Raw genomic sequence first — 55,158 nt, forward strand, 5'->3', positions numbered from 1 at the left:
GCCTCATGCCAGCCTCGGCTACCGGCCTCCCATCAGCCGCGCTCCGCTTCCACTGAACAACGTAGTGGGTTTACACAGCTAGATGCTCGACACCCTCAGCCTGCCCCTGGCGATCCTGGTGGCTGTGCTGGACCTGGTGGCAGTGGTGCAGGTCTGGCGCAGCCGGATCGAATTCGGCCGCAAGGTCGTCTGGAGCCTGGTCATCGTGCTGCTGCCGGTGGTCGGGCTGCTGATGTGGGCGGTCGCTGCCGGGCCCTGGGGCAAGGCGCGGCTCTAGCCCGGCATCCGCGTCGCATAGTCCTGCCAGATGTGCACGGCAGCGTAGGCGCGCCAGGGGCGCCAGGCCTCGGCGCGTGCGGCCAATGCGTTCGCACTCGGTGGCTCGGTGCCCCACAGCGGTGCCTTGAGCAACCCCAGGTCGGCGCTGGGGAAGGCGTCCGCTGCGCCGAAGCCACGCAGCGCGATGTATTCGGCGGTCCAGGGGCCGATGCCTGGCAATCGACACAACTGGCGCACCAGTTCGTCGGCGCCTGCCGCGATGTCCAGTTGCAGGCGCCCGGCGGCGACCGCCTCGGCCAGGTGCTGCAGGGCGGCCAGGCGCTTGGCCGGCATGCCGATGTTGTCCAGCGTCGCGCCGGCCAGCGCTTCGGCGCTGGGAAACAGCAGATGCACCCCATCAGGCGCTGCGGGCAAGGGCTCGCCGAGCCGCTCGACCAGGCGCCGGGTGATGGTCACGGCCGCCTTGACCGATACCTGCTGGCCGACCACCGCACGGACGGCCTGCTCGAACGGATCGTAGGCCGCCGGGACCCGCAGTCCCGGGCTCGCCGCGAGCAGCGGCGCAAGGACCGGATCACGCCCCAGGTGCGCGGTGATCACCTGTGGGTCGGCATCCAGGTCGAACATGCGCCGCACCCGCGCGCCGAGCGACTCGGCCGCCGGCAGCAGCGAATCGCAGAGGGTCAGCGCCAGCACCGGCGCGCCTGCGACCGGTTCGATACGGATCCAGCCGTGCAAGGTTCCGACGCGCACGCTGCGGCTATAGCGTCGCTCGCCGAGCGATTCCACACCGGGCAGCAGGCGCAGGGCGAAATGCCGGTGGAACTGCTGCCAGTCCCAGGGCTCGAGGTAGGGCAGGTGCAGGGTCAGGCTCATCGGCATCCGTCCGCGAAAGGTGGCCGTTGTCTAGGCTGCGTTTGCCGGGCAAGGTTCCCGGGCCAGCGCGGCCGCTACGACGGCGATCGGCTGGCGCAGCGGAATCTTAGCGCGCCAGTGCACCCTGGCAGCGGCACCTCCATGCGTTCCTGTCGCCGCAGGCCGGCAAAGTTTGCCGCCCGCCCAGTCGCCGCACCACGGCGGGCAATTGCTTCGCTATCCTTGGGAGACCAGCCCGCAACCCGGCGATGGCTCTGTTCATCGACCCGAGGGAACCTCGTGCGCTGGCGTGGTCCGTTGTTAAAGAGACTCATCCATCGCTTGAGAGGAGGTAGAACCATGAGCGCCACCTTCCACGAGGATGTCAGCAGCGCCGTCCTGCGCCAGATGAAAGAAGGCGGTTTCGATTTCACCAGGGTGCATCCCATCGAGTTCTACGCGATCTTCTCCGACCGCGACAAGGCCCGCCGCGCGGCCCGTGAGTTTCGTGGCGAAAGCGTCAATGCCCAGGTGCTACCGCGCGAGGATGGCGGCTGGCACTTGCAGATCAGCAAGGTGATGTACGCGACTTTCGACGGCATCGGGGATTTCGAGCAGGACCTGGAGACCCTGGTCGAGCCCCTGGGGGGCGAGCTGGACGGCTGGGGCGTGACCCAGGAGCTCGGTCGCGGCGCCTGAGCTTCACTGGCGCTGCAGGCCGTTGTGCAGCGCCAGGTCCCACGGCGGCAACGGGCCGAACCGGGCCTTGAGAAATTCCAGTAGCAGCCGCGAGCGCGAGTCCGCGTCGCGGGTCAGGCGCAGTGCGTAGATGCCGCTGGGTTCGGCCGCGGGCAGCCCCTGTTCGCAGAACAGCGGGGTCAGTTCGCCGCGCAACAGGTGATCGCTGATCAGCCAGGTCGGCAGGTGGGCGATCCCCAGCCCGGCGAGCACGCCGCTGAGCAAGGCTTCGGCGTTGTTTGCCCGCATCCGCAGCCGGCCAGGCCGGCAGACCTGCGGCTTGCCATCCTGCAGGAAGCGCCAGGCATAGGGCGGTGCCAATACGTCCCAGTCCAGGCCATCGTGACCCTCCAGCTCGCCGGGATGCAGTGGCGTGCCGCGGCGCTGCAGGTACGCCGGGCTGGCACAGGCGATGCGCACCAGTGGTGCCAGCGGGGTGGCGACCAGGCGGGTGTCGGCCAGCGGGCCGATGCGCAGCACCAGGTCGACCTCGCCCAGGTGCTCGCCGTGCAGGTCGACGAAGCTGTCGATGAAGCGCAGTTGCACGTCCACGCTGGGGTAGGCGGCGAGAAAATCCGCCAGCACCGGTGCCAGGTGGCGCCTGCCGAAGGGGCTTGGTGCATCGATGCGGATCAGTCCCTGGGGCGCACCGTCGCGTGCACCGGCTTCGGCCCGGGCCAGTTGCAATTCATGGACCACCCGCCGGGCACGCTCGGCGAACGCCAGCGCCGCAGGCGTCGGCCGCACCGCGTGGGTGCTGCGGTTGAACAGCGCGCAGCCGAGGCTGCGCTCCAGCGCATCGATACGACGGGCGATGGAAGAGGGCGTCACCGCCTGCCGGCGGGCCACGACGGAAAACGAGCCGGCTTCCAGAACGTCCAGGAACAGTCGCAGTGGAGCGGAAAGATCATCGTTGCTCATGATGGTGCTTTGCAGAAAATGCAAAGCCATTGTGCATGGCTATGCGTTTTCCCGCCAGGGGAAGGCCCCTACCATTGGCAGCCTTTGCCGCAGGGATATGTCGCCAGATGCTGGATATGCTGCTGAATCTGTTGTTGGGCCTGGTGCTGGGCAGCCTGGGCGGGCTGTTCGGCATCGGGGGCGGGCTGATCGCGATTCCGGTGCTGGGCGTGCTGTTCGGCCTCGACCAGCAGGTGGCGCAGGGCACTGCCCTGGTGATGGTGGTGCCCAATGTGCTGCTGGCCATATGGCGCTACCACCAGCGCAACCGGATCGACTGGCGCCATGCCCTGGCCCTGGCGGTGCCGAGCTTCTGCTTCGCCATCCTCGGCGCCGCCGTGGCCGTCTCGCTGGATGCCGGGCGGATGCGCCTGGCGTTCGTCGGCTTCCTGCTGGCGCTGGCGGCGCACACGCTGTTGCGGGCCTTCACCCAGCGCACCCCGGGCGGCGCTACGCTACGCCATCCATGGCCCTGGCTCAGCGTGCTGGGCGCGGGCGCCGGGGCGCTCGGCGGGCTGTTCGGCGTCGGCGGCGCGGTGCTGGCGACGCCTGTGCTGACCAGCGTCTTCGGCACCAGCCAGGTCATCGCCCAGGGGCTCTCGCTGTCGCTGGCCGCGCCGAGCACCGGCGTGACCCTGGTCACCTACGCCCTGCATGGCCAGGTCGACTGGTCACTCGGCCTGCCGCTGGCCGTCGGCGGCCTGCTCAGCATCAGCCTTGGCGTGCGCCTGGCCCATGCGCTGCCAGAGCGCCTGCTGCGCGTGGCCTTCAGCGGCTTCCTCGTGCTCAGTGCGGTGATGCTGGCGCTGGAACTCTAGCCTCGCTGTCGCGCAGGCGGCGGATCTCCCGCCGCGCGCTGCGCGCCAGGCGGATGCCGAGCAGCAGGGCCGCGCAGCTCAGCCCGGCGATCAGACCCTGCCACAAGCCGCCGGGGCCTGACGCCGGTCCCAGCCGGTCGGTCAGCCCGAGCAGGTAGCCCAGCGGCAGGCCGATGCCCCAGTAGGCGAAGAGGGTGAAGACCATGGCCATGCGGGTGTCCTGGTAGCCGCGCAGCGCACCGGCTGCGGTCACCTGCACCACGTCGGAGAACTGGAACAGCGCGGCATAGAAGAACAGCCCCGTGGCCACCGCTACCACCGCCGGGTCGGTGGTGTAGATGCGCGCGATGGGCTCGGCGAACAGCAGCATGCTGGCTGCCGAGAAGCAGGCGTAGACCAGCGCCGAGGCGATCCCGGTACCGGCGGCGAAGCGCGCCTCGCGCGGCTCGCGGCGGCCCAGTGCCTGGCCGACGCGCACGGTCACTGCCATGCCCAGCGACAAGGGGATCATGAAGATCAGCGAGGTGAAGTTCAGCGCGATCTGGTGCCCGGCGACCACCGTTGCGCCGAGCGCGCCGATCAGCAGCGCAATCACCGAGAAGATGCTGGCTTCGGCGAACACGGCGATGCCGATCGGCACGCCAACCGCGAGCAGATGCTGCAGCAGCGGCCAGTGCGGACGGTCGAAACGGGCGAACAGCTGGCTGGGCCGGTAATAGCGCGCCCGGCGCACCCAGAACAGCATCGCCAGGAACATGAACAGCATGACCAGTGCGGTCGCCACGCCGCAGCCGACGCCGCCGAGCGCCGGCATGCCGAACTTGCCGTAGATGAAGATGTAGTTCAGTGGCACGTTGAGCATCAGCCCGAGGATGCCGATCACCATGCTCGGCCGGGTGTGGCCGAGCCCGTCGCTGTAGCAGCGCAGCACCTGGTACAGGCCGACCGCCGGAAAGCCGCAGGCCACCGCCTGCAGGTAGCGCATGCTCGGCTCGACCAGCGCCGCCTCGACCTTCATCAGCCGCAGCACGGGTTCGGCGTTCCACATCAGCCCGGCGCAGAACAGCCCGAGCCCCAGGCCCATCCACAGCGCCTGGCGCACCAGCGGGCCGATCTCCGGGTGCTGGCCGGCGCCGAAGCGCTGGGCCACGCTGGGCGTGGTGGCCAGGACGATGCCGGTCAGCAGCAGGTAGATCGGTACCCAAATCGAGTTGCCCAGGGCCACCGCGGCCAGGTCGGCCGATCCGACCCGGCCGGCCATCACCGTATCGACGAAGCCCATGGCAGTATGGGCCAGCTGCGCGATCATCATCGGCAGCGCCAAGGCAAATAGACTGCGCAGCTCCTGGCGGATGCGCCGGAGCTTGTGCTCGAGGGACATTGCTTGCGTTCCGGTTGTATACAAAGCGCAGTAGTCTATGCCGCAACACGTCCGGCCGAAAGGCGGCAGCATGCCGCCGGCCCCAATCGCATAAATGGAGCCCCCATGCGCATCCTTGCTGACGAAAACATCCCGCTGGTCGACGAGTTGTTCGCCGGGCACGGTGATATCCGCCGCATGGCCGGACGCGCCATCAACCGTGCGGCACTCGAAGGCGTCGAGGTGCTGCTGGTGCGTTCGGTGACCCGGGTCGACCGCAGCCTGCTGGAAGGCAGCGCGGTGCGCTTCGTCGGCACCTGCACCATCGGCACCGATCATCTGGACCTGGACTACTTCGAACGCGCTGGCATCGCCTGGGCCAGCGCGCCGGGCTGCAACGCCCGCGGCGTCGTCGACTACGTGCTCGGCAGCCTGCTGACGCTGGCCGAGACCTGTGGCAGCGCGCTGCCCGGCCGGCGCTACGGCGTGGTCGGTGCAGGCGAGGTGGGCGGGCGCCTGGTCGAGGTGTGGCGCGGGCTGGGCTGGGACGTGCGCGTCTGCGATCCGCCACGGCAGGCGCGCGAGGCCGGCGGCTTCGTCGGGCTGGAGGAAATCCTCGCCGAGTGCGACGTCATCAGCCTGCACACGCCACTGACGCACCAGGGCGAGCATGCGACCTTCCACCTGCTGGACAAGCCACGCCTGGCCCGGCTGCGGCCCGGCAGCTGGCTGATCAACGCCAGCCGCGGCGCAGTGGTGGATAACCAGGCGCTGCGCGAGCAGCTGCGCAAACGTGGCGACCTGCAGGCGGTGCTGGATGTCTGGGAGAACGAGCCGCAGGTTGATGTCGAGCTGGCGAAACTGTGCCGGATCGCCACGCCGCACATCGCCGGCTACAGCCTGGACGGCAAGCTGCGCGGCACGGCGCAGATCTACCAGGCATTCTGCCAGGCGCAGGGCCTCGCGCCGGCGCGCGACCTGCAGGCGCTGGTGCCGGAAATGCCGCTGCGGGAAATCGTCCTGTCCGACGTCGCCGAGCCGCAGGAAAGCCTGGCCGCGCTATGCCGGCTGGTCTACGACCCGCGCCGCGACGATGCCGACTTCCGCCGGAGCCTGCAGGGCGACGAGGCCGCACGGCGCGCGGCCTTCGACCGCCTGCGCAAGCACTACCCGGTGCGCCGCGAGATCGATGGCCTGCAGGTGCGCATTGCGGGGCAGGCGCCGGCACTGGAGCAGGTCGTCGCCGGCCTCGGTGCCCGCCTCGTCGGTGACTCGGATGCAATTTGCGGTGTGCTCCGCTAGCATTACCCGTCCTCCGCTGCAGCCCGTGATGGTGTTATGAGTTATCAGGTCCTGGCCCGAAAATGGCGTCCGCGCTCGTTCCGCGAAATGGTCGGGCAGACGCATGTGCTCAGGGCGCTGATCAATGCCCTGGACAGCGGGCGGCTGCATCACGCCTACCTGTTCACCGGTACCCGTGGCGTCGGCAAGACCACCATCGCGCGGATCATCGCCAAGTGCCTGAACTGCGAGACCGGCGTCAGCTCGACGCCCTGCGGCCAGTGCTCGGTCTGCCGAGAGATCGACGAGGGGCGCTTCGTCGACCTGATCGAGGTCGACGCCGCGAGCCGGACCAAGGTCGAGGACACCCGCGAGCTGCTGGACAACGTGCAGTACGCGCCGAGTCGCGGGCGCTACAAGGTCTACCTGATCGACGAAGTGCACATGCTCTCGTCGCACTCGTTCAATGCGCTGCTCAAGACCCTCGAGGAGCCGCCGCCGCACGTCAAGTTCCTGCTCGCCACCACCGACCCGCAGAAGCTGCCGGTAACCATCCTCTCGCGCTGCCTGCAGTTCTCGCTGAAGAACATGCCGCCCGAGCGCGTGGTCGAGCACCTGACCCACGTGCTGACGGCCGAGAACGTGCCGTTCGAGCCGGACGCGCTCTGGCTGCTGGGGCGCGCCGCCGACGGCTCGATGCGCGACGCCATGAGCCTGACCGACCAGGCGATCGCCTTCGGCGAAGGCAAGGTGCTGGCCGCCGACGTGCGGGCGATGCTCGGCACGCTGGATCACGGCCAGGTATTCGGCGTGCTGCAGGCGCTGCTCGAGGGTGACGCGCGAGCGCTGCTCGAGGCCGTCCGCGAACTGGCCGACCAGGGGCCGGACTGGAGCGGCGTGCTCGCCGAGATGCTCAACGTGCTGCACCGCGCCGCCATCGCCCAGACGCTGCCCGATGCGGTGGACAACGGCCAGGGCGACCGCGAGCGCGTGCTGGCCCTGGCCCAGGCACTGCCGGCCGAGGATGTGCAGTACTACTACCAGATGGGGCTGATCGGGCGCCGCGACCTGCCGCTGGCGCCGGACCCGCGCAGCGGCTTCGAGATGGTCCTGCTGCGCATGCTGGCGTTCCGCCCGGCCGACGAGGACGGCGCGCCGAGGGTCTCGCTAAAGCCCCAGGGGATCAGCCAGGCCACGGCTGATCCCGTCGCCAGACCGGTGGCCGCGCCGGCCGCTGCCGGCGTGGCGGGCATTGGCCAGCCGGCTGCTGCCGACGTGGCGGGCATTGGCCAGCCGGCTGCTGCCGACGCCGCGGCGAGCCGGGCCGAGCCGCCCGCATCGCCTGCGCCTGTTCCTCAACCTCCGCCTGCCGTCGCGCCCGCCGCTGCGGTCGTCGAGCCGGTCGCTGCCGCGGAGCCGGATGAAGCCGCCGCGCCGGCTGACCTGCCATGGCTGGATCCGCTCGAGGCGCAGGTCGAGGCCTCCGTCGAAGCACCGGTCGCGGTCAGCGCGCAGGCCGTCGAGACCGGCCTGGCCGAGGTGGCGGTGAGCGAGGCGCCGGCAGCGATCGTCGCCGACGATGCGGACGACGACGAGCCGCCGCTCACCGACGAGGACTATTTCGAGGTCGAGAACCAGGCCGAGGTCTATCTCGAGGAGCTGATGCAGGACAGCAGCGACGAGCCACCCGCCGACGAGCCGCTGCCGGCGGTGGCGCCGGCCACGGGGCTGGCGGCCGACTGGCAGGCGCTGTACCTCAAGCTCGGGCTGTCCGGCCTGACCGGAAGCATCGCCGCCAACTGCACGCTCGTTGCGGTGGATGGCGATCGCTGGGTGCTGCACCTCGATCCGGCCCAGAGCGCGCTGTTCAACGCCACCCAGCAGCGTCGGCTGAACGACGCGCTGAGCCAGTACCAGGGGCGCGAGATCAAGCTGGTCATCGAGCTGGTCGCGCCCGAGCAGGAAACCCCGGCCCAGGCCGCGGCGCGTCGTCGCCGCGAGCGCCAGGCGGCCGCCGAGCGATCGATCCAGACCGATCCGCTGGTCCAGCAATTGATGCAGCAATTTTCCGCGGTGGTTCGCGAAGGCACCATCGAACCCGTCGAACAACCAGAAACCCGACCCGCTTGAGGTGATGAAATGATGAAAGGTGGCATGGCCGGCCTGATGAAGCAGGCGCAGCAGATGCAGGAAAAGATGCAGAAGATGCAGGAAGAGCTGGCGAATGCCGAGGTGACCGGCCAGTCCGGCGCCGGCCTGGTCAGCGTCGTCATGAACGGCCGTCATGACGTCAAGCGTGTCAGCCTGGACGACAGCCTGATGCAGGAAGACAAGGAGATCCTCGAGGACCTGATCGCCGCCGCGGTGAACGATGCCGTGCGCAAGATCGAGCAGAACAGCCAGGAGAAGATGGCCGGTATGACCGCCGGCATGCAGCTGCCGCCTGGCTTCAAGATGCCGTTCTGACTCAGACGGCTCGCCCGGGCGCTGCCACGGCGTCCGGCTATCCGCGCAGGTGCCGAATGGCACCCTGCGTCAAGTCCCTCCGATTGGCGATTTTCCCCGCATGAGTTTCAGCCCGCTTATCCGCCAGCTCATCGACGCATTGCGCATCCTGCCCGGCGTCGGACAGAAGACCGCGCAGCGCATGGCGCTGCAGCTGCTCGAGCGCGACCGCAGCGGCGGGCGGCGCCTGGCCGAGGTCCTTGCCAGCGCGATGGAGAACGTCGGCCATTGCCGCCAGTGCCGCACGCTGAGCGAAGAGGCGTTGTGCCCGCAGTGCGCCGATCCGCGGCGCGACGATTCGCTGTTGTGCGTCGTGCAGAGCCCGGTGGATGTGTTTGCGGTCGAGCAGACCGGTTATCGCGGCCGCTATTTCGTGCTCAAGGGCCATCTCTCGCCGCTGGACGGGCTCGGCCCTGAGGCCATCGGCATTCCCGAGTTGCTGGCGCGGGTCGCCGAAGGTGCGTTCAGCGAGGTGATCCTGGCGACCAATCCGACCGTCGAGGGCGAGGCCACGGCGCACTACATTGCCCAGTTGCTCGCGCCGCGCGGGCTCACGGTCAGCCGTATCGCCCACGGCGTACCGCTGGGCGGCGAGCTGGACCTGGTGGACGGCGGCACGCTGGCGCATGCGCTCGCCGGGCGCAAGCCGGTCAGCCTGTAGCGACCCGCTATAGCGCGGCGGGTTAACCATATAGCGCTTTGCTAGTGCCCTCCCTGGCGCGTTTCGGGTAAAGTTCTAAGCCAACTCCAACAGATAACCAAATCGAATATATTCCTTCGAATTGGTTATATGCCTGTCAGTCGAGGAAAGAATGAAAGCGAAATTCTGGCTGCTCCCCGCCCTGGTCCTGTTCAGCGCCTTCGCCCAGGCCCAGGAAAAGCTCAAGGTCGGCTACATCCGCGTGATGGACGATGCCCAGGCGATGGTCGCCCATGAGGCCGGGCTGTATGCCAAGCATGGTGTCGAGGTGGAACTGGTGGAGTTCAGCTCGGGCACCGATCTGATCAAGGCCATCGTCGGTGGCCAGCTGGACACCGGCGTGCTCGGCTTCACCAACGCGGTGGCCTGGGCCTCGAAGGGCGCAGACCTCAAGGTGGTGGGTGGCGCCCAGCGTGGCTATCACTCGATCCTGGTGCGCGAAGAGGCTGGCATCAACGACGTGGCCGGCCTCAAGGGCCGCACCCTGGCGTCCCAGCGCGAGGGCAGCACCGCGGACGCCGTGTTGCGCGGGGTCACGCTCAAGGCCGCCGGCCTGCAGCCGAGCGACGTCAACATCATGGGCGTGAGCCCGGCGGTGGCCGTGCAATCGCTGGTGTCCGGGCGGGTCGATGCGGCGTTCCTCTTCGAACCCTACGACCGTATCGCCCGTCTGGTGGCGCCGGTGCGCCAGATCTACGAGATCGGCGAGGTCTGGCCCTTCCCGTGCATGGTGGTGATCACCTCCGGCGAGACCCTGGCCAAGCGCAAGGACGCCATCTGGAAGACCCTCGATGCCCAGCGCGACGCCATCGAGCTGCTCGACAAGCAGCCGGCCGAGGCGGCCAAGCTGATCGCCGACTACTTCATCGCCGAGCCGGTGCTCAAGACCCGCGAGCGTGGCGAGCTGGCCCGCGAAGTGGTCATCGAGGAAGCCATCGCGACCCAGGACTTCAGCTCCAAGCTGGATGATTCGGACCTGGCCCGCATCCAGGAACTGGCCGATATCCTCCAGGAGCAGGGTTCGCTGAAGACGCGTGACGGCAAGCCGTTCGACACCCGGGCGATCCTCGACCTGTCCTGGCAGGAGTCGCGCGAACTCTGATTCGTCGCGCCAGCCACGCGCCCGGCCAGCCCGGGCGCTCCGTTTTCCGAAGCCCGGCTAGCCGGGCTGCTTTTTTCCGCCATTCGAAGAGTCAATATGCAGCTCAGGTTTGAAGAGGTAGGTAAGCACTTCGGCCAGCTGGAGGTCATCAAGGGCTTCAGCGGCGAATTTGCGCAGGGCGAGCTGGTTGCGTTGGTCGGCCCCTCGGGGTGCGGCAAGTCGACCTTGCTGCACCTGGTGGCCGGGCTGGAGAAGCCCTCGGCCGGCAAGGTGCTGGCCGACGGTCGTCCGATCAGCGGGCCGCACCCGAGTCGCACCCTGGTGTTCCAGGAACATGCGCTGTACCCATGGCTCAGCCTGCAGGCCAACGTGGCCATGGCGCTGGAGCTGCAGGGCGTGAGCCGGCAGGAGGCCTTCGAACTGGCGCAGGGCTGGCTCGAGCGGGTCAACCTGAAGGGCTTCGAAGACTATTACCCGCACCAGGTCTCCGGCGGCATGCGCCAGCGCACCGCGCTGGCGCGCGCGTTCATCGCCAAGCCTGAAGTGCTGTTGCTGGACGAGCCGTTCGGCGCGCTGGACGCGCTGACCCGCATGGCCTTGCAGGACGTGCTGCGCGAGCTCATCGAGGAACACCAGCCGACCGTGCTGCTGGTCACCCACGACGTCGACGAGGCGCTTTACCTTGCCGACCACGTGCTGGTGTTCAGTGCCCGTCCGGCGAAAGTCTTGCAGACCTTCAACTTCACCCACTGCGAGAAGAGCCACGATCTCTCGGAGTTCGCTGCCGAGCGCCGCGAGATCCTGCGCCTGCTGGGCATCAAGACGGAGGTTGCACACCCATGAGCCAGCAGCGTCGTCTGACCGGACCCAAGAAATATGTCGCGGTGGTACTCGCCGTCCTGTTCATCCTGCTGATCTGGCAGGCCGCGGCCTGGAGCCTGCCGGACTTCCTGATGCCCGGCATTCCCACCGTGCTCGAGCGCATGCAGGCGGCGGTGCAGGAAGCGCAGTTCCGTGAAGGCCTGCTCGGCAGCATGAGCCGGCTCGGCAGCGGCTACAGCTTCGCCTTGCTGTTCGGCATCGGCTTCGGCCTCGTCGGGGGCGTGCTGTTCTTCTTCCGCGAAATCCTCCGTTCGGCCATCGTCATCCTGCAGTCGATCCCCTCGATCGCCTGGGTACCGCTGTTCCTCATCGTGATGGGCTTCGGCAACCTGCCGATCATCGTGGTGGTGGCGCTGGCCGCGTTCTTCCCGATGGCGCTGTCGGTGATGAACGCCACCGAGAGCGTGCAGCCGGTGCATGTCTCGGCCGCCCGGGTCATGGGCGCCTCGCGCTGGCAGCTGCTGCGCCGCGTCTACCTGCCGGCGGTGATGCCCGAGCTCATCACCGGTGCCCAGCTGGCGTTCGGCAACGCCTGGCGGGCGCTGATCTCGGCCGAGATGCTGATCGGCTTCGGCCAGGGCCTGGGGCGCTCGCTGGCCTACTCAGGTGAGATCGCCGACATGACCGGCGTGATGATGAACATCCTGGTCATCGCCATCCTGGCGACGCTGATCGACCAGGTCGTGCTGGAGAAATTCAAGCAGCGCGTGCTGCGCTACCAGTACGTGTAGGTGCGCGCATGAGGGCGGGGTGGTGCTGGTGCCTGCTGGCCGGCCTGTGGCTGGGTGGCGCGACGGTGGTCGCGGCTTCGCCCCGGGCGCTGTCCAGCAACGCCGACGAGAGCCTGGAAACAAGGTTGCTCGCCGCACTGCCGGCCGAGCTGGCAGTAGAGCGCGCCAGGCTGCGCCTGGGCGTGGCCGACGGCGCAGTCTACTACCGCTCCGCCGTGGCGGCGCTGGCGCCGGCGGGTAGCGAATTCGGCTGGGACGCGCTGGCCGGGCAGGTCTTCTGTATCGCCGAGGGGCACGACGCCGATGAGCTGGTCGCTCGGCGCTACGACGCTACGCCCAGGCGCTATCCCAGTTCGGCCCACGCGTTGATCGGCCTCAAGCTCGGCGAATGCAAGGTAGTGGTGGAGGATGTCGTCCTGCTGCAGCCGCTCGCCGAACTGCCCGAGTGGCAGCGCTACAACCGGCTCCTGCCGAGCCTCGCGGACGCCGATCGCAGCCTGGGGCTGGCTGCGGACCGGTCGGACGTGCAAGAGCGCCTGCAGCGCTGGATCCGGGGCGGGGAGCTGCCCGAACTGGTCCGCCAGGCGGTCGACGAAGTCGCATTCCAGGCCTACGTGCTCGCCGATACCCTGGACTGCCACTGAGAAGGCGCGGTCTCAGCGGCCTGACCCGATCAGCTGGGGCAGCGCCTCACGCAAGGCCTCGGGCCGCAGCGGCGCACGCAGGTGGCCGTGGAGCTTGCCATCCGGCCCGACCAGCGCGATGTTGCCGCTGTGGCTGACACTGTAGTCCCCGTCGGTTTGCCCAGCGGGCACGAAGGGCAGGCCCAAGGCGCGCGACAAGGCCTGCAGCTGCTCAAGTTCGCCGGTCAAGCCCTGGAAGCCAGCCCGGTAATAGCCCAGGTATTCCTTCAGCCGCCCGGGTGTATCGCGTGCCGGATCGGCCGTCACCAGCACCACCTGCAGCCTGCCCCGCAGCGAAGGCTCGAGGCTGTCGAGCAGGCGACGCATGTCGCTGAGCGTGGTCGGGCAGATATCGGGGCAGTGGGTGAAGCCGAAGAACAGCAGCAGCCAGCGTTGCCCGTGATTGCCGCTTTGCCACGCTTGGCCGTCCTGGTCGACCAGCTGGACGGCTGGCAGGGGGCGCGGCTGGGGGAACAGCAGCAGGTTCGCCTCGTCCAGCAGCCCGACCCGGTCGAGCGCCAGGGCGGGGCTGGCGAGCAGTGCCAGGCAGATCAGCAGCCGGCAGGCCAGGCGAGCAGGCATCGAGTGGGCTCCGCGGTGCGCGTCGACCGCGATCAGCGGTCGTTCAGGGCAAAGGCGGTGAGGGTGAAGGTGGGGATGCCGATATCCTGCAGCTTCTGCGAGCCACCCAGCTCGGGCAGGTCGATGATGGCTGCCGCTTCGTGGATGTCGGCACGCATGCGACGCACCAGCTGCGCCGCTGCCAGCAAGGTTCCGCCGGTAGCGATAAGGTCGTCGAACAGCACCACCGAATCGCCCTCGCAGAGGCTGTCGGCGTGGATTTCCAGGTGCGCCTGGCCGTATTCGGTCTGGTAGGGCTGTGCGAGCACGTCGGCCGGCAGCTTGCCCTGCTTGCGGAACAGCACCAGTGGCTTGTTCAGTTCGTAGGCGACGATCGAACCGATGATGAAGCCGCGGGCGTCCAGCGCACCGATGTGGCTGAACTCGGCCTCGATGTAGCGCTGGATGAAACTGTCGGCCACCATGCGCAGCGCCCTCGGCGACTGCAGCAGTGGTGTGATGTCGCGGAACACGACGCCGGGGCGGGGAAAGTCGACGACCGGGCGGATCAGGGTCTTGATGCTGTACTCGTCGAAGATCATCGCCTACTCCGAGCGGGCGGCGTCGGTGTCGAGGCTGCCGCCGGCCAGGGCGCACAGGCCGATCGGATCGAGGATGCGCACTTCCTTGCCCTCGGCCTCGAGCAGGCCGTTCTGCTGGAAGCGGGTGAACACCCGCGACACCGTCTCGACCGCGAGCCCCAGGTAGTTGCCGATCTCGTTGCGCGACATCGGCAGGCGGAACTGGTTGGCCGAGAAACCGCGAGCGCTGAAGCGAGCGGACAGGTTGATCAGGAAGGTGGCGATGCGCTCGTCGGCGGTCTTCTTCGAGAGCAGCAGCATCATCTGCTGATCGTCGCGGATCTCGCGGCTCATGATGCGCATCAGCTGGCGGCGCAGTTGCGGCAGCAGCACGCTCAGTTCGTCCAGGCGATCGAAGGGGATTTCGCACACCGAGGTGGTTTCCAGGGCCTGGGCGGTGACCGGGTAGGCCTCGGTATCCATCCCCGAGAGACCGACCAGTTCGCTGGGCAGGTGGAAGCCGGTGATCTGCTCCTCGCCATTGTCGGTCACGCTGAAGGTGCGCAGCGCTCCCGAGCGCACCGCGAACACCGAGGCGAAGCCGTCGCCCTGGCGGAACAGGGTTTCGCCTTTCTTCAGCGGGCGCCCGCGCTTGACGATGTCATCCAGCGCGTCCATGTCCTGCATGTTCAGCGAAAGGGGCAAACACAAGCCGGAAAGGCTGCAGTCTTTGCAGTGCGCCTGGCGCTGAGCACGGACCTTGATCGACTCGGGCATGGGGTGTTCCTGGGAGGCCTTCGATTTTCGCGCAAGGGTACCTCAGGCGGGGGCAATATCAAACAGCCCGGTGGTCGCAGGCGGGTCCGCGGGGCTTTTTCCGATGATCAGACCACCCGGGAAAAACGCTGGCCGCGCTGCTCGGGCAGGTAGTGGTCGAACTGCATGCAGATCGCCCGGATCAACAGGCGCCCGGCGGGCTGGACCAACAGCTGGGTATCGTCGAGCTCGAGCAGGCCGTCGGCCGCCATCTGCTCGAGCATGGGCAGCGCGTCGGCGAAGTAGGTCCTGAACTCGACGCCGTGGGCGCGCTGCAGTTCGGCGAACTGCAATTCGAAGTCGCAGATCAGCTTCTGGATGACGAAGCGGCGGATGCGGTCGTCCTCGTTGCAGCGCAGGCCCCGCGCGGTGGTGAGCTGGCCGCGATCGATGGCTTCCTGGTAGGCGCCGATGTCGCTGGCGTTCTGGCAGTACAGATCGCCGAGCTGGCTGATCGCCGAAACCCCGAGGCCGATCAGGTCGCAGTGGCCATGGGTCGTGTAGCCCTGGAAGTTGCGCTGCAGCAGGCCGTCTTCCTGGGCCATGGCAAGGTCGTCGTCGGGCAGGGCGAAGTGATCCATGCCGATGTAGCGGTAGCCGGCATCGGTCAATTGCTCGATGCTGCGCTGCAGCATCGCCAGCTTGTCGACGGGCGACGGCAACTGGCTGGCCTCGATGCGCCGCTGCGGCATGAAGCGCTCAGGCAGGTGCGCGTAGTTGAACAGCGAGAGGCGATCGGGTTGCAGGCCGATGATCGCCTCCACGCTGCGGGCGAACCCCGCCGGGGTCTGCAGCGGCAGGCCATAGATGAGGTCGATGTTGACCGAGCGATATTGCAGGGTCCGCGCCGCGTCGATGATGGTGGTGGTCTGCTCCAGCGTCTGCATGCGATTCACCGCGCGCTGCACCTGGGGATCGAGATCCTGTACGCCGATGCTGATGCGGTTGAAGCCCAGTTCGCGCAGCAGACCCATCGTCGACCAGTCCGCCTCGCGCGGATCGATCTCGATGCTGAAGTCGCCGTGGTCGTCGTCCTGCAGGTGGAAATGCCGGCGCAGGGCCGCCATCAGGCGACGCAGCTCGTCGTGGCTGAAGAAGGTCGGCGTGCCGCCGCCCAGGTGCAGCTGCTCGACGACCTGCTGTGGCCCCAGGTGGCAGGCGACCAGCTCGATTTCCTTTTCCAGGCGCTCCAGGTAGGGCAGGGCCCGGCCATGGTCCTTAGTGATCACCTTGTTGCAGGCGCAGTAGTAGCAGACGTTGGCGCAGAACGGGATGTGAACGTAGAGCGAAAGCGGCCGGCCGGCATGGCGGCTGCCGCGCAGCGCATGCAGTAGCTCGAACGAGCCGATCCTGCCGTTGAACTGCACTGCCGTCGGATAGGAGGTATAGCGCGGGCCGGCCTGATCGTAACGGCGGATCAGGTCAGTGTCCCAGCGGATGGAATCGAGCATGTGCCTTTCCCGGTATGACGGCAGTGCGCGGATTCTAGGCAGGGGGCCGGGGGGCGGACTTGACCTGTATCAACCAAGGCCGGCGCCTGGCGGATCGGCCGGGATGAACGGTTGGCGGGTGAATTCAGGCGTTCGTCGTGGTCGCATGCTTGTCTGTCGTATGCTGTCGTCTTTGCGAATACGCCCCTGGGCCAGAGGAGGAAATCGATGCACAACCGCCAGCCGGAAATCGCTGCAGCACTCGGAGTTTTGCCGCCGTTCGATGGACCCGAGGCCGTCCAGGCCGAGATCGACCGGCGGGTACGCTTCATTCAGGACTGCCTTCGCCAGTCAGGCATGAAGACGCTGGTGCTGGGCATCAGCGGAGGGGTCGATTCCACCACCGCAGGGCTGCTGGCCCAGCGCGCCGTCGAAGACATGCGCGCGGCGGGCGAGGGCGACGACTATCGCTTCATCGCGGTCCGCCTGCCATACCAGGTGCAGCACGACGAGCACGAGGCGCAGCTGGCGGTCGACAGCATCGCGCCGGACGAATGCCACACGGTGAACATCGGCCCGGCGGTGCAGGCGCTGGCCGAGGCGACCGAGGCACTGGGGGCGCTATCGCCGGCCAGCCGCGACTTCGTGCTCGGCAACACCAAGGCGCGGATGCGCATGGTGGCACAGTACACCATCGCCAACGCGCGCCAGGGGCTGGTCATCGGCACCGACCATGCCGCCGAGGCGGTGATGGGCTTCTTCACCAAGTTCGGCGATGGCGCCTGCGACCTGACGCCCCTGGCCGGGCTGGTGAAGGGGCAGGTTCGCCAGCTCGCCGCCGCTCTGGGGGCGCCCGAGCAACTGGTGCACAAGGTGCCGACCGCCGATCTCGAGGAACTCAGCCCGGGCAAGCCGGACGAGCATGCCCATGGGGTGGCCTATCGCGATATCGATGCGTTCCTGCAGGGGCAGGCGGTGCCGGAGGAGGCGGCCGCGGTCATCGTGGGCACCTACGACAAGACCGCGCACAAGCGGGCCCTGCCCAAGGAGCCCTGAGGACTCAGTGCGCCTGGTGGGCTGCCGGCGTGGCCGAGTGGCCCATCAGCCATTGCTGGTGCGGCCCCGGCAGGGTCCACAGGCCGAACAGGATGACCAGCACCCCGCCAGCGACCCGCACCTGCCGCTTGCGCAGCATGGCGGTCAGCCGCTCGGCGGCCAGGCCGGTGGCCAGCAGGACCGGCCAGGTGCCGATGCCGAAGGCGAACATCAGTAGTGCACTCTGCCAGGCGTCGCCCTGGCTGGCCGACCACAGCAGCGTGCTGTAGACCAGCCCGCACGGCAGCCAGCCCCAGAGTCCGCCGAGCAATAGCGCGCGCGGCAGGCTGGTGACCGGCATCAGGCGGCTGGCGACGGACTGGATGTGACGCCAGAGGCCGCGCCCCAGCGCCTCGATACGGGTCAACCCGCTCCACCAGCCGGCCAGGTAAAGCCCCATGGCGATCAGCAGCAGGGCGGCAACCACACGCATCGCCAGGGCCGCCGGCCCGGTTGCCACCGCCCAGCCAGCCAGGCCGATCAGCAGGCCGGCCAGCGCATAGCTGAACACCCGGCCGAGGTTGTAGGCCAGCAGCAGGCGCAGGCGCCTGGCCCGCTGTTCGGGCGGGATGGCCATGGTCAGCGCGCCCATCAGCCCGCCGCACATGCCCAGGCAATGACCGCCGCCGAGCAGCCCGAGGACGAAGGCCGAGAGCAGCAGCGGGGCGAGTTCAGTCATCGTTGCGACGGTCCGTTTCTTCCGGCGCCTTGGCCTCGGCTTTCGGCAGCGCCTCGTCGTCGTCGAACAGGATGCTGTGCGCCGGGCTGTCGAGATCGTCGAACTGGCCGCTGTCGACGGCCCAGAAGAATACCCAGATGGCCAGTGCAACCAGCACCACGGCCACCGGGATCAGTACGTACAGAGCTGCCATGTCGTCTACCTGTAAGGCACCGCGCCAGCCGCGCGGCGAGGTTAATGGCGGGTAAGCCGCAACGCGTTGAGCACCACGAGCAGCGAGCTTGCCGACATGCCCAGCGCGGCCCACAGCGGCGTGACCCAGCCGATGGCGGCGAAGGGCAGGACCAAGCCATTGTACAGGCTGGCCCAGGCCAGGTTCTCGATGATGATGCGGCGGCTGCGCCGAGCGACCTGGAAGGCCTTGACCAGGCTTTCCAGCCGGTTGGACAGCAACACCGCATCGGCGCTGGTCTTGGCCAGGTCGGTGGCGCTACCCATGGCGATGCTGATGTCGGCCGCGGCGAGCACCGGGACGTCGTTGACGCCGTCGCCGAGCATCAGCACGCGCTGGCCGGCGGCCTGCATCTGCTGCAGGCGGGCAAGCTTGTCGGCCGGGGCCAGGCCGCCGTGGGCCTCGTCCATCCCCAGTTGCTCGGCGATCTGGGCGACCATCGGCGAGCTGTCGCCGGACAGTAGCAGGGTCTTCCAGCCGCGCTCGCGGCACGCCTGCAGCAGGGCGGCGGCATCCTCGCGCAGGCGATCGTCGAGGACGAACCAGGCGAGCGGCCCGCTGCCATCGGCCAGCAGCAGCCATTGGCCCTGGTCGCCCGGGATTGCCGGTGGCGCACTGCCGTAGAGCGCGGCGACGAAGGCTGGCTGGCCGATCCGCAGCACGCGCTCGCCGAGGCGGCCTTCGAGGCCGAGGCCGGGCACGCTGTCCACGGCATCGGCAGGCTGCGGCGCACGGCCAAAGGCGCGGGCGATGGGATGCTCCGAGCGATTCTCCAGGGCCGCGGCCAGGGCCAGGCAGGCGTCGGCACTCTCGCCGCCCAGCGGGTGGACGCCGGTCAGTGTCAGGCGCCCCTCGGTCAGGGTGCCGGTCTTGTCGAAGACCACGGTGTCGATGTGGTTCAGGCCCTCGAGCACGTGCCCGCGGGTGAGCAGCAGGCCGAGCTTGTGCAGCGTGCCGGTGGCGGTGGTCAGGGCGGTCGGGGTGGCCAGCGACAGGGCGCACGGGCAGGTGGCGACCAGCAGGGCGAGCACGATCCAGAAGGCGCGGTCCGGATCGAGGGGCCACCAGACGAGGCCGACCAGGGCAGCGGCGAGCAGGACGATGATCAGGAACCACTGCGAGACCCGGTCGGCGATCTCGGCCAGCCTGGGCTTGTCCGATTGGGCCCGTTCCAGCAGGCGCACGATGGCCGACAGCCGCGTGTCGTCGCCGAGTGCCTCGACGCGGATGGTCAGCGGGCCCTCGACGTTCAGGGTGCCGGCGGTGACGCTGTCGCCCGGTGCGCGCGGCAGTGGCAGGTATTCGCCGGTTAGCACCGACTCGTCGATGCTCGACTGGCCGCTGAGGATGCTGCCGTCGGCCGGCACCAGCCCGCCGGGCTGCACCAGTACCCGGTCGCCAAGGCGCAACTCGGTCAACAGCACCCGCTCGCTCTGGCCGGTGTCGTCCAGCCGCAGGCAGGAGGCCGGCAGCAGGTTGACCAGCTGGGCGGTGGCCGCGGCCGTGCGTTCGCGTGCGCGTCGCTCGAGATAGCGACCGGCGAGCAGGAACAGCGCGAACATGCCCACCGCATCGAAATAGAGCTCGCCGCGCCCGGTGACGGTGGACCAGATGCCGGCCAGGTAGGCGCCGCCGATGGCCAGCGAAACCGATACGTCCATCGTCAGGTGCCGGGTGCGCAGGTCGCGCAGCGCGCCCTTGAAGAAGTCCGTGCAGCAGTAGAAGACGATGGGGGTGGTCAGCAGCAGGGCGGTCCAGCGCAGGATGCGATCCATGCCGGCCGACAGGTCGATATTGAATTCCGGCCAGGTGGCCATGGTCGCCATCATCACCTGCATCCACAACAGCCCGGCCACGCCGAGCTGGCGCAGCGAACGACGGTTTTCGCGGGCCAGCCGTTCGGCGGCCTGGTCGGCCTGGTAGGGATGCGCCGCGTAACCGATGCGACGCAGTTCGCCGAGCAGTTCGCTGAGCGGCAGGCGGGTGTCGCTCCAGCGCACCTGGAGACGATGGTTGGACAGGTTCAGGCTCGCCTCGGCGACCCCCTCGAGGTTGCGCACGTGGCGCTCGATGAGCCAGCCGCAGGCCGCGCAACTGATGCCTTCGATCATCAGCGAGGTGCTGGCCAGCTCGCCTTCGTGGGTCACGAAGGGCTGCTGCACGTCGGCCCGGTCGAACAGGGCAAGTTCCTCGCCGAGCACCTTGGGCAGCGCGTCGGGGTTGATCGCCGCATCGCTGCGGTGCTGGTAGTAGCTTTCCAGCCCGCCCTTGACGATGGCCTCGGCGACGGCCTGGCAGCCCGGGCAGCACAGCGAGCGGATCTCGCCGAGCACGCGGGCCTGGAAGTGGCTGCCCGCGGGTACGGGCAGGCCACAGTGGTAGCAGGGTTGCGGGGTTGCCATCAGTGGCTGGGCTTCAGTTCGAGCGTCCTGCCGGCTTCGATCTGCTTCTCGTCGAACAGGCGCCAGTCCTGTTCACCTTCGCGGCCGATCAGCTCGACGAAGCGGCGACCGCTGATCGACGCTTCGGGAAGTTGCCCCTGATAGAAGCCATTGCCCTGGGGCTGCAGCACCACGCGACGATCGCGTTCCGGCTGGGTAGGGGAGAGCAGGTTGAGCACCAGTTGCTGCGGCTGGCTGTCACCGCTGAGCTGCAGTTCGGCCAGGCCGCGCTCCTCGTTAAGCCGCAGTTCGGCGCGCATGTTCAGCTGTTCGGCCAGGCGCTCGCGCTCCAGCGACTGGTTGATGCCCTTGCCGACGTCGTAGTAGTTGTCCGCCACCAGGGTATCGGCATTGCGGATGGCGATGGTCAGCAGCGAGACGCCGAGCACCACGGCGATCAGCAGGATACCGATGACGAACCAGGCCCAGAACTGGGTGTACCAACGTGTCTGCTCGTTATTGCTTTGCATGAATTACCTGTTAGCGAATGCTCGGGCCGATGAAGCGGCTGTCGGCATCGTCGTTGATCGACGGGTCGTCGGCGGACTTCACGTGGAAGACGATCTCGTTGGTGCTGGAGGGGAGCTTTTCCGGGTCGATGGACAGCTCCACCGGGACCGTGACCAGTTCGCCGGCGGCGGCCTGGATCTCGCGGCGGCCGGAGTAGCTCAGGCCGTCCAGACCGCTGGCCTCGATCACGAACACCTGCGGTTTCTGCGCCTTGTTCATGACCTTTAGGGTGTAGACGTTCTCGATCTGCCCCGTTTCGTTCTCGCGATAGAGCACGCGGTCCTTGAGCACGTCGAGCTTGACCAGCGGGCGGTCGTAGATGGCGTAGGCGAACAGCACCATCATCGCCAGCAGGGCGACGGCGTAGCCGATCAGGCGCGGGCGCATCAGGTGCGTCTTCTGGCCGGACAGGTTGTGCTCGGTGGTGTAGCTGATCAGTCCGCGCGGGTAGTTCATCTTGTCCATGATGGCGTCGCAGGCGTCGATGCAGGCCGCGCAGCCGATGCACTCGATCTGCAGGCCGTCGCGGATGTCGATGCCGGTCGGGCAGACCTGCACGCACATGGTGCAGTCGATGCAGTCGCCCAGGCCCATGGCCTTGTAGTCGGCGTCCTTCTTGCGCGGGCCGCGCTTCTCGCCACGGCGCGGATCGTAGGAGACGATCAGGGTGTCCTTGTCGAACATCACGCTCTGGAAGCGTGCGTAGGGGCACATGTAGATGCACACCTGCTCGCGCAGGTAGCCGGCGTTGCCGTAGGTCGCCAGGGTGAAGAAACCGATCCAGAACAGCGCCCAGCCGCCGACCTGCAGGGTGAGCAGATCAGGTACCAGCTCGCGGATCGGTGTGAAGTAGCCGACGAAGGTGATCGCGGTGAGCAGCGAGACCAGGAGCCAGATGGCGTGCTTGGCGGTCTTGCGGGCGAACTTGCTGCCGCTCATCGGGGCCTTGTCCAGCTTCATGCGCTGGTTGCGGTCACCCTCGGTGACTTTTTCCGCCCACATGAACACCCAGGTGAACACGCTCTGCGGGCAGGTATAGCCGCACCAGACGCGGCCGGCGAACACGGTGATGAAGAACAGGCCGAAGGCGCAGATGATCAGCAGCCAGGACAGCAGCATGAAGTCCTGCGGCCAGAACGTGGCTCCGAAGATATGGAACTTGCGCTCGGGCAAGTCCCACCAGACGGCCTGGCGGCCATCCCAGTTGAGCCAGACGGTACCGAAATAGAGGATGAAAAGGAGGGCGCCGCCAAAGCGTCGCAGATTGCGGAACACGCCGCTGAAGGCGCGGGTGTAGATCTTTTCGCGGGCCGCATAGAGATCGTTGGAAGCGGCGACCTTGGTCGGCGGCGTTACATCGCGAACGGGAATCTGCTCAGTCATCAAGTGCATACCACGGCGGAGAATGGGTGCCCCGACCGATGCATGCCGATCGGGATCCGTTGCTGTTCCAGCTGCGCATGCTACGCCCGGAGGTATGGGGTCAGGTGCGACAGGTCGTCACCCCTGACCCGGATGCATCACTTCTCCGGCTGCTGGGACAGGCTGTATACGTAAGCGGCCAGCAGGTGCACCTTGTCATTGCCAAGGATAGCTTCCTGGGCGGGCATCTTGCCGTTGCGACCGTAACGCAGGGTCTGCTGGATCTGCGCGAAGCTCGAGCCATACAGCCAGACGTTGTCGGTCAGGTTCGGCGCGCCCATGGCAGGGTTACCCTTGCCATCCGCTGCGTGACAGGCTACGCAATTGGTCGCGAAGAGTTTTTGACCCTGCTCAACATCTACCTCGACACCCTCGGGGGTATCGCGGCCGGAAAGACTGCGCACGTAGCCGGCAACGTTGCGGATACCGGTTTCGCCGAGCACGTCCTTCCAGGCCGGCATCGCGGCCTGGCGGCCATGCAGGATGGTGGTCTTGATGGTCTCCGGCTCGCCGCCGTACAGCCAGTCGTGGTCGGTGAGGTTGGGGAAGCCGTAGGCGCCCTTGGCGTCGGAGCCGTGGCAGACCGAGCAGTTGGAGGCGAACAGGCGGCCACCCATCTTCAGTGCCTGCGGGTCGCGAGCGACTTCCTCGACAGGCATGGCGGCGAACTTGGCGTACAGCGGGCCGTACTGCTCGTTGGCCTTGTCGATCTCGTTCTGCCACTGCTTGACCTGGGTCCAGCCGCCCTCATAGCCCGGCAGCACGCCCTTCCAGTTGCCCAGGCCCGGGTACAGGGCGAGGTAGGCAAGGGCAAAGACCACGGTGCCGACGAACAGCATGAACCACCAGCGCGGCAGGGGGTTGTCGTACTCTTCGATACCGTCATAGGAATGGCCGACGGTTTCCTCGGTGCTTTCCTGGCGCTGCCCCTTGCGGGTGGCCAGCAACAGCCACACCAGCGCCACGATGGTGCCGAGGCTCAGCAGGGTGATGTACCAACTCCAAAACGACGTCATTTATTTCTTACTCCTGGAAGCTTCTTCGTCACGCTTCTTGGCGTCGGTCTCGTCTGCGAATGGCAGGTTGGCGGCTTCGTCAAAGCTCTTCTTGCGTTTGCTGCTGTAGGCCCAGAGCACGACGCCTATGAAGGCGACGAATACCAGCACGGTGCCAAAGCCGCGGAGAGTCCCGATATCCATAACGCGTTACCGTTTGTTAGTCAGTGCAGTGCCCAGCACCTGCAGGTAGGCGACCAGGGCGTCCATTTCGGTCTTGCCCTTGACCGCGTCGCGGGCACCGGCGATGTCCTCGTCGGTGTAGGGCACGCCGAGCTTGCGCAGGGCTTCCATCTTGGTGGGCGTGCCCTTGCCATCGAGGCTGTGCTCTACCAGCCAGGGGTAGGAGGGCATCTTCGACTCGGGTACGACGTTGCGCGGGTTGTACAGGTGGGCGCGGTGCCAGTCGTCGGAGTAGCGGCCGCCGACACGGGCCAGGTCCGGGCCGGTGCGCTTGGAGCCCCATAGGAACGGATGGTCGTAGACGCTTTCGCCGGCGACCGAGTAGTGGCCATAGCGCTCGGTCTCGGCGCGGAACGGGCGGACCATCTGCGAGTGGCAGCCGACGCAGCCTTCGCGGATATAGATGTCACGACCTTCCAGCTGCAGCGCGGTGTAGGGCTTCATGCCCTCGACCGGCTCGTTGACCACGTCCTGGAAGAACAGCGGGACGATCTGGGTCAGGCCGCCGATGCTCACCGCGAGGATCATGAACAGCGTCAGCAGGCCGATGTTCTTCTCGAGTTTCTCGTGCTGTTTCATCTATCAAAATTCCTCAAGCGATCTGCGCGGCAACGTCGTATTGCGCCGGCTTGACTGCACGCACGGTGCGCCAGGTGTTGTAGGCCATCAGCAGCATGCCGGTGAGGAAGAAGACGCCGCCCAGCCAGCGCACGATGAAGCCCGGATGGCTGGCTTCCAGCGCCTCGACGAAGGAGTAGGTCAGCGTGCCGTCTTCGTTGATCGCACGCCACATCAGGCCCTGGGTGATGCCGTTGACCCACATCGAGGCGATGTAGAGCACGGTGCCGATGGTGGCCAGCCAGAAGTGGGCGTTGATCAGGCCGATGCTGTGCATCTGCTCACGCCCGAAGATGCGCGGGATCAGATGGTACAGCGAGCCGATGGTGATCATCGCCACCCAGCCGAGGGCGCCGGCGTGTACGTGGCCGATGGTCCAGTCTGTGTAGTGCGACAGCGCGTTGACGGTCTTGATCGCCATCATCGGGCCTTCGAAGGTGGACATGCCGTAGAACGCCAGCGAGACCACCAGGAAGCGCAGGATCGGATCGGTGCGCAGCTTATGCCAGGCGCCGGAGAGGGTCATCATGCCGTTGATCATGCCGCCCCAGCTCGGCGCCAGCAGGATGATCGACATCACCATGCCCAGGCTCTGCGCCCACTCGGGCAGGGCGGTGTAGTGCAGGTGGTGCGGGCCAGCCCAGATGTACAGGGTGATCAGCGCCCAGAAGTGCACGATGGACAGGCGATAGGAATACACCGGGCGCTCGGCCTGCTTGGGCACGAAGTAATACATCATGCCGAGGAAGCCGGTGGTCAGGAAGAAGCCCACGGCGTTGTGGCCGTACCACCACTGCACCATCGCATCGGTGGCGCCGGAATAGATGGAGTAGGACTTGAACCAGCCGGCCGGGATTTCCAGGTTGTTGACGATGTGCAGCATCGCCGTGACCAGGATGAAGGCGCCGAAGAACCAGTTGCCCACATAGATGTGCTTGGCCTTGCGCTTCATGATGGTGCCGAAGAACACCAGGGCGTAGGAGATCCAGACGATCGCCAGCAGGATGTCGATCGGCCATTCCAGCTCGGCGTATTCCTTCGAGCTGGTGTAGCCCAGCGGGAGCGTGATGACTGCCAGCACGATCACAGCCTGCCAACCCCAGAAGGTGAAGGCGGCGAGGCTGTCGCTGAACAGGCGGGCTTGGCTGGTGCGCTGTACGACGTAGTAGGACGTCGCGAACAGGGCGCTACCGCCGAAGGCGAAGATCACCGCGTTGGTGTGCAGAGGTCGCAGGCGGCCGAAGCTCGTCCACGGCAGGTCGAAGTTGAGTGCCGGCCACACCAGCTGTGCAGCGATGAGGACACCCAGACCCATACCCACGATTCCCCACACCACCGTCATGATGGCGAATTGGCGAACCACCTTATAGTTATAAGCAGTCTCACTTATTGCTGTGCTCATGCAAGGCTTCCACGCTAATGGCATTTCGAAGGGCAAAAACGGCGGCGAGTATGGAGAAAGCAGGGGGGCAATGCAAACGGCGCCGGGCCTGTCTCAACCCGCCAGAACCCTGATTTCAGGCGTTTTCCCTACGCATCGAAGGGTCGTTTCGGCACCCTGCCGGTGCCGGTCGAACGCGGGGTTTCGCCTGTGTTTCTGCGCTACCTGGCGAATCGATGCCAAAGCTTATGGCTGCAGCGTGGGAGGGGGAAGGGCAGGTGGTCGCCACCGGTGCGACAGAAGGTCGCATGCGACCGAAGTATGTCCCTGGACAAGGCGGGAAGGGCGGTACGAGTGTACCGCCCTGTACGACTTTTTACTTGGCTGCCTGGTCGGCGGTGTGTGACAGGCTGTAAACGTAGGCTGCCAGCACGTGGACCTTGTCCTTGCCCAGATACTGCTCCTGGGCCGGCATCTGGCCGTTGCGGCCGTGGCGGATGGTCTGCTGCAGCTGGGCCAGGCTGGAGCCGTAGATCCAGCTCGACGGTGCGGTCAGGTTCGGCGCACCCATCATCGCCATGCCTTCGCCGTTCTGGCCGTGGCAGGCCACGCAGTTCTGCGCGAAGATCGCCTTGCCTGCCTCGATGTCGGCCTCGCTGCCTTCGGGCAGCTTAAGCCCGGCCAAATCCTGGCGAACGTAGGCGGCGACGTTCTTCACGCCTTCTTCGCCGATCACCTGGCCCCAGCCCGGCATCGCGCCCATGCGGCCATTGAGGATGCTGGTCTTGATGGCATCGGACTCGCCGCCCCAGCGCCAGTGCGCATCGGTCAGGTTCGGGAAGCCCATCGCGCCCTTGGCGTCGGAACCATGGCAGATGGTGCAGTAGTTGGCGAACAGGCGGGCGCCCATCTTCAGTGCCTCTTCATCCTGCGCGACCTGCTCGACGGACATGGCCGAATACTTGGCGAAGATCGGGCCGTACTTCTGCTCGGCGACGTCCATTTCGCGCTGCCACTGCTTGTCCTGGGTCCAGCCGTCCTCGTAGCCCGGCAGCACGCCCTTCCAGTTGCCCAGGCCCGGGTAGAGGATCAGGTAGATGATGCCGAAGAACAGCGTGCCGATGAACAGCAGGAACCACCAGCGCGGCAGGGGGTTGTCGTATTCCTCGATGCCATCGAAGGAATGTCCCATCGTCTTGTCCGTGGTACCGGCCGATTCGCCCTTGCGCGTGGCGAAGATCAGCCAGAACAGAGCGACGATGCTGCCCAGCGTCAGCAGGGCGATGTATCCACTCCAGAAATTGCTCATGCTCTACTCCTGGACAGCCCGAGCGAGCGGCTGTCCTTGATTGGTTCGCGGGGCCGCGGGCGGCCCCGAATCGTTGGCCCTGTCAGCGCTTGTTGGTCAGCGCGGTACCCAGCACCTGCAGGTAGGCGACCATGGCGTCCATTTCGGTCTTGCCCTTGACCGCGTCGCGGGCGCCGGCAATGTCCTCGTCGCTGTAGGGCACGCCGAGCTTGCGCAGGGCCTGCATCTTGGTGGCGGTGTCCTGGCCGTCGAGGGTGTGCTCTACCAGCCAGGGGTAGGAGGGCATCTTCGATTCCGGGACGACGTTGCGCGGGTTGTACAGGTGCGCGCGGTGCCAGTCGTCGGAGTAGCGGCCGCCGACACGGGCCAGGTCCGGGCCGGTGCGCTTGGAGCCCCACAGGAACGGATGGTCGTAGACGCTTTCGCCGGCGACCGAGTAGTGGCCGTAGCGCTCGGTCTCGGCGCGGAACGGGCGGACCATCTGCGAGTGGCAGCCGACGCAGCCTTCGCGGATATAGATGTCACGACCTTCCAGCTGCAGCGCGGTGTAGGGCTTCATGCCCTCGACCGGCTCGTTGACCACGTCCTGGAAGAACAGCGGGACGATCTGGGTCAGGCCGCCGATGCTCACCGCGAGGATCATGAACAGGACCAGCAGGCCGACGTTCTTCTCGAGTTTCTCGTGCTGTTTCATCTAGCTAGTTCCTCAAGCGATCTGCGCGGCAGCGTCGTATTCCGCCGGCTTGGCCGCACCCACGGTGCGCCAGGTGTTGTAGGCCATCACCAGCATGCCGGCGAAGAAGATCGCACCGCCGATCATGCGCACCACGAAACCGGGGTGGCTGGCTTCCAGCGCCTCGACGAAGGAGTAGGTCAGGGTGCCGTCGTCGTTGATCGCGCGCCACATCAGGCCTTGGGCGATACCGTTGACCCACATCGAGGCGATGTAGAGCACGGTGCCGATGGTGGCCAGCCAGAAGTGGGTGTTGATCAGGCCGATGCTGTGCATCTGCTCGCGGCCGAAGACCTTCGGGATCAGGTGGTACAGCGCACCGATCGACACCATGGCGACCCAGCCGAGGGCGCCGGCGTGTACGTGGCCGATGGTCCAGTCGGTGTAGTGCGACAGCGCGTTGACGGTCTTGATCGCCATCATCGGGCCTTCGAAGGTGGACATGCCGTAGAACGCCAGCGAGACCACCAGGAAGCGCAGGATCGGGTCGCTACGCAGTTTGTGCCAGGCGCCCGAGAGGGTCATCATGCCGTTGATCATGCCGCCCCAGCTCGGCGCCAGCAGGATCAGCGACATCACCATGCCCAGGCTCTGTGCCCAGTCCGGCAGCGCGGTGTAGTGCAAGTGGTGCGGGCCGGCCCAGATGTACACGGTGATCAGCGCCCAGAAGTGCACGATGGACAGGCGATAGGAATACACCGGGCGCTCGGCCTGCTTGGGCACGAAGTAGTACATGATCCCGAGGAAGCCGGCGGTGAGGAAGAAGCCCACGGCGTTGTGGCCGTACCACCATTGCACCATCGCATCGGTGGCACCGGCGTACAGCGAGTACGACTTCATCGCCGAGACCGGGATCTCCAGGTTGTTCACCACGTGCAGCAGGGCGACGGTCAGGATGAAGGCGCCGAAGAACCAGTTGCCTACATAGATGTGCTTGACCTTGCGCTTGACCAGGGTGCCGAAGAACACCACCGCATAGGAAACCCAGACGACCGTGATCAGCAGGTCGATCGGCCATTCCAGCTCGGCATATTCCTTGGAGCTGGTGAAGCCCAGCGGCAGGCTGATCGCCGCCAGCAGGATGACCAGCTGCCAGCCCCAGAAGGTGAAGGCTGCCAGGCCGGGCGCGAACAGGCGGGTCTGGCAGGTCCGCTGGACCGAGTAGTAGGAGGTGGCGAACAGTGCACAGCCGCCGAAGGCGAAGATCACCGCGTTGGTGTGCAGAGGTCGCAGGCGGCCGAAGCTCGTCCACGGCAGGTCGAAGTTCAAGAATGGCCAGGCCAACTGTGCTGCGATGAAAACGCCGAGCCCCATCCCGACGATTCCCCACACCACCGTCATGATGGCAAATTGGCGGACCACCTTGTAGTCATAGGCGGTACTGGTTGCTGTGTTCATGTATGGGCTTCCATCCACGGCTAAATGAGCAGATTTTCTTTCCTAGGAAAGCGAGGCAAGCATGGGGAAAGGGCAATTGGCCGGTATTGACCCCGATCAATACACACATTTTGCCAAGGGGCACTCCGTCTGCTGGGATCGCCCGGCTGGCGCGGCCTCGGCGACACTGCTGCTGGCCCATGGCGCGGGCGCGCCGATGGACAGCCCGTTCATGGCGGGGATCGCCGCGCGCCTCGCTGCACGCGGGCTTGCGGTGTGTCGCTTCGAGTTCGACTACATGGCCGAGCGGCGCCTGAGCGGGCGTCGGCGACCGCCGAGCCCGGCGGCGCGGTTGCTGGAGGAATGGCGGCAGCGGGTGGCCTGGGTGCGACAGCAGACCACAGGCCCGCTGGCGATCGGCGGCAAGTCCATGGGTGGGCGGATGACCAGTCTGGTGGCCGACGAGCTCGAGGTGCAGGCGCTGGTCTGTCTCGGCTACCCGTTCCACCCGGCGGGCAAGCCGGACAAGCCGCGTGTCGCCCACCTGGCCGGGCTGCGCACGCCAACGCTGATCGTCCAGGGCGAGCGTGACGCGCTGGGTGATCGACCCACCGTGGCGGGCTATGCACTCTCGCCGCAGGTCGAAGTGCACTGGCTGGCGGCCGCCGATCACGACCTCAAGCCGCTGAAGCGCTCAGGCTTCAGCCACGAGCAGCATCTGGACAGCGCCGCCGACTGCATCGGCGCCTGGTTGCAGCGCCAGCTCGCGGCCGCCGGCCAGTCCGGCAGTTGAGCCGCCTCAGCGGTTGAAGCGTTCGACCAGCGAGTACTGCGCCTGCGCCGTGCCGGTCAGGTCCTCGCTCAGCAGCGCCAGGCTGCGTGCGTCGCCGCTGGTGCGGTCGGCCAGGTGCGCGATGGTGCCGACGTTGCGGCTGATCTCCTCGGCCACGGCGCTCTGCTCCTCGGTCGCCGAGGCGATCTGCGTGGCCATCTCGGTGATGTGGTCGATCGCCTCGCTGATGCCGGCCAGCGCCTGGTCGGCCTCGACCACCTGGCCGACCCCGCGCTCGGCTTCGGCGCGTCCGCTCTGGGTGGCTTCCACCGCCTGGCGGGCCTGCTGCTGAAGGTTCTCGATCAGCTGGTGGATCTGCCCGGTGGCCTGGGCGGTGCGCTGGGCCAGCTGGCGCACCTCGTCGGCGACCACGGCGAAGCCGCGACCGCTTTCGCCGGCGCGCGCGGCCTCGATGGCGGCGTTCAGCGCCAGCAGGTTGGTCTGGTCGGCGATGCCCTTGATCACGTCGACCACGCTGCCGATCTCGTCGCTGTCGCGGGCCAGCCGGTTGACCACCTCGCCGGTACGCCCGACGGCCTCGGACAGCCGCTCGATTGCCTTGCGCGTCTCGGCGGTGACGCTGCGCCCGCGCACCGTGAGCCGGGTGGCCTGTTGCGTCGCCTCGGCGGCGAGCGCGACATTGCCGGCGACTTCCTGGGTGGTGGCGGCCATCTGGTTCACCGCGGTGGCCACCTGCTCGGTCTCCTGGTGCTGGTGTGCCAGCCCGCCGGAGCAGTTCTGCGCCAGCGTGTCGGTCTGCCGGGCCTGGCCCTGCAACTGCACGGCGCTGTCCTGCAGGCGCGTCAGGCAGGTCTTGAGGTGGGCCTGCTGGCTGAGCATGGCCATTTCCAGGCGTGCCTCGGCGCCCTTGCTGTCGGTGTACATCTGCGCGATCAGCGGATCGCTGGTGGCCTGCTCGGCCAGGCCCAGCAAGCGCTTGAGCCCGCGCCGCTGCCAGTGCAGGCCGGCCAGGCCGAGGGGGATCGACAGCAGCGCGGCGATGGCGAAGCCTGGGCCATGATCCAGCCAGACGCCAATGCCGAAACCGATCTGGCTGATGAGGATGAACGGCAGCCAGTTGAGTGCCAGCGGCAGCCAGCGATCGCGTCGCGGCACGCCGCTCTTGCCGGCGTTGAGCCGCCCGTAGAGCGCCTCGGCCCGGCCGACCTGCTCGCGGGTCGGCTTGGTCCGCACCGACTCGTAGCCGATGACGTTGCGCGTGCCGTCGAGCACCGGTGTGACGTAGGCATTGACCCAGTAGTGGTCGCCGTTCTTGCGCCGGTTCTTGACGATGCCCATCCACGGGCGGCCGTCCTTGAGGGTGGCCCACATATGGGCGAACACCGCGGCCGGCACGTCGGGGTGGCGGATCAGGTTGTGCGGCGCGTTGATCAGCTCGGCGCGTTCGAAGCCGCTGACCTCGGCGAAGACATCGTTGCAGTAGGTGATCTGGCCCTTGAGGTTGGTGGTCGAGATCAGGCGTTGCTGTTCCGGGAACGCATATTCGCGCTGGGTTACGGGCTGATTGTTACGCATGGCGGCACGTCTGGCTGGTGGAGAGGGTGGAGCAGCCTGTTTTCTGGCGTCGTTTTTTTATTCAGGCGCGGCCGGGTATCGGCGGCACGGGGCTGTTCTTGAAGCGAAACCGACCGGCGATCGGCTCTCGGGTAGCCAGGCGACCGCAACCGGCGAGGGCTTAATATCCCTGTCACGTTCAGGGATTAAGGTCTGCTGCATGGATCGGGAGCGCGATCCACCCGTCAAGGGAACTGATCGAGGCCGCAGGATGCACAGCGCCGAAGGGCAGGGGAGCTTCAGCCGCGACGGACTGCTTCGAAACGCCGGGTGATGGACCACCCGGCGTTTCTCCATTTATTACGCGGCCTCAACCGCCGATCAGCTGGCGCAGCACGTAGTGCAGGATGCCGCCGGCCTTGAAGTACTCGACCTCGTTCTGCGTGTCGATACGGCAGAGCACCTGGAAGCTGTCGTGCGCGCCGTCCTCGCGCTCGACCTCCACCGTCAGCAGCTGGCGCGGATGGATGTCTTCGCCCAGGCCACGGATCGACAGTTTCTCGCGACCGGTCAGGCCGAGGCTCTGGCGCGTCTGCTCGCCGACGAACTGCAGCGCCAGCACGCCCATGCCGATCAGGTTCGAGCGGTGGATGCGCTCGAAGCTCTCGGCGATCACCGCCTTCACGCCCAGCAGGTTGGTGCCCTTGGCCGCCCAGTCGCGGCTCGAGCCGGTGCCGTATTCCTTGCCGGCGATCACCACCAGCGGCACGCCTTCGGCCTGGTAGCGCATCGCGGCGTCGTAGATCGACAGCTTGTCGCCGCTGGGCTGGTGCAGTGTGTTGCCGCCTTCCTCGCCGCCGAGCATCTCGTTCCTGATGCGGATGTTGGCAAAGGTGCCGCGCATCATCACCTCGTGGTTGCCGCGTCGCGAGCCGTAGGAATTGAAATCCTCCGGCTTGACGCCCAGTTGCTGCAGATAGAGCCCGGCGGGCGAGCTGGCCTTGATGTTGCCGGCCGGCGAGATGTGGTCGGTGGTGATCGAGTCGCCGAACAGCGCCAGGACTCGCGCCTGCTCGATATCGCGCGGCGGCGCGGGTGGTGCGCCGATGCCCTCGAAGAACGGCGGGTTCTGCACGTAGCTGGAGGCGGCGTTCCACTGGTAGGTGTCGCCGGCGCTGACGGCGATCTTCTGCCAGTGCTCGTCGCCGGTGAAGACGTCGGCGTAGCGGCTGCGGAACATCTGCCCGTCGATCAGGCTCACCGCCGCGTTCACTTCCGCACTGCTCGGCCAGATGTCGCGCAGGTACACCGGCTGGTTGTTGCTGTCGTAGCCGAGCGGATCCTTCTGCATGTCGATGCGCGTGGTGCCGGCCAGGGCGAAGGCCACCACCAGCGGCGGTGAGGCCAGCCAGTTGGCCTTGACCTGCGGATGCACGCGGCCCTCGAAATTGCGGTTGCCCGACAGCACCGAGGAGACGATCAGGTCGTTGTCGGTGATCGCCTGGCCGATCGCCTCCGGCAGCGGCCCGGAGTTGCCGATGCAGGTGGTGCAGCCATAGCCCACCAGGTTGAAGCCGAGCTGGTCCAGGTAGGGCGTCAGGCCGGCGCGCTCGAGGTAGTCGGTGACCACCTTCGAGCCCGGCGCCAGCGAGGACTTGACCCACGGCTGGCGCCTGAGGCCGCGTTCGACCGCCTTCTTCGCCAGCAGGCCGGCGGCCATCAGCACGTTGGGGTTGGAGGTATTGGTGCAGGAGGTGATGGCGGCGATGACCACGGCGCCATGCCGTAGCGAGAACGCCTCGCCTGCGACCGCGGCGGGGGTGTCGGCCTGCTGGCGCTTGCCGCTGGTTTCCAGCAGCAGGTCGAAGCTGGCGCCGATGTCCTCGAGGGCGACGCGGTCCTGCGGGCGCTTGGGCCCGGCCAGCGACGGCTGCACCTGGGCCAGGTCGAGTTCCAGCGTGGCACTGAACAGCGGGTCGGGCGTGTCGCTGGCGCGCCATAGGCCCTGGGCCTTGCTGTAGGCCTCGACCAGCGCGATGCGCTCGTCGCTGCGGCCGGTCAGGCGCAGGTAGTCGATGGTCACCTGGTCGACCGGGAAGAAGCCGCAGGTCGCGCCATACTCGGGCGCCATGTTGCCGATGGTGGCGCGGTCGGCCAGCGGCAGGTGGTCCAGGCCCGGGCCGTAGAATTCGACGAACTTGCCCACCACCCCGTGCTTGCGCAGCATCTGCGTCACCGTCAGCACCAGGTCGGTGGCGGTGACGCCCTCGTTGAGCTTGCCGGTCAGGCGGAAGCCGACGACTTCGGGGATCAGCATCGACACCGGCTGGCCGAGCATCGCCGCCTCGGCCTCGATGCCGCCGACGCCCCAGCCGAGCACGCCGAGGCCGTTGATCATGGTGGTGTGCGAATCGGTGCCGACCAGGGTGTCGGGGTAGGCGACCGTTTCGCCATCCTCGTCGCGGGTCCAGACCACCTGGCCGAGGTACTCCAGGTTGACCTGGTGGCAGATGCCGGTGCCCGGCGGTACTACCTTGAAGTTGTCGAACGCCTGCTGGCCCCAGCGCAGGAACTCGTAGCGCTCGCCGTTGCGCTGCATCTCGATCTCGACGTTCTCGTGGAAGGCCTGGTCGTTGCCGAAGCGATCGACCATCACCGAATGGTCGATCACCAGGTCCACCGGCGACAGCGGGTTGATCTTCTGTGGATCGCCGCCGGCGCGGGCCACGGCGTCGCGCATGGCGGCGAGGTCGACCACCGCCGGCACGCCGGTGAAGTCCTGCATCAGCACGCGGGCCGGGCGGTACTGGATCTCGCGTTCGCTGCTGCGCGTCTGCAGCCACTGCGCCAGGGCCTGGAAGTCGTCGGGGCGCACGGTCACGCCGTCTTCCCAGCGCAACAGGTTTTCCAGCAGCACCTTCAGCGAGGTGGGCAGGCGGCTGATGTCGCCCAGCCGGGCCGCCGCATCGGGCAGGCTGTAGTAGTGGTAGGTCCTGCCAGCAGCCTGGAGGCTGCGCCGGCAGTTGAGGCTGTCCAGGGAAGGCATTCGCATCTCCTTATTGGGCCCGCCATCGCGCGGGCTTTGTAAGAGAGGGGGGCTCGGATTCATCTTGACCCTAGTTCCGGCCCGGGTGTTTCGCCACATCACTGGACCGGGCCGGGGCGCCGGCGGTTCCGCTATCATGGCCGCCCTTTTTCCGGCTGCCCGTACAGGATCGTCCATGAACACACTGCTGCTGCACTGCCGTCCGGGCTTCGAGGGCGAGGTCTGTGCCGAGCTCAGCGAGCATGCCGCACGACTCGACGTCGCCGGCTACGCCCGCGCCCGGCCGGACAGCGCCTACGCCGAGTTCGTCTGCAACGACGCCGCCGGTGCCGAGCGGCTCATGCGCGGGCTGCGCTTTCGCGAGCTGATCTTCCCGCGGCAGTGGGCCCGCGGCGCCTTTGTCGCGTTGCCGGAGAACGACCGCATCAGCGTGCTGCTCGAGCAACTGGCCGACTATCCGGTGTGCAGCGAGCTGTGGCTGGAAGTCTTCGACACCAACGACGGCAAGGAACTGTCGACCTTCTGCCGCAAGTTCGAGGCGCCGCTGCGCAAGGCCTTGCTCAAGGCCGGGCGGCTGCAGGAGCAGGGCAAAGGCCCGCGCCTGCTGTTGACCTTCCGCAGCGGCCGCGAGGTCTTCGCCGGCATTGCCGAGGCGGACAACAGCGCGCTCTGGCCGATGGGCATCCCGCGGCTGAAGTTCCCGCGCCAGGCGCCGAGCCGCTCGACGCTCAAGCTGGAGGAGGCCTGGCATCATTTCATCCCCCGCGAGGAATGGGACGCGCGCATGGCTGCCGGCATGACCGCGGTGGACCTGGGCGCCTCGCCGGGCGGCTGGACCTGGCAACTGGTCAACCGCCACATGCGCGTCAGCGCGGTGGACAACGGGCCGATGAACGAGGAGCTGATGGATTCCGGGCTGGTCGACCACTTGCGCGCCGACGGCTTCGCCTTCCGTCCGCGCAAGCCGGTGGACTGGATGGTCTGCGACATCGTCGAGAAGCCCGCGCGCAACGCCGCGCTGCTGGAAACCTGGATCGGCGAGGGCCTGTGCCGCGAAGCGGTGGTCAACCTGAAGTTGCCGATGAAGCAGCGCTATGCCGAGGTGCGCCGGTTGCTCGAGCGCATCGCCGATGGGCTGGCGGCCCGCGGGGTGCGCGCCAGCATCGGCTGCAAGCAGCTCTACCACGATCGCGAGGAAGTCACCTGCCACCTGCGCCGGCTGTAAGGCGCCAGGTGACCTCGGCGGGCGGTTGCGTGACAATGCGCGCCTGATTTTTCGGAGTTCCCATGACCCAGACTGACCTGACCGTCGATGCGGTCCTCGACGCCACCGGCCTCAACTGCCCCGAGCCGGTGATGATGCTGCACAACAAGGTGCGCGACCTGGCCGGCGGCGGGCTGCTCAAGGTGATCGCCACCGATCCTTCCACCCAGCGCGATATTCCCAAGTTCTGCATGTTCCTCGGCCATGAACTGGTGGCTCGCGAGGAAGACGCCGGCACCTACCTCTACTGGATCCGCAAGAAGCTCGACTGAGCCCGCTCAGAGCCCGTCGCCGGCCTCCAGCCGCTGGCCGCGTCGCATGCGGCCCAGCCAGCGCCAGGCGATCCAGGCGCCGGCCGCGAGATAGACCAGGCCGCCGGGCACCCACATGATCAGCCCCGCCAACTGCTGGTCGGCCACGTCCCGCTCCGCGCCGTAGAAGGACACCGTGCCGAAGGTCAGCAGTGCGCCCAGCAGGCCGGTGTGCATCAGCGTCAGCAGCACGGCCATCAGGGCCTGCGGCACCCGGCGCTGGCCAGCGTGCAGCACCGACCACCAGAACAGCCAGGCGCTGAATAGAAAGCAGGCATGCTCGAAAGCGTGCACCCAGAGGTCGTCCAGCGCCAGCAGGTACAGCCGCGGGCTGTGCCAGATCCAGATGACCGCCCCGTGCAGCAGCGCCAGCGCGGTGGGGTAGCGGCCGGCGCGCAGGATCGGCGTCCAGATTCGCCGGCCGAGCATGCCGGTCACGCCGCGCCATTGCGGCAACGGTCGGGCCAGTGCCCAGAGCGGGGCGATGGCGAGGATGAACAGCATGTGCTGGGTCATGTGCCAGCTGGTGCTGGTCTCGGCCCAGTCGTCGAGGGGGCCGAATACGCTCAGCACGGTCAGCAGCATCGCGGCATGGAAACACAGCGCTTCGTGATGCCGCGGCGGTACCCGGCGCCCGCCCAGCAGGTAGAGCAGCCAGGCCGTACCGACCAGCAACGCGCTGAGCAGCAGCGGCAGGCGCTCGGCCAGTCGGGCATCGAACAGGCCATGCGCCTGGGCAGCGATTGGCCAGGCCAGGCACAGCGCCAAGGCAACGCGCCAGCCAGGTGCTACAGGCATGGCGGGATCTGCAGCAGCGGGATGCCGACGAACAGGGTGGCCAGTGCTGCGATCAGGTGGACCCCGGCCGCGATCTTTGTGACGAAAACCTGCCGCTCGTTGAGTTGCGAGCGACGCGACAGGCGCCAGAAGTGCACTGCCAACCCCAGCAGCAGGCCGAGCGCCGCCAGCGTGAGCAGGCCGAGCCCGGCGTTCAGCCAGTTCCACACGCCCTGTTCGGGCGCCGGCGGGGCCAGGGTGCAGACCACCGCCTGGCCGCCGTACATGAGCACGAACCACAGGCTCCAGATCACCAGGCCCAGGGGAATCTGCATGGGATGGAAGGGCGAGGTGCGCGCGTACTTCATCAGGTGCCTCCCCAGGTGGCGGGGAACAGCACCATCGCCGCGTAGCCGATCCACAGCACGCCGAGGTTGTAGTGCCACAGCTGCTCGACGACGATCGGCTCGTACGGCGCCTCGATGCCCACATAGCCGTAGCTCACGCGCCAGGCCTGCAACGCCGTGAGGACCGCAGCCAGGCCGCAGTGGATGATCGAGTAGGCCAGCATGACGAAGACCACCGCATCGTGGGCAGTCTCACTGGGCGCGAGCTGCGCGCCGAGCAGCTGCCAGAGCAGCAGCGCGGTCTGTATGAAGGCCAGCGCGGCGAGCCCGGCGAGGTTCTGCAGCAGGGTGTCGTGCGAGCCCCGGCGCAGCCGCTTGACCAGCCGGTGCAGCCAGAGGCAGCCGATGCCCAGCAGCACGCCGCTCGCCAGCATCGGCCAGCCACTGAGGGCCTGCGCCGGTACCTTCCACTGCGGCGCGACCGTCCACAGGTAGAACCAGCCGAACACCAGCGACAGGTACAGCGCGCCGTTGGCCAGCAGGGTGACGCCCATGCCCCACAGGCCGGGCCCGTCGAAGGTCCGCGAATGCAGCGGCGGCTCGCCTGGCTGGGTGCGTGCGTCCGGCGCGGCGGCCGGGTGCGCGCCGTTCTCCCATGACCAGCGCAAGAGCACGGCCAGCGTAGCCAGGGTGGCGCCCAGCGCCAGCCCGTAGGCCTTGTTCAACAGGCTCAGGCAGAGCACGGCCAGCAGCAGCGCGGCGATGAACGGCAGCCAGCTGTTGCCCGGCAGGTGGATGATCTCGCGCACCTTGCCGCTCAGCGGGTCGGTGCCCCAGGTCTCCCGGCGGCCATGGTCGATCACCGTCAGCGCATGCTCGCCGCGGGCGATGCTGTCGGGCAGTTGCGGCCGCTCCCACAAGGGGTGGCGCTCGCTGACCTCCGGCAGGCTGACGAAGTTGTAGGCCGAGGGCGGCAGGCTGGTGGCCCATTCCAGGGTGTCGGCGTGCCACGGGTTCTTCGGCGCCGGCAGGCCGAAGCGAAAGTGCAGCACGATGTCCAGCAGGATGGTCGCCACGCCGATGGCCATGACGAAGCTGCCGATCGAGGAGATCAGGTTGGGCAGGTCCCAGCCCAGCCCGCTCTCGTAGGTGTAGACGCGCCGCGGCATGCCGATCAGGCCGGTCCAGTGCATGATCAGGAAGGTCAGGTTGAAGCCGATGAACACCAGCCAGAAGCCCCAGCGGCCGAGCTTCTCCGAGGGCATGCGCCCGGAGAAGTGCGGCAGCCAGTAGTAGAGCCCGGCCATCAAGGGGAAGAACATGCCGCCGACCAGCACGTAGTGCATGTGCGCCACCACGAAATGGGTGTCGTGCACCTGCCAGTCGAATGGCACCAGCGCCAGCATCACCCCGGTCAGGCCGCCGGCGACGAACACCAGCAGAAAGCCCACCAGCCAGAGCATCGGCACCCTGTACACCGGCCGGCCGAGCCAGAGCGTCGCCAGCCAGGCGAAGATCTGCACCCCGGTCGGTATCGCCACCAGCATGCTCGCCGCCGAGAAGAACGCCTGCGCCAGTTGCGGGATGCCGACGGTGAACATGTGGTGCACCCACAGGCCGAAGCTGATGAAGCCGGTGGTCACCACGCCGAGCACCACCCAGCGGTAGCCCACCAGCGGGCGTTGGCAGAACACCGGGATCAGCGTGGTGACGATGCCCGCGCCGGGCAGGAAGATGATGTACACCTCCGGGTGGCCGAACAGCCAGAACAGGTGCTGCCAGAGCAGCGGGTCGCCGCCGCCGGCCGGGTCGAAGAAGGGAAAGCCCGCGGCGCGCTCCAGCTCCAGCAGAATCGAGCCGAGGATCAGCGGCGGGAAGCCGACCACGATCATCATCGCCATCACCAGGATGTACCAGGCGTACAGCGGCATCTTGTGCAGCGTCATGCCGTTGGTACGGGTGCGCAGGATCGACACCACCAGCTCGACCCCGGCCGACACCGCGGAGATCTCGACGAAGGTGATGCCCAACAGCCAGAAGTCCGAGTTGACGCCCGGGGTGTGCGCCTGGCTCGACAGCGGCGTGTACATGAACCAGCCGGCCTTCGGCGCGACGTCGAGGAGGATGCTCGACAAGAGGATCAGGCCGCCGAACAGGTAGCAGAAGTAGCCGAGCGCCGACAGCCGCGGAAACACCAGGTCGCGTGCGCCGATCATCTTCGGGATCAGGTAGACCGCCAGGCCCTCCATCATCGGCACGGCGAAGAGGAACATCATCACCGTGCCGTGCATGGTGAAGACCTGGTTGTAGACGTCCGGCTCCATCAACTGGTAGCCGGGCAGGGCGAGCTGGGTGCGGATGAGCATCGCCAGCAGGCCGCCGACGAGGAAGAACACGCCGCCGGTGACCAGGAAGCGCAGGCCGATGGTGGTGTGGTTGACGATGGTCAGCGCACGCCAGCCGCGCGGGTTGCCCCAGACCTCGTCGAACTGGTCGTGCAGTTGGTCCGCATCGGTTGCCGGCGCGGCCCGCGGGGATGTGCGGCTCATGGGGCAAGCGTCTCCAGCCATTGGGCGATCTGGTCGAGGGTGGCGTCTGGCACTTCGTCATGGCGCGGCATGGCGTTGCCGTGCTTGAGCGTCTGGTGCTCACGCAACCAGCGGCGCAGGCCGTCGTGGTCGTTGGCGATGGCGCCGGCGCCGAGGGTCGGGCGTGTCGCCAGGTCGGTGAGATCCGGCGCGCGATTACCGTCGCTGAGGCCGGCGACCCGGTGGCATTGCCCGCAGCGCGTCTCGAACAGCTCGCCGGCCGCGCCCGGCGCCGGCTGGATGGGCGCGCGCTGCTGGCGCCGGGCGAGCCAGGCGGAGAAACCGTCGTCTTCCAGCGCCTCGACGTGCAGCACCATGAAGGCGTGCTGGGTGCCGCAGAATTCGGCGCACTGGCCGCGGTAGACGCCCGCCTGCGCAGCCTCGAGGCGGATCAGGTTGGTCCGTCCGGGGATCATGTCCATCTTGCCGCCCAGGCGCGGCACCCAGAACGAGTGGATCACGTCGGCGCTGGTCACCTCGATGTCCACCGGGCGGCCCACCGGTAGGATCAGCTGGTTGGCGGTGACCACCCCGGCGTCCGGGTAGCGTACCTCCCACCACCACTGGTGGCCGGTGACCTGGATCCGCAGCGGCGGCCCGCCGGCCAGCGGCAAGGGCAGCATGCCGCGCCCGGTCGGCAGGCCGAAGGCGAGCAGCACCGCGATGCTCACGCTGGGCAGCACGACGCCGCCGCCGATCACCCAGGCGCGGTTGATGCGCTTGGCCTGCTCGCCACTGACTGGCCGCGGCCGGCGCAGCATCGCATAGAGCCACAGCGCGCCGACCGCCAGCCAGACCAGCGTGGCGAAGCCGAGCATCGCCCACCAGAGGTTGGCCACCTCGCGCGCCATCGGCCCGGCGGGGGCGAGCGCCGACTGCGCGCCACCCTCGCACGCAGCCAGGCAAGGAACTGCCAGCGCCAGCGTGGTCCATTGCAACAGGGCCCGCGGTTGCGTTTGCCATTGCGGCGGCCCGAGCGTGGCGCTGCGCCCGTTGGGGGCTGCAGCCGAGCGGTACCCGCTGCCTTGGAGGGCGCGATGGCGACAGAGCGAGACTCGATCCACAGCAACGCGGCGATCGGCGGGCACCCGCTGCACCCGATGATGATCCACTTCCCGGTGGCGGCGCTGATCGGCCTGCTGCCGGCCGACCTGGCCTACCTGTGGACGCTCGATCCGTTCTGGCAGCGCGCCGGCCTCTGGCTCGCCGGTGTCGGTGCGTTCGGTGGCTGGCTGGCCAGCGTCGCCGGCCTGGTCGACCTGCTCAGCGTGAAGGAGATCCGCCGCAAGGTGACGGCCTGGTGCCACGCGATCCTCGCGGTGATGATGCTCTCGCTCGCCTCGCTGAACTGGCTGTTGCGCTACCAGGGCATGGGCGCCGACGAGGGTGCGCTGTGGGGCCTCTACCTGTCCGGCATCACCGCGCTGCTGATCGCCCTGGCGGCGTTCCTTGGTGGCCGGCTGGTCTACGAGCACGCCGTGGGTGTCGACCTGGACGGCTAGCCGGAACGGGCGGGAGGCGCGGGCGTGGGGCGTCATGCGTCGAGTTCGTCCCGGGTCAGAAGGGTTTGGCCAGTACCAGCCAGAGCGTCAGGCTGATCAGCAGCGGAATCAGGATGCCCAGTGCCAGGCACTGGTAGGCGACGCTGCGCTGCGGCTGGCGCTCGATGCGCAGCACCAGCACGCCGCACAGGGCGTGGCAGAGCGCCATGCCGGTCACCGCCGTGAGCTTGAGCACCAGCCAGCCGGCCAGGGTGCCGTCGCGCAGGAACAGCGCGGTGCCCGAGCCGATGGCCAGCAGCGCGGCGGGCGTGCCGACGAGGGTGAAGACCAGGCGCGTCAGGTGCGCATGGTCGCGGTAGAACAGGCTGTCGCTGCGCTGCGTGCCGGCGGCGACCAGTGCCGGCAGATAGAGCAGGGTGCCGCACCAGCAGAGCAGCGCGGCGAAATGCAGCAGCTTGAGCAAGGGCATGCCTGTCTCCGTCGAGCCGGTGGCGGCAAGTGGAGTTGTGACAGCCCGGCTGCGCAGCCGTTCGGCTGCCGGCTCAGCTGGTGGAGGGCGGCACTTGCGTCACGCCGGATGCGACGGATGCTTCGCCGAGGCGGCGAAACAGCTGGCTGCCGCACTGGCTGCAGAACGCCGCGCTGGCTTCGTGGCTGTCCTTGCTGCAGCTCGGGCACTTCAGCTGCAGGCCTTCGCCGCGCATGGCGTTGGCCAGTTCGGCGGTGAAGATGCCGGTGGGCACGGCGATGATCGAATAGCCGGTGATCATCACCAGGGTCGCCAGCGCCTTGCCCAGCGCAGTGTGCGGGACGATGTCGCCGAAGCCCACGGTGGTCAGCGTGACCACCGCCCAGTAGATGCTCATCGGGATGCTGGTGAAGCCGTTCTCCGGCCCCTCGATGACGTACATCAGCGTGCCGTAGACGATCACCAGCGTACTCACGCTGAGCAGGAAGACGATGATCTTCTGCCGGCTGCCGCGCAGCGCCACCAGCAGGAAGTTGGCCTGGCTCAGGTAGGGCGTCAGCTTGAGCACGCGGAACACCCGCAGCATGCGGATCACCCGCACGATCAGCAGGTACTGCGCGTCGGGGTACAACAGGGCGATGAACGCCGGCACCACCGACAGCAGGTCGATCGCGCCATAGAAGCTGAAGATGTACTTGCGCGGCTCCGGGTGGCTGTAGATGCGCATCAGGTACTCGAGCGCGAACAGTGCGGTGAAAGTCCACTCCAGGGTCGCCAGCAGCGCGCCGTGCTGCTGCTTGACGGCCGCCACGCTGTCGAGCATGACCACCACCAGGCTGGCGAAGATGACGATCAGCAGCGCGGTATCGAAGCGCCGACCGGCCGGCGTGCTGGTGAAGAAGATGATGACGTACAGGCGTTCGCGCCAGCTCAGGGCGCGCAGATCGTCGTTGTTCATGCCAGGGGTCCTCTGTCGGCGATGCCTGCTGCGCTGGCGAGCGGGCCGGTCATGCGGCGCAGTTTACACAGCGCGGCGGCTGCCGCCTGCACGAACGGTCTTTGCCAGATCCGGCCATACGTCATAGTCTTGCCTGAGGCGCGCAGTGGGAGATTGAAATGTCCGATTCGAAGTTGGTCGATCCGTTCGGCCGGCGCATCACCTACCTCAGGCTGTCGGTCACCGACCGCTGCGACTTCCGCTGCACCTACTGCATGAGCGAGGACATGATCTTCGCCCCGCGTTCGGAAATCCTCTCCCTCGAAGAACTCTATGCCGTGGCCGACGCCTTCATCGGCCTGGGCGTCAGGCGCATCCGCATCACCGGCGGCGAGCCGCTGGTGCGCAAGGGCCTGACCGAGCTGCTGGCGCGCCTCGGCGCACGCAGCGAACTGGAAGACCTGGCGATCACCACCAACGGCTCGCAGCTGTACAAGCTGGCGCCCGAGCTGCGTCGCGCCGGGGTGCGGCGCCTGAACGTCAGCCTCGATTCGCTCGATCCGCAGCGCTTCGCCGAGCTGACCCGGCGCGACCGCCTCGAGCGCGTGCTCGAAGGCATCGACGCGGCCAAGGCTGCCGGCTTCGAGCGGATCAAGCTCAACAGCGTGATCCAGAAGGGCCGCAACGACGACGAGGTGCTCGATCTGGTGGAGTTCGCCATGGCGCGCGGCCTGGACATCAGCTTTATCGAGGAGATGCCGCTGGGCAACGTGGCCAGCCACGAGCGCAAGATCACCTTCTGCTCCAGCGACGAGGTGCGCGAGCGCATCGAACAGCGCCATACGCTGGTGCGCAGCAGCCATGCCACCGGCGGGCCCTCGCGCTATTGGCAGGTCGCCGGTACGCAGACGCAGGTCGGTTTCATCTCGCCGCACAGCCACAACTTCTGCGGCAGCTGCAACCGCGTGCGCGTCACTGCCGAAGGCAAGCTGGTGCTGTGCCTCGGCCACGAAGGCGCGCTGGACCTCAAGCGCCTGATGCGCAGCCACCCCGGCGACGCCGAGCGCCTGCGCGACGCCCTGGTCGAGGCGCTGCAGCTCAAGCCCGAGCGCCATCACTTCCGCACCGACGAGCAGGTCCAGGTGGTGCGCTTCATGAGCATGACCGGCGGCTGAGCGTCACTGGCTGCGCGGCCTTCCCTTCGCCAGGACGTGAGGCGCTGCCTGCCGGGCAGCGCCTCTGGCGTGCTAGACTCGCGCGCTTTCGCCAACGCCCTGAGGATGCCGAAACAGCCATGACGTCACGGCGACCCCTGCTTGCCCGGCCAGGTGCCGGCCGCTGCCACGGAAGGCAATCATGCGTCTGAAAAGCATCAAGCTGGCCGGCTTCAAGTCCTTCGTCGACCCCACCACGGTGAGCTTCCCGAGCAACATGGCGGCGGTGGTCGGGCCGAATGGCTGTGGCAAGTCCAATATCATCGACGCCGTGCGCTGGGTGATGGGCGAGAGCTCGGCGAAGAACCTGCGCGGCGAGTCGATGACCGATGTCATCTTCAACGGCTCCAACACCCGCAAGCCGGTGACCCAGGCCTCCATCGAGCTGATCTTCGACAATGCCGACGGCAGCCTGACCGGTGAGTACGCCGCCTTCGCCGAGATCTCCATCCGCCGCCGGGTGACCCGCGACGGGCAGAACACCTACTTCCTCAACGGCACCAAGTGCCGGCGCCGCGACATCACCGACATCTTCCTCGGTACCGGCCTCGGCCCGCGCAGCTACTCGATCATCGAGCAGGGCATGATCTCGCGGCTGATCGAGGCCAGGCCCGAGGACCTGCGGCACTTCATCGAGGAGGCGGCGGGCATCTCCAAGTACAAGGAGCGCCGCCGCGAGACCGAGAACCGCATCCGCCGCACCCACGAGAACCTGGCGCGCCTGACCGACCTGCGTGAGGAGCTCGAGCGCCAGCTCGAACGCCTGCAGCGCCAGGCGCAGTCGGCGGAGAAGTACCAGGCGTACAAGGCCGAGGAACGCCAGCTCAAGGCGCAGCTGTCCGCGCTGCGCTGGCAGACGCTGAACGAGCAGGTCGGCCAGCGCGAGCAAGTGATCGGCAACCAGGAGGTCGCCTTCGAGGCACTGGTGGCCGAGCAGCGCAGCGCCGACGCCAGCATCGAGCGGCTGCGCGATGGCCATCACGAGCTGTCCGAGCGCTTCAACCAGGTGCAGGGGCGCTTCTACTCGGTGGGCGGCGACATCGCCCGCGTCGAGCAGAGCATCCAGCACGGCCAGCAGCGCCTGCGCCAGCTGCAGGACGACCTGCGCGAGGCCGAGCGGGCGCGGCTGGAGACCGAGTCCCACCTGGGCCACGACCGCACGCTGCTGGCGACCCTCGGCGAGGAACTGGAGATGCTCGAACCCGAGCACGAGCTGGCCAGCGCCGGTGCCGAGGAGGGTGCCGCCCAGCTCGAGCAGGCCGAGGGTGCCATGCAGCAGTGGCAGGAACAGTGGGAGCGCTTCAACCAGCAGAGTGCCGAGCCGCGCCGGGTCGCCGAGGTGCAGCAGTCGCGCATCCAGCAGCAGGAACAGGGCCTCGAACGCCTGGCCGAGCGGCAGCGCCGTCTCGAGGACGAGCGCGCCCAGCTGGCCGCCGACCCGGAGGACGCGGCCATCTTCGAACTGGACGAGCAGCTGGCCGCCGGCGAGCTGCAGCTCGAGGATCTGGCAGCAGGCGAGGAGCAGTTCGGCGCGCGCCTCGAGGCGCTGCGTGCCGAGCTGGTGCAGGTCAGCGCCGCGCAACAGCAGGCCGCGGGCGAGTTGCAACGCCTGGACGGTCGCATCGCCTCGCTCGAAGCGCTGCAACAGGCCGCGCTGGAGCCGGGCAAGGGAGTCGCCGACTGGCTGGAGGCGCAGCAGCTCGCCGAGCGCGACCGGCTGGCCGAGTCGCTGCGGGTTGAGCCGGGCTGGGAACTGGCGGTCGAGACCGTGCTTGGCGCCGATCTGCAGGCCGTGCTGCTCGACGGCCTGGACGGCGTCGATGTCCAGGCCTTCGCCGAGGGTGAGCTGCGCATCGCCATGGCGGCGACGGCGCCGCGGCAGCCCGGCAGCCTGCTGGACAAGGTCGAGGCGCGGATCGACCTGTCGCCCTGGCTGGGCCGTGTGCGGCCGGTCGAGACCCTGGAGCAGGCGCTGGCCGAGCGCCAGGCCCTGGCCGACGGCGAAAGCCTGGTCACCCGCGACGGCGTCTGGCTCGGCAGGCATTTCCTGCGCCTGCTCCGAGGCGAGGACGCCAGCGGCGGCGTGCTGGCCCGTGCCCAGGAGCTGGCGGTGCTGGTCGAGGAGCGCGATCGGCGTGCGCAGGCGCTCGACGATCTCGAGCTGCGCCAGGCCCAGCTGCGCGCGGAGCTCGGCGAGCAGGAGTCCGCCCGCGAGGTGCAGCGACGGCTGATGCAGGAGGAAACGCGCCGGCAGAGCGAGCTGCGCGCCCAGCGCTCGGCCAGCCAGGCGCGCGCCGAGCAACTGCAGCTGCGGCGGCGTCGCCTGGACGAGGAACTGGCCGAGCTGGCCGAGCAGCGCGCGATCGAGACCGAGCAACTGGGCGAGGCGCGCCTGCAGCTGCAGGATGCGCTGGATGCCATGGCCACCGACAGCGAGCAGCGCGAGCGACTGCTGGCCAGCCGCGACGAGATCCGCGAGCGCCTCGACCGCATCCGCCAGGAGGCGCGACAGCACAAGGACCACGCGCACCAGCTGGCCGTGCGCCTCGGCTCGCTGCGTGCCCAGCATGACTCCACGCGCCAGGCGCTGGAGCGGCTGGAACTGCAGTTCGAACGCGCCATCGAGCGCCGCGAGCAGCTCAGCCTGAACCTGGAGGAGGGCGAGGCGCCACTCGAGGAGTTGCGCATGAAGCTCGAGGAACTGCTCGAGCGGCGCATGGGCGTGGAGGACGAACTCAAGCAGGCGCGCCTGGCCCTGGAAGATGCCGACCGCGAGCTGCGCGATGCCGAGAAGCGCCGCACCCAGGCCGAGCAGCAGGCCCAGCTGCTGCGCGGCCAGCTGGAGCAGCAGCGGCTCGATTGGCAGGCCCTGAGCGTGCGCAGCAAGGCCCTGCAGGACCAACTGCACGAGGATGGCTACGAGCTGCACGGCGTGCTCGCCACGCTGCCCGCCGAGGCCGGCGAGGCGCATTGGGAAGCCAGCCTGGAGCAACTGGCGCAGCGCATCCAGCGGCTCGGGCCGATCAACCTGGCGGCGATCGACGAGTACCAGCAGCAGTCCGAGCGCAAGCGCTACCTGGACGCGCAGAACGACGATCTGGTCGAGGCGCTGGAAACGCTGGAAAACGTCATCCGCAAGATCGACCGCGAAACCCGCAACCGCTTCAAGGAAACCTTCGAGCAGATCAACGCCGGGCTGCAGGCGCTGTTTCCCAAGGTATTCGGTGGCGGCACGGCCTATCTGGAACTTACCGGGGAAGATCTACTCGATACCGGGGTGGCCATCATGGCGCGGCCGCCGGGCAAGAAGAACAGCACCATCCACCTGTTGTCCGGTGGCGAGAAGGCGCTGACTGCGCTGGCGCTGGTGTTTGCCATCTTCCAGCTGAACCCGGCTCCCTTCTGCATGCTCGACGAAGTGGACGCCCCGCTGGACGACGCCAACGTCGGCCGCTACGCCAGGCTGGTCAAGGAGATGTCGGAAAAGGTGCAGTTCATCTACATCACGCACAACAAGATCGCCATGGAAATGGCCGATCAACTGATGGGCGTGACCATGCACGAACCCGGCTGCTCGCGACTGGTCGCCGTGGACGTGGAACAGGCCGTGGCGCTGGCCGAGGCCTGAGCCGATCCGGTGGAAGTAATGAATCGTTTTGCAACGCCTCGGGGCCGCAAAAGAGAACTGGCGCACGGTGCAAATCTGCCGTTCGTCGTGCTAGCTTAGAGAACATTTTTTACGATGCGCCAAACGGGCGGGAAAGCCCGCGGTTTCGCGTCTTTATCATCGGATTCAGGGGTAAGAGGATTAATGGATATCGGTCTGCGCGAGTGGCTGATCGTCATCGGCATCATCGTCATCGCCGGCATACTCTTCGACGGCTGGCGCCGCATGCGCGGTGGCAAGGGCAAGCTGAAATTCAAGCTGGATCGCAACTTCGCCAACCTCCCGGACGCCGACGACGACTCCAACGAACTGCTCGGCCCGGCCCGGGTGGTCAACCGCAACAACGAACCTTCGCTCAACGAAACCGACCTGCCCCCCGTCAGCACCCGTGAACACACCCGCGAGACCGCCAGCAAGCGGCGCAGCGTCGAGCCGCGCCAGGGCGACCTGCATTTCGCTGCCGAAGAGCCGGTGCCGACGCTGCTCGACCCGGTGGTCGGCGACGACGAGCCGGACGAGGACGAGCAGGATGCCGCGCGCCATCAGTTGCCGGTCGAGGAAGTGCTGGTGATCAACGTGCTGGCCCGTGATCCGCAGGGCTTCCGTGGCCCGGCGCTGCTGCAGAACATCCTCGAGAGCGGGCTGCGCTTCGGCGAGATGGACATCTTCCATCGCCACGAGAGCATGGCCGGCAACGGCGAGGTGCTGTTCTCGATGGCCAATGCCGTCAAGCCGGGTACCTTCGACCTGGACGACATCGATCACTTCACCACCCCGGCGGTGAGCTTCTTCCTCGGCCTGCCCGGCCCGCGCCATCCCAAGCAGGCCTTCGACGTGATGGTCGCCGCCGCCCGCAAGCTCGCCTCGGAGCTCAACGGCGAACTGAAGGACGACCAGCGCAGCGTGCTGACCGCCCAGACCATCGAGCACTATCGCCAGCGCATCGTCGAGTTCGAGCGCCGGCAGATGACCCTCAAGCAGCGCTGACTGCCACCTGGCACCGGGCCTTGCGCCCGGTGCCACGTTTGCCGGGCCGGGTCGTCCCAGCCAACCGCCTGGCGCTACATCCGTAGGGTGAGCTTCAGCCCACCAGCCGCTGCATCAGGACGGTTCGCCGGGGCGGCCTCAGCCCACCGGCTTTGACTGGGCAGCGATAGCTATTCCGCTACGCTGCTTACCTACTCCCCAACCCCACCTGATCAGCCCCCATAGACCTGCCTTCGGGGCCGCATTCGGCTAGAATCCGACGCCTTTCCATATCAACCAAGGCGCGCTGATGCGGTCTGAATCAGCATAGCCCCAGTCACGGCTCCGTCCTATGCCTTCCGCCCAAACCGCCGCCGAGCGCATTGCCGAACTGCGCAGCGAAATCGACGCCCATAACTATCGCTACTACGTGCTCGACGAGCCCAGCGTGCCGGATGCCGAGTACGATCGCCTGTTCAACGAGCTGAAGGCGCTCGAGGTCGAGCATCCCGAGCTGGTGACGCCGGAATCGCCGACCCAGCGAGTCGGCGGCACGGCGCTGGCGGCGTTCGGCCAGGTGCGTCACGAAGTACCGATGCTGAGCCTGGGCAACGCCTTCGAGGAGCAGGACCTGCTCGACTTCGATCGCCGCGTGCGCGAGGGGCTGGACCTCCCGGCTGGCGATCTGTTCGGTGGCGGCGCAGAGGTCGAATACAGCTGCGAACCCAAGCTCGACGGCCTTGCGGTCAGCCTGCTGTACGAAAACGGCGTGCTGGTGCGCGGTGCCACCCGCGGCGATGGCAGCACCGGGGAAGACATCACCGCCAACGTGCGTACCGTGCGCAACATTCCGCTGAAACTGCAAGGCCGTGGTTGGCCTGCCGTGCTCGAGGTGCGGGGGGAGATCTACATGCCCAAGGCCGGCTTCGAAGCGCTCAACGCGCGTCAACTGGAGACCGGCGGCAAGACCTTCGCCAACCCGCGCAATGCGGCGGCCGGCAGCCTGCGGCAGCTGGACGCCCGAATCACCGCCAGCCGCCCGCTGGAGCTCTGCGCCTACGGCGTCGGTCGCAGCGACGGCGAGCTGCCGGACACCCATATCGGCATCCTCGAGGCGCTGAAAGGCTGGGGCCTGCCGATCAGCCGCGAGCTGAAGCGGGCCCGAGGCGTCACCGAGTGCCGTGCCTATTACCAGGCCATTGGCGAGAAGCGCGACGCGCTGCCTTATGAGATCGACGGCGTGGTGTTCAAGGTCAATGCCACGGCGCAGCAGCGAGAGCTGGGCTTTCGTGCGCGCGAGCCGCGCTGGGCGATCGCCCACAAGTTTCCGGCTCGTGAAGAGATTACCGAGCTGCTGGACGTCGAGTTCCAGGTCGGCCGCACCGGCGCCATCACGCCGGTGGCCCGGCTCAAGCCCGTGCAGGTGGCCGGCGTCACCGTATCCAACGCGACTCTGCACAACATGGACGAGGTCGCGCGCTTGGGCGTAATGATCGGCGATACCGTCATCGTGCGTCGCGCTGGGGATGTGATCCCGCAGATTCTCGGCATCATCGCCGAGCGCCGCCCGGCCGACGCACGCGCCGTGCAGGTGCCCGAACGCTGCCCGGTGTGCGGCTCGGCAGTCGAGCGCACCCAGCTGATCAAGCGCAGCAAGGGCCGCGAGTCGGTGAGCGAGGGCTCGATCTACCGCTGCGTGGGCCGCCTGGCCTGCCAGGCGCAGCTGAAGCAGGCGATCATCCATTTCGTTTCGCGCCGCGCGATGGATATCGACGGCCTGGGCGACAAGATCGTCGAGCAGCTGGTCGATCGAGGGCTGGTCACATCGCCGGCTGACCTGTACTGCCTCACCCACGAACAGGTCATCGCGCTTGACGGCTTCGCCGAAATTTCCACGCGCAACCTGCTGGCGGCCATCGACGCCAGCCGCACGCCGACCCTGGCGCGGTTCATCTACGCCCTGGGCATCCCCGATGTCGGCGAGGAAACCGCCAAGTTGCTGGCGCGGGCGCTCGGCTCGCTGGAACGCATCAGTCGTGCGCTGCCCGATGTGCTGGTCTACCTGCCGGATGTCGGCCTGGAAGTGGCCCACGAGATCCACAGCTTCTTCGCCGACGCGCACAATCACCAGGTCATCGCCCAGCTGCGCGAGCGCGGCGTGCAGCTGCAGGAGGAGGGCGAGGTGCATCCGGAGTTCGCCGCCTGCGCGACGCTCGCCGACCTGCTCGACCGGCTGAACATCCCCTATATCGCCCGTACCGGTGCCCAGCGCCTGGCCGAGCGCTTCGGCAGCCTGGAGGCGATCATCGCCGCCGACTGGCTCGACCTGCGCCAGGTCGAACGCCTCAACGAAAAGGCCGCGCGCGCCCTGCGCGACTATTTCGACAACACCGAGAACGCCGAGCGCGCCCGCGCCATCGAGGCGCAGCTGCGCGAGTTCGGCATGCACTGGCAAAGCGAGAAGAAAGCGGCCGAGGGCCTGCCATTGGCCGGGCAGACCTGGGTGCTGACCGGCACCCTGGAAAGCATGAGCCGTGACGAGGGCAAGGCGCGGCTGGAGGCCCTGGGGGCCAAGGTTGCCGGCTCGGTTTCGGCCAAGACGACCTGCGTGGTCGCCGGGCCGGGCGCCGGTTCCAAGCTGGCGAAAGCCAACGAGCTGGGCGTGGCAGTCCTCGACGAAACGCAGTTCCTCGAACGCCTCGCCCGACTCGATTCACCGAGCACTCGCGCGTAACGGCCCCCGGCGAGCTTCGTCACCAAACCCGCTCCCTCGATTCCACCAAACCCGTGGGAGCGGCCTTGGCCGCGAAAGCTCTCCGAGGCCCGTCAGCACTCAACGATCTTCCTTCCTGCCACCTAAGCAAACCGCTTCCGCCATCTCCCTAAAGTTTTCCCCGCTCCACCCGAAAAACTGGTCAAGCAAGTCCGCAGTACGGATGCGCTGGCGTAGCGGTGGTGCGGTACCGGGCCCACGAAAAAATTCGAACCTGCCCTAAAGCCAACCCAAACGGCGCCGATAAAAGGAAAGAATGCGAACTCGATGGGTGCCTGGGCACAAGCCGGCCCGGAGTCGCAAGCTCAGGCAACCCTAAGTAACTAGCGCCTTTGGAGGCAAAAACCATGGCTCTTACCGTCAATACCAACATCCCTTCGCTGAATACCCAGCGTAACCTGAACAGCTCGTCCAATGCGCTGGCCACCTCCATGCAGCGCCTGTCCACCGGTAGCCGCATCAACAGCGCCAAGGACGACGCCGCCGGCCTGCAGATCGCCAACCGTCTGACCAGCCAGATTAATGGTCTGGGTGTGGCTGTGCGTAACGCCAACGACGGTATCTCCCTGGCTCAAACTGCCGAAGGCGCTCTGCAGCAGTCCACCAACATTCTGCAGCGTATGCGCGACCTTTCCCTGCAGTCTGCCAACGGCTCGAACAGTGATTCCGAGCGTGATGCACTGAACTCGGAAGTGGGTCAGCTGAAGAAAGAGCTCGATCGAATCAGTAACACCACCACGTTCGGCGGTCGGAAATTGCTAGACGGCGATTTTGGAGTAGCAAGTTTCCAAGTTGGCTCTGCTGCGAACGAAATTATTAGCGTCAGTATTGACGAGATGAGCTCTAAATCTCTTGAGGGTACGTTCTTCGAGGGTACTTCTGCTGCTGCCGTTGGCGTCCCTGCTGCTCCTGCAGAAGTTGTTGCTGGTGACGTTACGTTGACCGTTACCTTATCTGATACATCTACCGTAGATATCACAGCCACTATGAAAGGTGGCGAAACAGCTAAGGAAGCGGCGGATAAGATCGCTGCCGCAGTTAATGATGCCAACATCGGCATCGGAGCGTTTGTGAATAGTTCCAATGAGATCGAATATGTTTCCAAGGCTGATGCTGATGGAGCTAGCCTTCTGACTTCGATCACGTTTGCTGATACCGACACTACCGGCGTGACTGGCGGTGGGGCGGTAGCGACCATGACCGAAGCGACCGCAAATACGGTTAACGAGATTGACATCACTACTTCGAAAGGTGCTCAGTCTGCAGTTTTGGTAATTGATGACGCTATTAAGGCGATTGATGCGCAGCGCGCCGACCTCGGTGCCGTGCAGAACCGCTTCGACAACACCATCGCCAACCTGCAGAGCATCTCCGAGAACGTCTCCGCCGCCCGCGGTCGTATCGAAGACACTGACTTCGCTGCTGAAACCGCGAACCTGAGCAAGAACCAGATCCTCCAGCAGGCCGGTACCGCGATCCTGGCCCAGGCCAAGCAGCTGCCGCAGGCTGTTCTCAGCCTCCTGCAGTAATCGAGGCGCAATGATGGGGCAGCTTGCTGCCCCATCGATTCATTGAGAGGTGAATCATGGACGTCGCAAGAGTAGCGGTTGGTTCCCTTGCGTCATCCTCGCCGGTCAGTACGAAACCCAGTCCCCTTGCGGAGGCTGGGTTTTCGTCGTTCGTAGAGGCTGACAAGGTTGCTGGACCGATCAGAAAAGTCGAGGTTGGCGAGGCGGTCGAGCGCATCCGTTCGCAGGTGCAGAGCCTGCAGCGCGATCTGAATTTCAGCGTGGACGATTCCACCGGCGAGCTGGTGGTCCGGGTAGTCGATGGCGATTCCGGCAAGGTGGTGCGACAGATTCCCTCCGAGGACATCCTGCGCCTGGCCGAGCGCCTGGACGAAATGCGTAGTTTGCTGTTCGAGGCCAAGGCCTGACGGGCACGTTTCTTGTTTGATTTTTGGGATTGTTCGATCGGATCGTTCGATCCTGTGGTTTTCTTGACGAGGTGAAGCTATGGCGGGCGTAACAGGCATCGGTTCGGGCATCGATATCGACAGCATCGTGGCCAGCATGGTGGCTGCCGAGCGTGCGCCTAAGGAAACCCAGCTGGCGACCCTGGAAAAGAAGACCACGACGCAGATCACCGCCATCGGTGCGCTGAAAAGCGCGATCAGCGAATTCCAGACGGCGCTGGGTGCGCTGAACAAGCCTGAGTTGTTCCAGGCGCGTTCGGCAACTTCGAGCAAAGCGGAGCTGGTTGGCGTTACAGCCGGTACCACGGCTGGCGCAGGTCGCTACCAGGTCGAGGTCAAGGCGCTGGCAACCAGCAGCAAGGTCGCGCTGGCTGCGGTGAACAATCCGGCGGATGCGCCGGCCCGGTTCGCGACCGGGACGCTCGAGATAGCCTTGGGTGTGCCGGGTGATCCGCCGGGCCAGGAGTCGTTCTCCGTCACTATCGATGACAGCAACAACACACTTGCCGGCATGCGCGACGCCATCAACACGGCAGGCAAGGACATGGGGGTGAGTGCCACCATCGTCACAGATGAGTTCGGTTCGCGACTCGTCCTCAGCAGCAGCAAGACGGGCGCCGGACGTGATCTCAGCGTCACCGGTACGGATTCCACACCGCCTCAGGGTGGCCAGCTGAGCCTGTCGACCCTGACCTTCGACGGCATGGTCTCGGGTACCGGCGCGGATGCTCGCATCCTGGCCTCGGCGCAGAGCGCGGAGCTGTATATCGATGGCTTGAAGATCATCAGTGAAAGCAACGCGGTGACCGGCGCCATCGAGGGCGTCACCCTCGATCTGAAGGCCAAGACAGTGGCGAACGAGCCCTTGACGATCGATATCGCCGAGGACAAGGCAGGCGTCAAGAAACAGATCCAGTCCTTCGTCGACAGCTACAACAAGCTGATCGGCGTGATCAATGCGCAGACCAAGGTCACCACGGTGGGGGATGACAAGGCGCCGGTGACCGGCGCCCTGGTAGGCGACGCCACGGCACGCAACCTGCTCAATACGATCCGCAACGAACTGGTCAACGTCCGCGGCGACGGCTCACTGCGTGCACTGACCGATCTCGGCATCACCACGCAGAAGGACGGCACCCTCGCCATCGACAGCACCAAGCTGGACAAGGCGATGGCCAGCAACTTCGCGGATTTGCCGGCGCTGTTCACCGGCGATCAGGGGCTCGCCGCGCGCCTGGATGGCAAGCTCAAGCCCTATACCGAGACCGGGGGCATCCTCGAGCAGCGCAACAAGGCCATGACCGAGACGATCTCCAAGATCGATGACCAGAAGGAGGACCTGGCGCGCCGCATCGCATCGCTTCAGGAGCGCCTGTACAAGCAGTTCAACGCGATGGACCAGTTGGTCGGGCAACTGACCAATACCTCCAACAGCCTTCTCGCTTCGCTGGAGAACCTGCCTTGGGCGGCGAACAACTCGAAAAAGTGACCGGGCTTGGCCCTGGCCCTGGAAACCGCCTTCGGGCGGTTTTTTGTTGGGCGCACAGCTCAAGTATCGGGGGCGCGGACCGATAAAAGAGCATGCGATTGATGTGGTGAGGGGATCATCCAATGAATGCGATGGCAGCAATGCGGCAGTACCAGCAGGTTGGCGTGAA

Annotated in this window: 50 protein-coding genes and 2 pseudogenes (1 of these 52 only partly in view); 24 read left to right on the top strand and 28 right to left on the bottom strand. The window is 67.0% G+C overall.

Features of this window, described 5'->3' with window-relative positions:
* Positions 1 to 82 precede the first annotated feature (82 nt).
* A complete protein-coding gene (locus L3N39_RS15055; RefSeq protein ID WP_237258276.1) occupies positions 83 to 277 on the top strand; it encodes a PLDc N-terminal domain-containing protein in 195 nt (64 codons plus the stop codon).
* On the opposite strand, the gene L3N39_RS15060 is transcribed toward L3N39_RS15055, so the two are convergent.
* Entirely contained in the window at positions 274 to 1,155 is an 882-nt protein-coding gene (locus tag L3N39_RS15060) for a DNA-3-methyladenine glycosylase family protein (protein WP_237258277.1), read from the bottom strand. The two genes, L3N39_RS15055 and L3N39_RS15060, sit on opposite strands and share 4 nt — an antisense overlap.
* A 339-nt stretch (positions 1,156 to 1,494) precedes the next feature.
* On the opposite strand from L3N39_RS15060, the gene L3N39_RS15065 reads away from it, so the two are divergent.
* Positions 1,495 to 1,833 (top strand): ribonuclease E inhibitor RraB, encoded by a 339-nt coding sequence (locus L3N39_RS15065; protein ID WP_237258278.1) that lies wholly within the window; start codon positions 1,495 to 1,497, stop codon positions 1,831 to 1,833.
* A gap of 3 nt (positions 1,834 to 1,836) precedes the next feature.
* Here L3N39_RS15065 and L3N39_RS15070 read toward each other — a convergent pair whose 3' ends face one another.
* Positions 1,837 to 2,793 carry a LysR family transcriptional regulator gene (locus tag L3N39_RS15070; RefSeq protein WP_237258279.1) on the bottom strand — a complete coding sequence of 319 codons (957 nt, stop codon included), beginning with the start codon at positions 2,791 to 2,793 and terminating at the stop codon, positions 1,837 to 1,839.
* Between the two features lie 107 nt (positions 2,794 to 2,900).
* Here L3N39_RS15070 and L3N39_RS15075 point away from each other — a divergent pair, with 107 nt between their 5' ends.
* On the top strand, positions 2,901 to 3,650 hold the full coding sequence (locus L3N39_RS15075) for a sulfite exporter TauE/SafE family protein (protein WP_237258280.1): 750 nt from the start codon (positions 2,901 to 2,903) through the stop codon (positions 3,648 to 3,650).
* Here the strand turns inward: L3N39_RS15075 and L3N39_RS15080 are convergent.
* Complete coding sequence (locus L3N39_RS15080) at positions 3,619 to 5,031, bottom strand: MATE family efflux transporter (RefSeq protein ID WP_237258281.1); 1,413 nt, start codon at positions 5,029 to 5,031, stop codon at positions 3,619 to 3,621. The two genes, L3N39_RS15075 and L3N39_RS15080, sit on opposite strands and share 32 nt — an antisense overlap.
* Before the next feature lie 105 nt (positions 5,032 to 5,136).
* On the opposite strand from L3N39_RS15080, the gene pdxB reads away from it, so the two are divergent.
* From pdxB to L3N39_RS15120, 8 genes are all read left to right on the top strand, one after another.
* Positions 5,137 to 6,312: a 4-phosphoerythronate dehydrogenase PdxB gene (gene pdxB, locus L3N39_RS15085; RefSeq protein WP_237258282.1), complete on the top strand. Its 1,176-nt coding sequence runs from the start codon at positions 5,137 to 5,139 to the stop codon at positions 6,310 to 6,312.
* A gap of 36 nt (positions 6,313 to 6,348) precedes the next feature.
* Complete coding sequence (dnaX, locus tag L3N39_RS15090) at positions 6,349 to 8,421, top strand: DNA polymerase III subunit gamma/tau (protein WP_237258283.1); 2,073 nt, start codon at positions 6,349 to 6,351, stop codon at positions 8,419 to 8,421.
* A 9-nt stretch (positions 8,422 to 8,430) separates the two neighbouring features.
* Positions 8,431 to 8,757, top strand: a complete 327-nt coding sequence (locus L3N39_RS15095; protein ID WP_008567825.1) for a YbaB/EbfC family nucleoid-associated protein — start codon at positions 8,431 to 8,433, stop codon at positions 8,755 to 8,757.
* Positions 8,758 to 8,857: 100 nt separating this feature from the next.
* Complete coding sequence (gene recR / locus L3N39_RS15100; RefSeq protein WP_237258284.1) at positions 8,858 to 9,457, top strand: recombination mediator RecR; 600 nt, start codon at positions 8,858 to 8,860, stop codon at positions 9,455 to 9,457.
* Between the two features lie 151 nt (positions 9,458 to 9,608).
* Positions 9,609 to 10,598, top strand: coding sequence for an ABC transporter substrate-binding protein (locus tag L3N39_RS15105; RefSeq protein ID WP_237258285.1), 990 nt, complete (start codon positions 9,609 to 9,611; stop codon positions 10,596 to 10,598).
* A 96-nt stretch (positions 10,599 to 10,694) separates the two neighbouring features.
* Positions 10,695 to 11,441 carry an ABC transporter ATP-binding protein gene (locus L3N39_RS15110; RefSeq protein WP_237258286.1) on the top strand — a complete coding sequence of 249 codons (747 nt, stop codon included), beginning with the start codon at positions 10,695 to 10,697 and terminating at the stop codon, positions 11,439 to 11,441.
* Positions 11,438 to 12,211: an ABC transporter permease gene (locus L3N39_RS15115; protein ID WP_237258287.1), complete on the top strand. Its 774-nt coding sequence runs from the start codon at positions 11,438 to 11,440 to the stop codon at positions 12,209 to 12,211. The genes L3N39_RS15110 and L3N39_RS15115 overlap by 4 nt, the downstream gene beginning before the upstream one ends.
* Before the next feature lie 8 nt (positions 12,212 to 12,219).
* The gene (locus tag L3N39_RS15120; RefSeq protein WP_237258288.1) at positions 12,220 to 12,855 is read left to right on the top strand and encodes a type 2 periplasmic-binding domain-containing protein; all 636 of its coding nucleotides are present in this window, start codon (positions 12,220 to 12,222) and stop codon (positions 12,853 to 12,855) included.
* A gap of 12 nt (positions 12,856 to 12,867) precedes the next feature.
* Here the strand turns inward: L3N39_RS15120 and L3N39_RS15125 are convergent, their stop codons facing one another.
* The 4 genes from L3N39_RS15125 to hemN form a co-directional block, all read right to left on the bottom strand.
* Positions 12,868 to 13,476: an SCO family protein gene (locus L3N39_RS15125; RefSeq protein ID WP_237258289.1), complete on the bottom strand. Its 609-nt coding sequence runs from the start codon at positions 13,474 to 13,476 to the stop codon at positions 12,868 to 12,870.
* A gap of 32 nt (positions 13,477 to 13,508) precedes the next feature.
* The gene (locus L3N39_RS15130) at positions 13,509 to 14,057 is read right to left on the bottom strand and encodes an adenine phosphoribosyltransferase (RefSeq protein ID WP_237258290.1); all 549 of its coding nucleotides are present in this window, start codon (positions 14,055 to 14,057) and stop codon (positions 13,509 to 13,511) included.
* A gap of 3 nt (positions 14,058 to 14,060) precedes the next feature.
* The gene (gene fnr / locus L3N39_RS15135; RefSeq protein WP_237258291.1) at positions 14,061 to 14,813 is read right to left on the bottom strand and encodes a fumarate/nitrate reduction transcriptional regulator Fnr; all 753 of its coding nucleotides are present in this window, start codon (positions 14,811 to 14,813) and stop codon (positions 14,061 to 14,063) included.
* Positions 14,814 to 14,920: 107 nt separating this feature from the next.
* On the bottom strand, positions 14,921 to 16,303 hold the full coding sequence (gene hemN / locus L3N39_RS15140) for an oxygen-independent coproporphyrinogen III oxidase (RefSeq protein WP_237258292.1): 1,383 nt from the start codon (positions 16,301 to 16,303) through the stop codon (positions 14,921 to 14,923).
* 207 nt (positions 16,304 to 16,510) lie between these two features.
* Here hemN and nadE point away from each other — a divergent pair, with 207 nt between their 5' ends.
* Positions 16,511 to 17,338, top strand: a complete 828-nt coding sequence (gene nadE, locus L3N39_RS15145; RefSeq protein ID WP_237258293.1) for an NAD(+) synthase — start codon at positions 16,511 to 16,513, stop codon at positions 17,336 to 17,338.
* Between the two features lie 4 nt (positions 17,339 to 17,342).
* Here nadE and L3N39_RS15150 read toward each other — a convergent pair whose 3' ends face one another.
* From L3N39_RS15150 to ccoN (L3N39_RS15205), 12 genes are all read right to left on the bottom strand, one after another.
* The gene (locus L3N39_RS15150) at positions 17,343 to 18,056 is read right to left on the bottom strand and encodes a sulfite exporter TauE/SafE family protein (RefSeq protein WP_237258294.1); all 714 of its coding nucleotides are present in this window, start codon (positions 18,054 to 18,056) and stop codon (positions 17,343 to 17,345) included.
* Positions 18,049 to 18,249, bottom strand: coding sequence for a cbb3-type cytochrome oxidase assembly protein CcoS (ccoS, locus tag L3N39_RS15155; RefSeq protein WP_237258295.1), 201 nt, complete (start codon positions 18,247 to 18,249; stop codon positions 18,049 to 18,051). The genes L3N39_RS15150 and ccoS overlap by 8 nt, the downstream gene beginning before the upstream one ends.
* A gap of 41 nt (positions 18,250 to 18,290) precedes the next feature.
* Complete coding sequence (locus L3N39_RS15160) at positions 18,291 to 20,690, bottom strand: heavy metal translocating P-type ATPase (RefSeq protein WP_237258296.1); 2,400 nt, start codon at positions 20,688 to 20,690, stop codon at positions 18,291 to 18,293.
* Positions 20,690 to 21,199 (bottom strand): FixH family protein, encoded by a 510-nt coding sequence (locus L3N39_RS15165; protein WP_237258297.1) that lies wholly within the window; start codon positions 21,197 to 21,199, stop codon positions 20,690 to 20,692. The genes L3N39_RS15160 and L3N39_RS15165 overlap by 1 nt, the downstream gene beginning before the upstream one ends.
* 10 nt (positions 21,200 to 21,209) lie before the next feature.
* Positions 21,210 to 22,622 carry a cytochrome c oxidase accessory protein CcoG gene (gene ccoG, locus L3N39_RS15170; RefSeq protein WP_237258298.1) on the bottom strand — a complete coding sequence of 471 codons (1,413 nt, stop codon included), beginning with the start codon at positions 22,620 to 22,622 and terminating at the stop codon, positions 21,210 to 21,212.
* Between the two features lie 137 nt (positions 22,623 to 22,759).
* Positions 22,760 to 23,677 (bottom strand): cytochrome-c oxidase, cbb3-type subunit III, encoded by a 918-nt coding sequence (gene ccoP, locus L3N39_RS15175; RefSeq protein WP_237258299.1) that lies wholly within the window; start codon positions 23,675 to 23,677, stop codon positions 22,760 to 22,762.
* Positions 23,678 to 23,860 carry a cbb3-type cytochrome oxidase subunit 3 gene (locus L3N39_RS15180; RefSeq protein ID WP_237258300.1) on the bottom strand — a complete coding sequence of 61 codons (183 nt, stop codon included), beginning with the start codon at positions 23,858 to 23,860 and terminating at the stop codon, positions 23,678 to 23,680.
* 6 nt (positions 23,861 to 23,866) lie between these two features.
* Positions 23,867 to 24,478: a cytochrome-c oxidase, cbb3-type subunit II gene (gene ccoO, locus L3N39_RS15185; protein WP_237258301.1), complete on the bottom strand. Its 612-nt coding sequence runs from the start codon at positions 24,476 to 24,478 to the stop codon at positions 23,867 to 23,869.
* 13 nt (positions 24,479 to 24,491) lie between these two features.
* Positions 24,492 to 25,919, bottom strand: coding sequence for a cytochrome-c oxidase, cbb3-type subunit I (ccoN, locus tag L3N39_RS15190; RefSeq protein WP_237258302.1), 1,428 nt, complete (start codon positions 25,917 to 25,919; stop codon positions 24,492 to 24,494).
* Positions 25,920 to 26,274: 355 nt separating this feature from the next.
* Complete coding sequence (gene ccoP, locus L3N39_RS15195; protein ID WP_237258303.1) at positions 26,275 to 27,207, bottom strand: cytochrome-c oxidase, cbb3-type subunit III; 933 nt, start codon at positions 27,205 to 27,207, stop codon at positions 26,275 to 26,277.
* Between the two features lie 82 nt (positions 27,208 to 27,289).
* Positions 27,290 to 27,901 (bottom strand): cytochrome-c oxidase, cbb3-type subunit II, encoded by a 612-nt coding sequence (gene ccoO / locus L3N39_RS15200; protein ID WP_237258304.1) that lies wholly within the window; start codon positions 27,899 to 27,901, stop codon positions 27,290 to 27,292.
* 12 nt (positions 27,902 to 27,913) lie between these two features.
* The gene (gene ccoN, locus L3N39_RS15205) at positions 27,914 to 29,338 is read right to left on the bottom strand and encodes a cytochrome-c oxidase, cbb3-type subunit I (RefSeq protein WP_237258305.1); all 1,425 of its coding nucleotides are present in this window, start codon (positions 29,336 to 29,338) and stop codon (positions 27,914 to 27,916) included.
* Positions 29,339 to 29,399: 61 nt separating this feature from the next.
* Here ccoN (L3N39_RS15205) and L3N39_RS15210 point away from each other — a divergent pair, with 61 nt between their 5' ends.
* A complete protein-coding gene (locus tag L3N39_RS15210; protein ID WP_237258306.1) occupies positions 29,400 to 30,110 on the top strand; it encodes an alpha/beta family hydrolase in 711 nt (236 codons plus the stop codon).
* 6 nt (positions 30,111 to 30,116) lie between these two features.
* Here L3N39_RS15210 and L3N39_RS19045 read toward each other — a convergent pair.
* The 3 genes and pseudogenes from L3N39_RS19045 to acnA form a co-directional block, all read right to left on the bottom strand.
* A pseudogene (locus L3N39_RS19045) lies at positions 30,117 to 30,647 on the bottom strand (methyl-accepting chemotaxis protein); the annotation flags it as partial.
* A 705-nt stretch (positions 30,648 to 31,352) separates the two neighbouring features.
* Positions 31,353 to 31,685, bottom strand: a pseudogene (locus L3N39_RS19050) (PAS domain-containing protein); the annotation flags it as partial.
* Between the two features lie 349 nt (positions 31,686 to 32,034).
* The gene (gene acnA / locus L3N39_RS15220; RefSeq protein WP_237258308.1) at positions 32,035 to 34,710 is read right to left on the bottom strand and encodes an aconitate hydratase AcnA; all 2,676 of its coding nucleotides are present in this window, start codon (positions 34,708 to 34,710) and stop codon (positions 32,035 to 32,037) included.
* A gap of 175 nt (positions 34,711 to 34,885) precedes the next feature.
* On the opposite strand from acnA, the gene rlmM reads away from it, so the two are divergent.
* Positions 34,886 to 35,935, top strand: a complete 1,050-nt coding sequence (gene rlmM / locus L3N39_RS15225; protein ID WP_237258309.1) for a 23S rRNA (cytidine(2498)-2'-O)-methyltransferase RlmM — start codon at positions 34,886 to 34,888, stop codon at positions 35,933 to 35,935.
* A 62-nt stretch (positions 35,936 to 35,997) separates the two neighbouring features.
* Positions 35,998 to 36,246, top strand: coding sequence for a sulfurtransferase TusA (tusA, locus tag L3N39_RS15230; RefSeq protein WP_237258310.1), 249 nt, complete (start codon positions 35,998 to 36,000; stop codon positions 36,244 to 36,246).
* Positions 36,247 to 36,252: 6 nt separating this feature from the next.
* Here tusA and L3N39_RS15235 read toward each other — a convergent pair whose 3' ends face one another.
* From L3N39_RS15235 to coxB, 4 genes are read right to left on the bottom strand one after another with little or no spacing between them, the layout of a single operon-like run.
* Complete coding sequence (locus tag L3N39_RS15235) at positions 36,253 to 37,083, bottom strand: cytochrome c oxidase assembly protein (RefSeq protein ID WP_237258311.1); 831 nt, start codon at positions 37,081 to 37,083, stop codon at positions 36,253 to 36,255.
* The gene (locus L3N39_RS15240) at positions 37,074 to 37,430 is read right to left on the bottom strand and encodes a hypothetical protein (protein ID WP_237258312.1); all 357 of its coding nucleotides are present in this window, start codon (positions 37,428 to 37,430) and stop codon (positions 37,074 to 37,076) included. The genes L3N39_RS15235 and L3N39_RS15240 overlap by 10 nt, the downstream gene beginning before the upstream one ends.
* Positions 37,430 to 39,958 carry a cytochrome c oxidase subunit I gene (gene ctaD / locus L3N39_RS15245; protein WP_237258313.1) on the bottom strand — a complete coding sequence of 843 codons (2,529 nt, stop codon included), beginning with the start codon at positions 39,956 to 39,958 and terminating at the stop codon, positions 37,430 to 37,432. Before ctaD ends, L3N39_RS15240 begins: the two co-directional genes overlap by 1 nt.
* Entirely contained in the window at positions 39,955 to 40,848 is an 894-nt protein-coding gene (gene coxB, locus L3N39_RS15250; protein ID WP_237258495.1) for a cytochrome c oxidase subunit II, read from the bottom strand. Before coxB ends, ctaD begins: the two co-directional genes overlap by 4 nt.
* Before the next feature lie 186 nt (positions 40,849 to 41,034).
* Between coxB and L3N39_RS15255 the strand changes: the two genes are divergently transcribed.
* Positions 41,035 to 41,499 carry a DUF2231 domain-containing protein gene (locus L3N39_RS15255; RefSeq protein ID WP_237258314.1) on the top strand — a complete coding sequence of 155 codons (465 nt, stop codon included), beginning with the start codon at positions 41,035 to 41,037 and terminating at the stop codon, positions 41,497 to 41,499.
* Positions 41,500 to 41,554: 55 nt separating this feature from the next.
* Here the strand turns inward: L3N39_RS15255 and L3N39_RS15260 are convergent, their stop codons facing one another.
* Positions 41,555 to 41,968 (bottom strand): CopD family protein, encoded by a 414-nt coding sequence (locus L3N39_RS15260; RefSeq protein WP_237258315.1) that lies wholly within the window; start codon positions 41,966 to 41,968, stop codon positions 41,555 to 41,557.
* A gap of 73 nt (positions 41,969 to 42,041) precedes the next feature.
* Positions 42,042 to 42,926 carry an ion transporter gene (locus tag L3N39_RS15265; RefSeq protein ID WP_237258316.1) on the bottom strand — a complete coding sequence of 295 codons (885 nt, stop codon included), beginning with the start codon at positions 42,924 to 42,926 and terminating at the stop codon, positions 42,042 to 42,044.
* A gap of 158 nt (positions 42,927 to 43,084) precedes the next feature.
* Here L3N39_RS15265 and moaA point away from each other — a divergent pair, with 158 nt between their 5' ends.
* From moaA to fliS, 8 genes are all read left to right on the top strand, one after another.
* Positions 43,085 to 44,080: a GTP 3',8-cyclase MoaA gene (moaA, locus tag L3N39_RS15270; RefSeq protein WP_237258317.1), complete on the top strand. Its 996-nt coding sequence runs from the start codon at positions 43,085 to 43,087 to the stop codon at positions 44,078 to 44,080.
* A gap of 181 nt (positions 44,081 to 44,261) precedes the next feature.
* Positions 44,262 to 47,747, top strand: a complete 3,486-nt coding sequence (gene smc / locus L3N39_RS15275) for a chromosome segregation protein SMC (RefSeq protein ID WP_237258318.1) — start codon at positions 44,262 to 44,264, stop codon at positions 47,745 to 47,747.
* A gap of 183 nt (positions 47,748 to 47,930) precedes the next feature.
* Positions 47,931 to 48,773 carry a cell division protein ZipA gene (gene zipA / locus L3N39_RS15280; RefSeq protein ID WP_237258319.1) on the top strand — a complete coding sequence of 281 codons (843 nt, stop codon included), beginning with the start codon at positions 47,931 to 47,933 and terminating at the stop codon, positions 48,771 to 48,773.
* 331 nt (positions 48,774 to 49,104) lie between these two features.
* On the top strand, positions 49,105 to 51,486 hold the full coding sequence (gene ligA / locus L3N39_RS15285) for an NAD-dependent DNA ligase LigA (protein ID WP_237258320.1): 2,382 nt from the start codon (positions 49,105 to 49,107) through the stop codon (positions 51,484 to 51,486).
* A gap of 386 nt (positions 51,487 to 51,872) precedes the next feature.
* Positions 51,873 to 53,054 carry a flagellin gene (locus L3N39_RS15290; RefSeq protein WP_237258321.1) on the top strand — a complete coding sequence of 394 codons (1,182 nt, stop codon included), beginning with the start codon at positions 51,873 to 51,875 and terminating at the stop codon, positions 53,052 to 53,054.
* 56 nt (positions 53,055 to 53,110) lie between these two features.
* Positions 53,111 to 53,461 carry a flagellar protein FlaG gene (locus L3N39_RS15295; RefSeq protein WP_237258322.1) on the top strand — a complete coding sequence of 117 codons (351 nt, stop codon included), beginning with the start codon at positions 53,111 to 53,113 and terminating at the stop codon, positions 53,459 to 53,461.
* A 79-nt stretch (positions 53,462 to 53,540) separates the two neighbouring features.
* Positions 53,541 to 54,989: a flagellar filament capping protein FliD gene (gene fliD / locus L3N39_RS15300; protein ID WP_237258323.1), complete on the top strand. Its 1,449-nt coding sequence runs from the start codon at positions 53,541 to 53,543 to the stop codon at positions 54,987 to 54,989.
* A 122-nt stretch (positions 54,990 to 55,111) separates the two neighbouring features.
* Positions 55,112 to 55,158, top strand: partial view of a flagellar export chaperone FliS gene (fliS, locus tag L3N39_RS15305; RefSeq protein ID WP_224109755.1) — the start only. 340 nt of this gene lie beyond the right edge of the window; the window shows 47 of its 387 coding nt (coding positions 1–47); it begins with the start codon at positions 55,112 to 55,114; its stop codon lies beyond the right edge, outside the window.

It is taken from the genome of Pseudomonas oligotrophica (assembly GCF_021726475.1).
Classification (GTDB): Bacteria; Pseudomonadota; Gammaproteobacteria; order Pseudomonadales; family Pseudomonadaceae; genus Stutzerimonas; species Stutzerimonas oligotrophica.

What these genes read in the sequence shown, in the direction of transcription:
- L3N39_RS15055 (WP_237258276.1), top strand. Translation starts at nt 83, where the DNA reads ATGCTCGACACCCTCAGCCTGCCCCTGGCGATCCTGGTGGCTGTGCTG.
- L3N39_RS15060 (WP_237258277.1), bottom strand. Translation starts at nt 1,155, where the DNA reads ATGAGCCTGACCCTGCACCTGCCCTACCTCGAGCCCTGGGACTGGCAG.
- L3N39_RS15065 (WP_237258278.1), top strand. Translation starts at nt 1,495, where the DNA reads ATGAGCGCCACCTTCCACGAGGATGTCAGCAGCGCCGTCCTGCGCCAG.
- L3N39_RS15070 (WP_237258279.1), bottom strand. Translation starts at nt 2,793, where the DNA reads ATGAGCAACGATGATCTTTCCGCTCCACTGCGACTGTTCCTGGACGTT.
- L3N39_RS15075 (WP_237258280.1), top strand. Translation starts at nt 2,901, where the DNA reads ATGCTGGATATGCTGCTGAATCTGTTGTTGGGCCTGGTGCTGGGCAGC.
- L3N39_RS15080 (WP_237258281.1), bottom strand. Translation starts at nt 5,031, where the DNA reads ATGTCCCTCGAGCACAAGCTCCGGCGCATCCGCCAGGAGCTGCGCAGT.
- pdxB (WP_237258282.1), top strand. Translation starts at nt 5,137, where the DNA reads ATGCGCATCCTTGCTGACGAAAACATCCCGCTGGTCGACGAGTTGTTC.
- dnaX (WP_237258283.1), top strand. Translation starts at nt 6,349, where the DNA reads ATGAGTTATCAGGTCCTGGCCCGAAAATGGCGTCCGCGCTCGTTCCGC.
- L3N39_RS15095 (WP_008567825.1), top strand. Translation starts at nt 8,431, where the DNA reads ATGATGAAAGGTGGCATGGCCGGCCTGATGAAGCAGGCGCAGCAGATG.
- recR (WP_237258284.1), top strand. Translation starts at nt 8,858, where the DNA reads ATGAGTTTCAGCCCGCTTATCCGCCAGCTCATCGACGCATTGCGCATC.
- L3N39_RS15105 (WP_237258285.1), top strand. Translation starts at nt 9,609, where the DNA reads ATGAAAGCGAAATTCTGGCTGCTCCCCGCCCTGGTCCTGTTCAGCGCC.
- L3N39_RS15110 (WP_237258286.1), top strand. Translation starts at nt 10,695, where the DNA reads ATGCAGCTCAGGTTTGAAGAGGTAGGTAAGCACTTCGGCCAGCTGGAG.
- L3N39_RS15115 (WP_237258287.1), top strand. Translation starts at nt 11,438, where the DNA reads ATGAGCCAGCAGCGTCGTCTGACCGGACCCAAGAAATATGTCGCGGTG.
- L3N39_RS15120 (WP_237258288.1), top strand. Translation starts at nt 12,220, where the DNA reads ATGAGGGCGGGGTGGTGCTGGTGCCTGCTGGCCGGCCTGTGGCTGGGT.
- L3N39_RS15125 (WP_237258289.1), bottom strand. Translation starts at nt 13,476, where the DNA reads ATGCCTGCTCGCCTGGCCTGCCGGCTGCTGATCTGCCTGGCACTGCTC.
- L3N39_RS15130 (WP_237258290.1), bottom strand. Translation starts at nt 14,057, where the DNA reads ATGATCTTCGACGAGTACAGCATCAAGACCCTGATCCGCCCGGTCGTC.
- fnr (WP_237258291.1), bottom strand. Translation starts at nt 14,813, where the DNA reads ATGCCCGAGTCGATCAAGGTCCGTGCTCAGCGCCAGGCGCACTGCAAA.
- hemN (WP_237258292.1), bottom strand. Translation starts at nt 16,303, where the DNA reads ATGCTCGATTCCATCCGCTGGGACACTGACCTGATCCGCCGTTACGAT.
- nadE (WP_237258293.1), top strand. Translation starts at nt 16,511, where the DNA reads ATGCACAACCGCCAGCCGGAAATCGCTGCAGCACTCGGAGTTTTGCCG.
- L3N39_RS15150 (WP_237258294.1), bottom strand. Translation starts at nt 18,056, where the DNA reads ATGACTGAACTCGCCCCGCTGCTGCTCTCGGCCTTCGTCCTCGGGCTG.
- ccoS (WP_237258295.1), bottom strand. Translation starts at nt 18,249, where the DNA reads ATGGCAGCTCTGTACGTACTGATCCCGGTGGCCGTGGTGCTGGTTGCA.
- L3N39_RS15160 (WP_237258296.1), bottom strand. Translation starts at nt 20,690, where the DNA reads ATGGCAACCCCGCAACCCTGCTACCACTGTGGCCTGCCCGTACCCGCG.
- L3N39_RS15165 (WP_237258297.1), bottom strand. Translation starts at nt 21,199, where the DNA reads ATGCAAAGCAATAACGAGCAGACACGTTGGTACACCCAGTTCTGGGCC.
- ccoG (WP_237258298.1), bottom strand. Translation starts at nt 22,622, where the DNA reads ATGACTGAGCAGATTCCCGTTCGCGATGTAACGCCGCCGACCAAGGTC.
- ccoP (WP_237258299.1), bottom strand. Translation starts at nt 23,677, where the DNA reads ATGACGTCGTTTTGGAGTTGGTACATCACCCTGCTGAGCCTCGGCACC.
- L3N39_RS15180 (WP_237258300.1), bottom strand. Translation starts at nt 23,860, where the DNA reads ATGGATATCGGGACTCTCCGCGGCTTTGGCACCGTGCTGGTATTCGTC.
- ccoO (WP_237258301.1), bottom strand. Translation starts at nt 24,478, where the DNA reads ATGAAACAGCACGAGAAACTCGAGAAGAACATCGGCCTGCTGACGCTG.
- ccoN (WP_237258302.1), bottom strand. Translation starts at nt 25,919, where the DNA reads ATGAGCACAGCAATAAGTGAGACTGCTTATAACTATAAGGTGGTTCGC.
- ccoP (WP_237258303.1), bottom strand. Translation starts at nt 27,207, where the DNA reads ATGAGCAATTTCTGGAGTGGATACATCGCCCTGCTGACGCTGGGCAGC.
- ccoO (WP_237258304.1), bottom strand. Translation starts at nt 27,901, where the DNA reads ATGAAACAGCACGAGAAACTCGAGAAGAACGTCGGCCTGCTGGTCCTG.
- ccoN (WP_237258305.1), bottom strand. Translation starts at nt 29,338, where the DNA reads ATGAACACAGCAACCAGTACCGCCTATGACTACAAGGTGGTCCGCCAA.
- L3N39_RS15210 (WP_237258306.1), top strand. Translation starts at nt 29,400, where the DNA reads ATGGGGAAAGGGCAATTGGCCGGTATTGACCCCGATCAATACACACAT.
- acnA (WP_237258308.1), bottom strand. Translation starts at nt 34,710, where the DNA reads ATGCCTTCCCTGGACAGCCTCAACTGCCGGCGCAGCCTCCAGGCTGCT.
- rlmM (WP_237258309.1), top strand. Translation starts at nt 34,886, where the DNA reads ATGAACACACTGCTGCTGCACTGCCGTCCGGGCTTCGAGGGCGAGGTC.
- tusA (WP_237258310.1), top strand. Translation starts at nt 35,998, where the DNA reads ATGACCCAGACTGACCTGACCGTCGATGCGGTCCTCGACGCCACCGGC.
- L3N39_RS15235 (WP_237258311.1), bottom strand. Translation starts at nt 37,083, where the DNA reads ATGCCTGTAGCACCTGGCTGGCGCGTTGCCTTGGCGCTGTGCCTGGCC.
- L3N39_RS15240 (WP_237258312.1), bottom strand. Translation starts at nt 37,430, where the DNA reads ATGAAGTACGCGCGCACCTCGCCCTTCCATCCCATGCAGATTCCCCTG.
- ctaD (WP_237258313.1), bottom strand. Translation starts at nt 39,958, where the DNA reads ATGAGCCGCACATCCCCGCGGGCCGCGCCGGCAACCGATGCGGACCAA.
- coxB (WP_237258495.1), bottom strand. Translation starts at nt 40,848, where the DNA reads ATGGCGCGCGAGGTGGCCAACCTCTGGTGGGCGATGCTCGGCTTCGCC.
- L3N39_RS15255 (WP_237258314.1), top strand. Translation starts at nt 41,035, where the DNA reads ATGGCGACAGAGCGAGACTCGATCCACAGCAACGCGGCGATCGGCGGG.
- L3N39_RS15260 (WP_237258315.1), bottom strand. Translation starts at nt 41,968, where the DNA reads ATGCCCTTGCTCAAGCTGCTGCATTTCGCCGCGCTGCTCTGCTGGTGC.
- L3N39_RS15265 (WP_237258316.1), bottom strand. Translation starts at nt 42,926, where the DNA reads ATGAACAACGACGATCTGCGCGCCCTGAGCTGGCGCGAACGCCTGTAC.
- moaA (WP_237258317.1), top strand. Translation starts at nt 43,085, where the DNA reads ATGTCCGATTCGAAGTTGGTCGATCCGTTCGGCCGGCGCATCACCTAC.
- smc (WP_237258318.1), top strand. Translation starts at nt 44,262, where the DNA reads ATGCGTCTGAAAAGCATCAAGCTGGCCGGCTTCAAGTCCTTCGTCGAC.
- zipA (WP_237258319.1), top strand. Translation starts at nt 47,931, where the DNA reads ATGGATATCGGTCTGCGCGAGTGGCTGATCGTCATCGGCATCATCGTC.
- ligA (WP_237258320.1), top strand. Translation starts at nt 49,105, where the DNA reads ATGCCTTCCGCCCAAACCGCCGCCGAGCGCATTGCCGAACTGCGCAGC.
- L3N39_RS15290 (WP_237258321.1), top strand. Translation starts at nt 51,873, where the DNA reads ATGGCTCTTACCGTCAATACCAACATCCCTTCGCTGAATACCCAGCGT.
- L3N39_RS15295 (WP_237258322.1), top strand. Translation starts at nt 53,111, where the DNA reads ATGGACGTCGCAAGAGTAGCGGTTGGTTCCCTTGCGTCATCCTCGCCG.
- fliD (WP_237258323.1), top strand. Translation starts at nt 53,541, where the DNA reads ATGGCGGGCGTAACAGGCATCGGTTCGGGCATCGATATCGACAGCATC.